This is a genomic window from Fictibacillus arsenicus (assembly GCF_001999465.1).
In the GTDB taxonomy this organism is placed as follows: domain Bacteria; phylum Bacillota; class Bacilli; order Bacillales; family Fictibacillaceae; genus Fictibacillus; species Fictibacillus arsenicus.
The window spans coordinates 57672-111893 of record NZ_MQMF01000005.1; the positions used below are offsets into that span (position 1 = coordinate 57672).

The following is a 54222-nucleotide window of genomic DNA, read 5'->3' on the forward strand; positions in this document are numbered from 1 at the left end:
GATATCAGGACACATGACTTGAAATGTGTTCTTTTTCATTTTTATGGCTTAACTTTTTCATATCGCCAGGGCTGTATCCAGCAATTAGCAGTTCTCCATCAGTTACGAGAGGACGTTTAAGCAGCTTAGGGTTCTTTGTTAGAAGTTCAAGCAATTCGTTTGTAGATAGATCATAAATATCTACATCAAGAGATTTAAAGGATTGGCTTCTTTTAGCCAAAATATCTTCAGTTCCCGCTTTCGTTAGCTTTAATAACTCTCTGAGCTCTTCTACTGAAGGTGTTTCTTTAAATAAGTGTCTTTCTTCAAATGATACTTTATTTTGTTTAAGCCACATTTTCGCTTTGCGACATGAAGTGCAGCTAGGATATGTGTAAAACGTAATCGAATTCATATAACTTCACTCCTTTTGGTTTACATTACCTTTAAAAGAGGCATAATAAACCAAAATTAACCTACTTCGAGTAATTATATTTACTTTGTCTTTTTATCCGCTTACAATTGTCATTTACAAGAGAGTGGAAACTCATATATAATACTAAAGGATACAAGTATTGGCGAAAAAAGGAGGGATACATATGTCAAGAATGTATAAGGTTTTGGGCTTTTGGACAGGAATCATTGGTGTCATGGCTTATCTTGGCGATATGCAGGACATGGCGTTATTGTTCCTAGGACAAACGATTATGTTCGTTTCATTAGGTTATTTGAACTTATCTGAACGTATGTATATTTATATCTTTGGTGCTTATTTAACAGTTTTCTTTGTCGGATTTACATACTGGTCAACATTTATGATGACTCCTGGAGCTGGCGGAGGCCATTAATATTTAAAAAAGTTCATATTAGCTTATAAAAAAATGGACCGTTATAAAACGGTCCGTTTTTTTTGTTGCATCACAACTTGAAAGCCGTTCGCCAGAGAACTGTCTAAAAGGAATGACCTGATTGCCCTGTTCCTTTTATGTTCAGCAGAGAAAGGATCTGTACCCACAGCGTCATTCAAAAGAGATAACATACCCTCTTTTAATAGAAATTCACCTTGCATACTAAATTGTATGGTTTCAATGCCATGTTTTTTCGCAGAACTTTCAACTTGATCCCAGTCTACATGATAAGTTATATCCATCTTACCCGGGTAAAAAAGAGGGTTATTTTCAATTTTATGCTTATGATATCCGCGTATACTGCCTTCTTTCAAAGCTTCTTCATTCCATTCATCACCACTATATCCGTAATCCACAAAGAAATAAACACTTTGCTCAGCTGTCCATTCATAAATATCTTTCAGCCAATTCATCATCTGAAAGGACACTTCAAGATCAAAATCACTTCTTCTTGATGCGAATAATTGATCTAACCATATCGAATGATCAGATGTTTTTATATAGTTTAATCGAATTTCATCTTTATCTTCTTCAAATATAACAACTTTCTCATACCAGCTGTTTTTTTGTTTACGAAAAACCCGTATAGGAAAAGCATCTAGTACTTCATTCGCAAAAATAATACCTTTAAAATCCGGATAAGTTTCTTTTAATTCTTCAAATGAACTAAAAATGGTCACAGAAGAGGAACCTATTAATTCATTTTGGAGAAGCTGACGGTGGTAAGGACTTTTTTCAACGATGATATATGATAGTTGCTTCTCAAAACCGTAATCTTTCCAGCTGGATAAAACTTGTTTCGCGAACCGGCCAGTTCCTGCTCCAAATTCGATTACGACAGGGTCTAAATCGTGTTCATGTATAGTTTTTGCAAAAATATTAGCCCAAACTTTTCCGAAAACATCTGAAACGGAACTGGATGTATAAAAATCCCCGTTTTTCCCAATTTTCTTCTGTTCATTCATGTAATATCCGTAATCAGGATGATAAAGAGCCCATTCCATAAATTGCTCCATCGTCATCCAGTGGTTCTGGTGCAAAAAACTTTTTATATCATCCTTCAGGCTCAATTTAAAACCCGCCTAAGAAAGGATTTGAATCCATTTCCATTCCAATTGTCGTCTCAGGACCATGACCAGATAGTACAACTGTTTCTTCAGGAAGCTGCAATAATTTCTCATGAATACTCTTTAGCAATGTATCCTGACAGCCTCCGTTAAGATCGGTTCTCCCAATACTTCCGGCAAATAGTGCATCTCCTGAAAATACAGCTCCTGCACCCTTCAAATAATAGGATACACTCCCTGGTGAATGCCCAGGAGTAGTTAATACATCAAAAGAAAATGAGCCAATCTTTAAGCTTCTATCATTATCCGTTAATAAGTGACTAGCAGGCTTAGCTGTGATATTTTGTCCAAAATACTTTGACCCGTTCTTTTTTGTATCAGTGAGCCAATCTTGCTCTTTTTTATGAATATATAATGGCAGCTGGTATTTTTCCCGTACTTGATCCACTGCACCTATGTGATCAAAGTGAGCATGCGTCAGCAAAACAGCCAGTGGTTTTAACTTTAGTGATTCTATAGTTTGAATAATTTTGGAACCTTCACTCCCTGGATCTAAAATTATCGCTTCATTTTTTGAATCATAAAGGATATATGTATTTTCTTGAACAGGTCCTACAGTTAGCTTTTTCCATCTCATGTTTATACCTCCAGTTCCAATTGCAAGTTCTCCCTTTCTATCTTACACTAAAATAGTCATATATACGGAGGAAATGCATGAACATCTATTATGGTTTCGAAAACAATTTAGAGAGTTTTCCTTTTGTGGACCGGGAAGGTGACTTCATTATTACAGAGTATTGTTTTGAAGATTCAAAAGAAGCGATTCCGTTACTTTTAATAAAGCCCTATAAAACCTCTCTTCTTCTTGAGGATTATGGATTCTTTTCCGAAAGTGGGAAATGTTATTTATATCTTGATATGATTTGTGCATTTTCTGTTAAGCAAGGAGATCAGAAGCAAATAGATATGTTTCTCCTGCAAGCTGAAGAAGAATTAGTTGCCGTTGAAAATGAAACGGAATCTATATATTTCTTCAGCCAGCATAATAAACCGCTTATACTAAAATGGGCATCATCTTATCAGGTTAAGCCAGAATTCATATTGTTGTAAATGTTCACTCGACAAATAAGGATAAAACAAGTAAAATAATACAAGGTTATACCTGTGTGAAAGCGTTATACATAGGATTGGTATTACTCCAAAGCAAGGGGGCACAGAATAATGGGATTAGCCATTATATTCGGCTTAGTAGCTATTCTAGCTGCATTGGGACTATTACGTTCGTTAAAAATTAAAAACTTAATGGCAGCAGGCTTCGCGTTTTTAACGTTTGCTGTATTTGGCTGGTTTACAGTCATGACTGTACTTGACGTATTAGTTGGCAGCGGCGGTTCAACAGGCCATTAAAATCCGAAAAACCATCAGAATTATTGTTCTGATGGTTTTTCTATATAAACTTACATATACAAGCTGGCAATCAGGATACCTCGTGTTTCTTCATAAATTTTATCAAACTGTCCTAAAGGCAATGGGTTAACTCCAAACCCGAGTTCTATAGTAAAGCCAGGTCTTCTAAACTCCTGTATAAACCAGTCTTTATATCCTGCATAACTGTCAACATACCTGATGGCTTTATAACCACTGACCCGTTCAAATTCATCTGCAATCTGCTGGGATACCGGCATAGGTTCTTCCCCTTCAAATCCCCAGTAAAGCTCTTTTCCTTGCGTATGAAGAGCAACTACCCTGTCAAAATCATACTTTTGTGCAGCCTGAGCCATGGCAATTGCCTCTGGTTCAGATAAAGGTGCTTTTCCAGGATAATCTCTTGGAGCTGGCTTTTTGGGCTTTCTTGGCTGTTCCATTTCCCATCTTGCAGGGAACTGATTGTTTAAATCCACGCCTCTAATATTGGCTTTCCATGATGAAAAGTCTTTTTTTCCTTTGTTTAAATTTAATACAAACTCTTTTAATTCTGCATCCTTTGGAGGACCATGTAGAACAAGGTCTACTCCATCGGGATCAACCATTGGTACGGCAAGTAAAGTGGTATTCTTGTAAAGATCGAGCGAAGAAACATCATTCATGGAGGCTTCAATTGTTAAAGCTCGAGCATACTCATTAATAAACTTCATGAGGATTGCTGTTGTTATCCATTCATTTCCGTGGAAGGAACCGTTGATATGAACTTTTTTCTTTCCTTTACCAACGATAAGCATATCTATTGGCTTTCCTTGAACGGAATGTCCAATAGTTTGTTTTTTGATAAAAGGATAAGTTTGCATTAAATGATCGATGTCCCTCTTTAGCACTTGGCTGTCATATTTACGTTTTCCTTGTATACAAGGAAATGGAAGGACATAAGGAATATTAATTTCATCTTTTACAAATATCTCCTTAGGATCGACTTGCTGGTTAAATAAGTAAAGCGCATCAATGGGAATATCTTTTTCCTCAGCAATTTTGAAGAACGTGTCACCATTTTTTATTTTATAGCGCTGAACAGCGATTCCAGGCAGATGAACTTTTTTTCCTGCTTCAATATTTCCAGAATGCATATTGGGATTTGAATCTTTAATTAATATATAAGGGATAGACAAGAGTCTGGAATAGTACCAAAGCGAGTCTCCGTTCCTAACTAGAATTTCCAATCAAAGCCCTCCCTAAAAACGTCCTCTTAAAGATGTATGATTGATGTTGTCATATATGCAAAAAAAGCACTTAGCCGAAGCTAAGTGCTCTCTGTCTTATTAATTATTTTGTTTTGCTTTGTCTTTATCATAAAAGCGAAGCAAGTCACCATAGATGATACGATCTGACATATCAAGTTCAGTTTTTGCACGTTCAGCATAAGGTTCACATGCATTTTCTTCGCCTTCAACTGGCTTACCAGTTGCCTTGTCGTAACACTTTCCATCTGTAAAGACATTATCTTTCGTAATATAAGAATTATCACGTAAAACTGCGAAATCTTCGCGGTCTTTAGAGAAAAGGTCTGATCCTAATTGAATATCACCTTTTGTGTCAATTCCCAGCAAGTGCAAGATTGTTGGTTTTAAGTCGATTTGTCCGCCGACTGTATCCATCTGCTTGCCTTTTTCACCAGGCATATGAATGATCAATGGCACTTTCTGAAGCTGCGTTGATTCAAATGGGGTAATTTCTTTTCCTAAGAATTGACCCATTGCATCATTGTGATTTTCAGAAATACCATAATGGTCACCATACATGATAAAGATAGAGTCTTCATATAACCCAGCTGCTTTTACATCTGCAAAGAACTCTTTCAATGCTTCATCCGTGTACCGTACAGTTGTAAAGTATCGGTTAACTGTTCCGTCATTTGAAGTCCATTCAGGAATCATTTCATCTTCTTCTTCTAACGTGAAAGGGAAGTGATTCGTTAAAGTAATATACTTTGTATAGAACGGCTTATTCATTGCCTGCATTTCTTTCAAGTGAGGAATAGACTGTTTAAAGAAATCTTTATCCTTTAATCCCCAACCGATTGAATTTTCAGGTGTAACTTCAAAATCTTTTAATGAGTAATAACGGTCATAGCCGAAATTATCATACATAATATCACGGTTCCAGAAACTCTTGTTGTTCGCATGCTGTACTGAAGAGTAATAGCCTTGCTCTTTCAAGATCTCTGGCGTTGCATTGTATTGATTTTGTGAATGTGTAAAGAACACTGCTCCACTTGGAAGCGGATATAGTGAGTTATCTAGCAAGAACTCTGAATCAGATGTTTTCCCTTGCCCTGTCTGGTGATAAAAGTTCGGGAAGTAATAGCTGTCTTTAATCAAGTCATTCATAAACGGTGTAATTTCTTTTCCGTTAACTGATTCATTAATAACAAAGTTTTGTGTTGATTCTACAGAAATTACGAAAACATTTTTGCCTTTCGCTTTACCAAACATCTCAGGGTTCGGTTCTTTATAATTGGCACGTGTGTAGTTTTCAATATCCGTAATTTCGCTTCCATCCGCGAATGCACGCTGAGCTTTTGCTTTAGACTGAATGATTGAATCATAAATATGGTAATTGTACGAACCAATATTCTTAATCAGCATTTCACGGTCAAAAGTACGTGTTAATAACTGTGGACGCTCTGTTTCAGCAATTCCAACGTTAACGATAAAAAATACAATCGCTGCTGCATAAGTCAATGTAATCTGTTTGCGTGACGCACGAGCAGGACGGTAATCAGCACGTCTCATAAAGTAAGATAAAATTACGATGTCAACAAACACTAAAACGTCTGTTGGCTGAATTAATTCAAAAACACTGTTTCCTAGATCACCCATGTTGCTTGTTTGAAACAACACTGGAATGGTAATAAAGTCGTTAAAGAATCTGTAAAAAACCATGTTTGCATACATTATAAAACTCATGATCGCACTTACGGCAATAATCATTCTTCTATGCGCTTTACCTTTAAAATAAAGGGTAATACCTAAGAATAAGATGACCGAACTGATTGGATTAATAAATAGGATCAGTTCCTGAATTTTATTGTCCATAGGCAGTTCAAAGGCTGTTTTATATACGATATACGTTTTAACCCATAATAAAGCAATTGCAATAAAGAAAAACTTATAATCAGCAAAAGCTTGTTTCATTTTTTCTTTCATAATGTTCTCTGACCTCCTCAATCAAAAAGAACTTGTGCAGTTAAATTTAAATGTTATTTTTATACTCTTCCTTATCCGCTGTATCCATCTGGAATGTAAATCACCATTTACAAAACCTTAACTAAAGGATTACATAAAGAGTATAATATATGGTTTTGCACAAGAATTCAATACCCTAACGTACTATTTCAAGATTCTGACAAATAGGACAACAAAACTATATTAGTTTTACCCTTTTTTTTCATCCATAAACAATTAGACGAACCTTTGCCGAAAAAGTTTCAAAAAAATAAAGAACCACTTCGTGTGGCTCTCTATTTTTATATAGCATTTATATGTTATGTTTTGCCAGCCATGCCCCGCCAATAACACCAGCGTCGTTGCCTAAAGTTGCTATAGTAAGCGTTGCTCCTTCTGCTACCCTTGGAAGTGCAAACCGTTTAAATTCTTTCTCTAGTCTGGACATAAGTACGTGGCCAGCTTTTGAAACTCCCCCGCCAATAACAATTTTCCCCGGATTAATACTGTTGGAAAGATTTGCGATCACAAGCCCTAAATGATACGCTACTGTGTCTAGCGTATCAATTGCTGCCTGATCACCATTCCCAGCTGCTTCAGCAACATCTTTTGCTTTAAGTTCCCCACTATTTTTTAAAATTTCATTAAGAGATGAAGATGAATTATTTGCTGCTTTTTCTTTAGCGATCCTAGCTATTCCTGTAGCAGATGCAATCGTCTCAATACATCCTGACTTTCCGCAATTACAAGAAGCTCCGCCTTCTGGAATAGATGTAATATGTCCAATCTCGCCGGCCATTCCATTAGTGCCATGCATGATATGGCCATTTACAATAATTCCGCCTCCGACACCAGTTCCTAGTGTTACCATCAGAAGATTTCCTTCACCATCTCCTGCACCTCGCCACATCTCACCGATCGCTGCAATATTTGCATCATTGTCTACCGTAACCGAAAGTCCTGTTGCTTTTTCAAGTTCGTCTTTCAAAGCATAATTTCGCCATCCAATGTTAACCGCATGATAGATGAATCCTGTTTTCATATCAATAAATCCTGGTGCTCCCATACCAATCGCAGCGAGTTTTTCACGGTTTTCAGAAAGCTGATCTAATTTGGCATCAATCGACTGAGCAATGTCACTTACAATACGTTTACCGTCTTCTTCTATATTAGTAGGAATTTCCCACTTCTCCACGATATGACCATCCAGTGTTATAAAAGCTATTTTTATTGTTGTTCCGCCTAAGTCTACCCCAACTAGCCATTTTTCCATTTCGCTTCATCCTCTATTGTAATTTATTGTTAGCTGAACGAATAATAAGAATTGCTGTTTTGTATTCGTTTACATCTATTAGTTTCTGGTTGTATAGCTCTCGAACTTCTTCTTGTATTAATTCTAAATCTGCAGCTGGGTTCCCTGTGTATATAATGGTTCCAAATCTTTTCAATAACTGCTGCACATCATACATTGTTTTCATTTTCTATCACCAAAGTCATTATAACAAAAATTATGGGACTTAATGCAAGCCTTTGCACAATATTATCACAAAAAACAGCCAGTTTTTTCTGTGGCCACTGAAAAACCGGTTGAACAGAAAAAAGAATCAAACCACCTCGATAAGAGCTGGTTTGATCCTTTTTTTGCATAATAACATGTAAGGATTGCGGCGGAAGGGTACTGACTCCTGCGAGTGCCTCTTTTTTCTCTAGCTGTTTTTGCGTATTAACGATCTGGGTCCTTAGGGTGGAGTACAACAGGTCTTCTGTTTTTTAAGGGCATTGGAATTCTAAATATCACATCTCTGATTGCTTTATAGTTAAATGGAATAAACGGCCATAAATAGGGGATATGAAAAGATTTAAAAGAAACAAAAAATAAAATAGCTAACGTAAATCCTGCCATATAACCTGGAACTCCTAATAAAGCAGTAAGAGCCAGTAATGAAAGCCTCAATAATCTGTTAGCAAGACTAAGTTCATAAGTTGGAGTAGCAAAAGTGCCTATTGCTGCTACGGCAATATATAACACGACTTCATTTACAAACAAACCAACCTCAATAGCAACTTGACCGATTACAATTGCTGACACAAGCCCTAATCCTGTAGACACAGATGTGGGTGTATGAATGGTAGCCATCCTGAGCATATCCATACCGAGTTCAATAATGATAAACTGCAAAAAAAGCGGAACAACACCAATTTCCTCAGGGCCAATAAAACTGAGACTAATCGGCAGGAGTTCTTTTTGAACAGAAAACAAATACCAAAGCGGCAGCAGAAAAATAGAAATCCATACAGCAAGAAAACGGACAAACCTTAAATACGCACCTACGATTGGCTTCTGCCTATACTCTTCTGCATGCTGAAGATGATGCCAAAATGTAGTAGGAGTTATAAGAACTGACGGTGATCCGTCTACAAAAACGAGAACATGTCCTTCAAAAAGATGCACAGCAGCAGTATCAGGACGTTCTGTATACCTCACTAACGGATATGGATTTAAGTGCCTTCCGCAAATAAATTCCTCAACCGTTTTCTCTCCCATTGGAAGGCCGTCCGTATCAATTTTTTTCAGAGAATCTTTAATTCGTCCCACGATATGCGGATCAGCTATGTCCTCAATATAGGAAATACATATATCCGTTTTGGAGCGCCTTCCTATACTCATATATTCCATTCGTAAAGATCGATCACGTACTCTTCTTCTCGTTAATGCTGTATTAAATATAATCGTCTCAACAAAGCCATCTCTTGCTCCCCTTACTACCCGCTCAACATCAGGCTCTTCCGGCCCGCGGACAGGGTATGTTCTGGCATCAATCTGTATAATCTCTTGAACGCCTTCAACAATAAGAACAGTTGGTCCGCTCAAAACCCAATCTATCCCCTGGTTAAGATCATCAGATTTAGAAATCTCAACATACGGGATATACGTTTTCATTAATCTCAAAAGCGGATCGGGATCTAGCTGTTCGGGTTCAAGGTCTGCTAAGAGCTTCATTAAATAGTGAAGAATATCATCTTTCACAAATCCATCCACCATGAACAGTGCCATTCTTCTGCCTGCATACTCTAAGTCCAAATGGATGCAGTCAAAACTGATATCCACACCTAGTTGTTTCTTCATATATTGAACGTTTTCATCAAAATCGTATGAAAGAGGCTGTTTTTTTGGCAGATAAGACATTTTTCATCACTCCTCTGCCTATCATCCTTTACTTTCTATAATTTTTTCATACCTCCAATCATTAAAATCCCAGCCACTATGACTGGGATTTCAGATCTTCTATACGAGGTTTGAATGTAAGTATGTCTTTATAAGATTAGCTGTGTGTTCCAATGATTTAATATGTGTCCGCTCATATGCATGAGAAGCATCAATCCCAGGTCCTATTAAACCATGCACAACATCAGCGCCAGCTCTTATAGCCGCAGTAGCGTCTGAACCATAGAAAGGATAAATATCTACTTTATAATCAATTCCGTTCTTCTCAGCTAATTCAACTAAATGCTTTCGTAATCCAAAGTGATATGGTCCGCCAGAATCCTTCGCACAAATACTGACAGTAAACTCATCCGTTGTCTGTCCATCACCGATTGCACCCATGTCTACTGCTAAATATTCAACAGTCTGTTCTGGTATATTGGAATTGCCACCAAAGCCAATCTCTTCATTATTACTAATCAAGAAATGTGTCGTAAAAGGTAATTTTGTTGATGTTTTCTGAATTTCGTTAACAAGGTGCATTAAAATTGCAACGCTTGCTTTGTCATCAAGATGCCTAGACTTTACAAAACCACCTTCCGTCTCATCAAATCGCGGATTAAAAGAAACGAAATCACCAACGGAAACCCCTGCTTCCTCTGCATCCTTTTTTGAATGGAACTCTTGATCAACTCTAATCTCTATGTTCTTTTCATCCCTCTTCAGGTCACCCATACCTTTATACACATGTGCTGATGTCTGATGCATCAAAACTGTCCCCGAGAAACGATCACCCTTTGATGTATGAATCGTACAATATTCCCCTTCGACCGTGTTCCAATAATATCCGCCGATTTTATCTAATTTTAAGCGGCCGTCACTTTTTATTTCTTTTACCATCGCACCAAGTGTATCCACATGAGCTGTTAGTAAACGGTGTTTCGTATCATCTTCTCCTTTAATTGTTGCAAGCAAAGCTCCTTTGTTCGTGATTTTAAAAGGCACTTCATTTTTTTCAAAGAACGCCTTCATGTAATGAATAGCAGCTTCTGTATTCCCAGAAGGACTTGGTATATGTACTAATTCTTTAATAAATCTTACAATTTCATTTGTTTGTATTTCCATTTTCTTCTCCTCCTTATATGTAAACATAACATAATGATATTTTCATTTTCCATCTTCTAATTTACATGGCAGCGCATACAATTTAGGAACTAGTTTGTCCTTAGAGGAGGCACAGGTAATGAAGTGGAAAATTTCAATATTTACGTTGATAATTATACTTGTAATAGGTATCATCTACCAGCCGTTTATCAAAAAAGAGGCTCGTGAAAGTATTACATTCTTCCCGATAGACACCTCTTTCTCTTTTACAGAAGCTGTCACATCTCTAAAATTTAAAGAAGGAACAGCATCAAACTATGAATTTGAATGGGACGTTGAGTCGGAGTCCTCGGAAAGTGTCTATTTAAGACAAGACATCGCCATGATTTATGAAAATGGAAAACTTGCTAACAAAATGACTGAATGGAAAACAACGGCAAAATCGATAGATCTGGAGAAAAATATAGAGGGGGAAACTCCTGGTTTATGGGAAGCCATATCCTACCATCAAGGTGAAATTCATCTTAATGAAGAAAAATATCGTTCGGTTCAAAAAATGAGCAGTGATTACCTATACACAGTTAAACCAAATAACACATTTACAGGATTTAAAGAACCTGCTTCTCCATCAGAAAGGCGTCTAAAAAACACACTAAATCAAGAAACAAATAAATACCTTCAAATTACTTTAACAGAGCTTCTGGAATATTATCAGATAAACCGAAACAATTACCACGTTATTTCACTTCAGTCATTAACAGGCTATAACGAAAAAGCACTGTCCGGATTTAACCAAGTTAAAAGCCAGGAGATTATCGGGAAACTATGGGAAGGACTTTATAAAAATTATTTTATAAACATCACAACAAAAACAGGTCAAAAGATCAATCCTATAGGAAGCAGCATGCCTTATATTTTAATAAGCAAAGATAAAACTCACTTATTTGTTTTATTTCAAACCTCAACTGGAGAGAACATTCAGCTCATTCAATACATTTCTTAAATACACTTCTTAATTCATTTGCAGAACAGCAGTTAAATATATATGGATTTGTTTGGGCTAGCATTTGTTTTGAAGGATTCCACCATATCCCTGTCCACCCTGCTGTTACAGCTGGGTGGATATCAAAACTGAATGAGTCGCCCACATAATAAAAATTTGCCGCATGTGTTCTGCTTTTTACATATTTGAATATCTCAAGGCTAGGTTTGCCAAAAGAAAGTTCTGAGGAAATAAAAATATTGTTCTCTGAAAAGCTTATTCCAAGCATACTAAGCTTCTTTCTTTGCAGTTCGGACCCTCCATTAGAAATGATTCCTGCTGCAAATCCTCGCTTATATAAAGATTCAATAATCTCTTTGACCCAAGGATAAGGTATGACAAATGAAGGGATTTTATCTTCACAAAGTTTTCGGAAATAATCTATTTGATTAATATCAATAGATTGGATATTTAAGGATCTTAAAGAAGAAACAAGCCTTTTTCTTTGATATTGCTCACGTGTTAAAGTTTTATCTTCATAAGCTGGCCAATACATATCACAATAGATTTTATAAGCATCGAACCATTTCTCGGCATTTATCGGCTTCTTCAAGACAGGATAAAAAATTGATTTAAAGGCAAATAAAGAAGCCTGCTTAAAAGAGGCTTCATAGTCAAATAACGTATTATCCAGATCAAAAAAGAAAGCTTTGCTATTTGAAACGTTCATATTAGATCAATTCATCCATCATTTTTGAACGCAATCCGGGAAAAGACATAGCACTCCCAACTACAAAACGTCTAATAAAAGGTTGTCCCAGTGCCATGTTAATAAGACGATAACGCATTCTATAACCAAGCATTACAGCAAGGAATAACAGAAATCCTTTAATCATAAATCCTTTCATAAAAAAACCTCCTTGCTTATACTTTTTGTGTTTGAAGGCTTTTTTATTCGTAAACAAGTCTTGCGAAAAATTCTTCATACATTTCTTGGGCAATTTTTGTGTCCTCTGTTCCTTTTATATGGATTCGGCCATCTTTAAATATTGCAACATCTAATCCGTTGACGGTAACTCTAAGTAAAAAGGGAGTTAAAATAGGATGATACAGTGCAAGTTCTGATTCTAGCTGTTTAAGGTCAAATAATCTATTCGTTGATAATTGCACAGTTTTTCTTCCGCATAAAACAACTGCTTCTAAAAAATCTTTTTGAAGTGCCGGGAATATATTCTTAATGCAAACGGGACAATCCGCTTTGGAAAGAGGCAGTTTTGTTTCCATATTCATTCTGTTCCAGACATCAAAAGTTAGCATCGTAGGAATGATTAAGTTGGATTGGTCTGTAAGAATTTTAAGCGCCTCAACCGTCTGATAAGATGCTGTAATTTCAACTGCTGGCATGATTACACCATTTGCATCGCACGTTTCCCCTGACATTCGTCCTCCTAATAAACAGCGAAGACAGCAAGTTTTATCTCGAATAAATACCGCCACAGTGCCTGTAGAACCTGCAACCCCTCCATATAAGTATGGAATGTTATTTTTCATACATACATCATTCAGTATGTATCGCGTTTCAAAATTGTCAGTTCCATCCAAGACCACATCTGCATCTTTCAGCAGCGTTTCTGCGTTATGCCCTGTAATTTGTTCGAAATGTGCTTCAATAACTACTGAAGAATTTATAGCGTTTAGTCGTTCTTTTGCTGCAATCACTTTCGGAACCATATCTTCTGAGTCTTTTTCAATAAAAAGAGTCTGTCGCTGGAGATTTGATTTTTCTACAACATCACGGTCTATTAATATTAAACGTCCTATGCCTGCACGCGTCAGCTGATGAGCTAATGCTGAACCAAGAGCTCCAACCCCTGCAATCACAGCAGTTTTTGTTTGCAAAATAGTCTGTCCCTCTTTACCGATTGGACGAAATAGCTCTTGTTTTTCATACCGATTCATTGTCTTCCCCCCTCAATGATCCCAATTAGCTCGTTTGGTGTGTTCACATTCTTAAAATAATGTTCTTCCTCTTCTTCTACTTCTATATACTTGGTGTTTTTTCTCTGGAGGAGCTTTAACACTTTATAGTTATGTTCTTGTAAGCAGAAATCAATATCAGGTAAACATGTTTTTTTATATACTCCGTTTAATGGATATATTTTTCCGTTTAATACAGGAATCACACAATCATATTCCCCCTCCTGTGCAGCGGTAAGCCATTTTTGATACATACTGCTGCTCATCAAAGGCATGTCACATGGAGTGACAAGATAGTAATCTGCTTTTTGACTGATCATTCCGGTATAAATACCTGCTAACGGTCCTTTACCTTTATAACGGGGTACATCTTCAAAAATGCGTATGAACTTTGAGCTGTCTTTAGTTAAAGTTGTCAATAGTTCCTCGCGCGTAATAACTAGTATCTTATCCGCATGAGGCGTCAGTGATTCAATTGAATACTCTATAAACGTTTTGTTATTCCACATTGCTATTGCTTTTGGGCTCCCAAACCGCCGGGATTCGCCGCCAGCCAAAACTATACCTGCACAAATCACTTGACTGTCCATATGTATAATCCCCCTGCTATTAACCCGCCAATGATTGTGGAACTAAAGTTAACAAGATTATTTGTTACCCATGACAAACCAAATATTCTCACTGTTTTCATCTTGCAATGCCACTTACTCTCAGTCTCTGTTTTACAAATTTGACAATAAAACTTTTGTTCAAACCATGCTCCAAAAAGGGTATCTGCAATATTTCCAAAAAAACCTGCGAAAACAATAATAATACTTCCCATGAAAGTTGATGTATCATATAGGAAATTGTAGCTTATCCCAATTGCTGCAGCTCCTAAAGCGGCAGCGATTGTCCCTAATCCAGTAACAGCTCCTGAAAGTCCTGGTTCAACCTTTCTCCACTCTTTTAAGTGAAAGGGCTTCGTCTTAGACAGTATCCCAATCTCAGAGGCCCACGTATCTGCTGTAGCGGTCGCAAGTGCACCAGCAAACACTATTATCCAAACTGGGTCTTGAATGAATATAGCAGCTATTGCAGCAAGAATGGATGCACCTCCATTTGCAAACACTTGACCGGCTGTCCGCCCTTTCTTGTCTTCTAAAGGTTCTGCATTATAATTTATCTTCATTTCTCTTTTCCATTTGGTTAAAAGGGATGATGTTAGAAAAAATATCGCTAAAATAACTAAACCTTGCCATTTAAAAGAATAAAAGGTTAGTGCTCCTGTTATAAATGCTGCTAAGCTTCCTTTAAGTGTAAGCAGCTTAAAAATAAAGAAGACCATACAGAGCAAAGCGATCCACGTAAAAAAGAAAACTTCCATTTATATATAGCGTCCTTCTTCAGTAATCACTTGTTCTACTGGTACATCAAATACTTCAAAAGGCAGTTGTTCTGCTGTTTGAAATGAGTAGCAAATCGATAATGTTGATCCTTGATAGTTTTGTAAGAAACGGTCATAATAACCGCCTCCGTAACCAATCCTGTATCCTTTTTTGTCAAAAACCAGCCCAGGTACGATAAGCAAGTCGATATTTTCTTTAGGAATAACCTTCGTTCTATCAATTACAGGTTCATAAAGATCCATATACACATTCTCTAATTCATCAAAGGAACTTAGTTCTCTAAATTCCATCTTTTTGTTAGCCGAGTAGCATTTTGGTACACAGACCTTTTTTCCTTCCTCCCAAGCTTTTTTTATAACAGTTGTCGTGTCTAATTCAAATTTTCTAGAAACAGTAATACCGATGTAGTTTGAATTTTGCCAAAGTTCTGTTTTAAATAATTGTGCAGCTATTTTTTCGTTCAAAACCTTTCGATCATTTCCTTCCATAGAGAGTAATTCACTCTTTATCTTTTTTCGCCATTCTGACTTTGTCATTAGCAGCACCTCTTATGAATTGAATTATGCCTTAATCATAGCATGTGTCTTATAAGAGACAAAAAAAAACGCTGATAATGTAATCAACGTTAGTTATTCTTCAAGGTATTTTTCCTCAATCTTTGTAGCTCTTGAAAGTAGTTGATTTCCTTTCCAGGATGCTCGCTTTCCGCAGGGCGTGCGGTGAGCTCACTCTGTACTGCGTACATTGAGCGGTCTCACCTCCCCTCTCGTCCTGCCGGAGTCTCGCCCTTCCGCTCCAATTAAATACCAATGAAGAATTTTTGAAAATCTATCAGTTGCAACAATCTTTGGAATGATCCTATTTATGGACGAAAAAACGCCTGATTCCTCATTCTCATGGGAGTCAGGCGTTCTTATGTGAAATTACTTCGTTTCACGGTGAACTGTGTATTTCTTTAAACGCGGGCTGTATTTTTTAAGCTCTAAACGGTCTGGATTTGTACGCTTGTTTTTAGTAGTGATGTAGTTACGATCACCAGTCTCAGTACAAGCTAAAGTAATGTTTACACGCATTGTTGTTTCCCTCCACATCTTTACCAAAGTACATATTCATGGTTACTAACAGTCATTATTCTCTATTAAACCATACTTTAACATGATAACAAATTCTTATCTAACGGGCAAGAGAGTTTTGTGAAAGTTTCTGATATACGGTCGTGTATTCTTTTAGAACATCTACAAAAGTAGCATGTGACCATGTTAAAGGCGCCACTGATAATGCATCACCTGTGAAGGGGTGGAGCTGTTCTGGCAATACCCCCGTTGTAAAACTATGCTCTTGGACCCAGCGCAAAATTTCGTGAGGCCGTTCTAAATCATGTACTGTTTTTGCCTTTTGAATATACCATTTTGCTACCCAAAGTGTACAAATCAGCCATGGGTTGCCAGGAACCCTTGCTACTTCATGTGTTTGCTGAAAATAGTAATCATTTGTGTACCTAGCTATTCCACCGACACTCGTTTTTATACTCAAATCTTCTTCCATCTGATGCATCGTTCGGACGACTCTTTCATCATCTGCTGAAAATACGCCAAAGGCAAATAGTGCATACATGCTCGATTCCATCGTAAAATCTTTTTTATATGCGTTACCATCCAATAAATAAATACCCCTGATGAATCTGCCAGCACCTTCATCATACAAATGTTTTTCCATACCTGCTTTTATGCGTTCAGCACCTTTTTTATATCGTTCTGCCCTATCGTCTTCACCAAACAGTGTAGCAAATGAATATGCAGCCATGAGTCCTCCATATACACTGCTTGCTGTAAACGTAAATATTCCTCTCCTTTCCTCCCAAAGATCATAAGATTGAAGAGGAAGGTCTAATTCATCATGCATGTATTGGAGCAAAAATCTAGCACTTGGTCTGACAAGCGAGCGATATAGAGATTGAGCAAATTCAATATCACCCGTTTCTTTATAGTGCTCCCAGAACGCCCACAAAACCAGTGCTGTTTCATCTTCTTGGATAGGCAGCTGGCTTGCTCCATCTTTATCAATCATAGGGTGCCAGGAGGACCCTATTGAACCGTCTGGATTATATTTATGATGCAGGTACCCTTCTTTCGTGAGAACATCAGCACATCTTCTATAAAAATTTTTAACCATACCATGAAATCCCGCTTTCGCGACAGAAGCAGCTATTAAAGCTCCGTCTCTCGGCCACATATAACTGTAATGATCGCGGTTATATTGTTGTATATCGGAATCATTTGCTGCGATGATATAGCCATTCTCATTCGTTTGCGTACGTATAATAAGCAAACTCCGGTTGTACAAGTTCAGTAGTTCGTCTGAAAGGTTGCATGGGTCAACCATCGTTTTGTTAACCCACCTCCGCCAATAAACATCTATTTTGTCCAGGGTTAATGATGGACCAATCTCCATCAGATAATCAAAAAGAGAAAAAACCTCTTCTCTGCTTTTGCCAACTGTTAAGGAATAAAATGCTTCCCTTGTTTCATTAGGGGGTATGACTCCAGTGACTGAAAACGTGCTGTCTACAGATCCTTGAGCAATTGGATTCACATGAAGATGGCCATCTTCAGCATCTTTCCATGTCCCTTCTGCACTTAAAAATCGTTTTATACCTGTCGTGTATTGATCCATTTCTTTTCCTTCAAAAGAAGCATGGAACAAAAAATATCGATTCTTTTTATAATGGATAATGACTGACTTATGAGGATCGTAATAGGCAGTATCACCAACTTCGGTCTCGTAAATTGAAAGATCCTGATGAAAGAAAAGTTTAATGTTCTTTTCTTCATCTGTTTCGTTAATAATACTCATTCTCCTCAAAAACATGTTTTCTCTTTGATGAACAGCATCTTCAATCTTCAGGCATACACCTTCTTTTTTATTTCTTGCAAATGACTGAGTCACTAAGGAATCACTGCGGTAACCGGGTTCTATCACCCACTCTTTAGAAGAAAGCCAAGAAAAGGAGCCATTGATACTGGCTCCCAAACGGTTTACATGTCCCTGCACATGATTTTGCTGACCAACATAAGGAAAATATATATCTCTAATCTGCAAAAACGCGTCTAAGTTGATTAGTAAATTTCCATTACCTAAAGCTAAATGTCTTGGCATACGTTACACCTGCTGATACAGCTGGATTTTTTCAATGTATTGTGACGCCGCCTGTTTTGCTTGTTCAGGGTTCGTGTTTTGAGAATAAACCGTAAAAACAGGTTGTTCCACATCAGGTAAAATTAATGTCCAGCCGCCTTCTGGATGAAATACCTTGATTCCATCGAGTAATTCAACATTGTTATCCCTTATATCTTCCATTAACCTTCGCATCACACGCCCTTTTTTATCTTTAGGACATGGTACAAATTCTCTCAGCATATGCACATCAGGCAGCATTTCCACGAGTTCTGAAAGTGTGATTTGCTGCATAGCCATCACTTCCAGTATATGAACAAATGCATATTGTGCATCGTATTGATAGTTTAATACACCTTCGCCAACTTCCATAATGGATCTTGGGTTAGCTTTAGTACGGATCAGCTTTCCCTTTAGACGTTCTGCGATTGAGTCTAATGCTGAAGAGCCATACACAGGAATAGCCATTTCCTTTTGCTTGCCCTGAGAAAATGCAGTGAAAACGTAAAGAGCCAGCATGGTTTCCTCGTCTAACACTTCACCAGTTTCTGTGATTAACCGTAAAGTTTCTCCTGCTTCACCGATCAGAACACCTATATTGGCATTTGTTACTCTAACAAAGGAAGCCATTTCTTCAGGTTTTGTCTGATAGGGGGCAGTTAGAATTTCACAGTTAAGACGGTTATAGAGATTTGGAATGAAATTTAAATACGGCTGATGATTATAATTCACGACTACCCTGAATTTTGCTTCTTGAATTCTTTTTTCCTGAATTTCTTCAAGCAATGCTGAAATATAATCCTCATGCTTATTCGCCTGTAGCGCGCCTTTACCAATTCTATCAAACGATGCCCGTCTATAATCTTCCTGCCAATATGCATTTTCAATTTTTCTTTCAAGATCGGAGTGAATCGGCAAACCTTTGTTATCATAAAACTCTATCATTAATTGTTTTTCGCCTGTAGGGTTGGAGAAACGTACATAAACCCCGCCTTCCAAACGTTCTTCCTCAATTGAAAATCTAACAACCGGCGCCACTGTCGGGCTGATATCAAGTGTGTGTACACCTGAAGAATGAAGTCCTTGTATAAAGGATTGCTTGATCATTACAGAAAAATCATGTGAATCACTTGCGATCAGAATCTGTGAACCATATGGAAGAACCGCACCATAAGCAGAAGCTAGCCTCGCGATGTAATCAGGAGTGATTTCAACATTCGCGATCCCTGAAACTCCCCTTGAACCAAATAATGACTTGGTCGCCTTCTTCCCCCACACGATCGACGTATGAACAAGTGCCTCTTCAAAGATTTCTTTTTCCGGCCATATTTTCACATCCGGTTTTAAAGTAGCATTTTTACCGATCGTACAATGATTTCCTACTACAGCATGCTCAAATATCGATGCATCTTTCTCAACTTTTGTTCCATTTGCAATAGTAGCACCTCTCAGCTCACATTGATCACCTATAAAAACGTCATTCCACAGCACCGTTTTTTTCAATGAGCTTCCGGAACTCACTACGCTGTTTTTCCCTATAACAGATAGTTTTCCAACGTGAGCTCCTTTTCGAATGACAGCCCCATCCGCAATACTTACAGGACCCTCAATCTTAGCTCCTTCTTCGATAAAAACGTTCTCACCAATCCAGATTCCATCTTCATCCTCTTTTCCGGCAACAGGAAGATTGACAAGACCATTTAACATATCATAGTGAGACTGGCGGTACTGTTGCAGACTACCAATATCGGACCAGTAACCATCTGCTTGATAGCCGAACAAATTTTTGTCTTCTTTCATCAGTAATGGAAATAAATCTTTACTGAAATCTACAGGTACATCTTTTTCGATATAAGAGAAAACTTCGGGTTCAAGAACGTAAATGCCAGTATTCACTGTATCGCTGAAAACTTCATTCCAGCTTGGTTTTTCTAAGAATCGGATGATTTTACCTTCCTGATTCGTCATGATCACACCATATTCCAGAGGTGATTCTACTTGTTTCATAAAAATAGTAACTAGGGAATTCTTTTCTTCATGAAAATCAATCCCTTTTTCAAGGTCAAAATCAGTCAAAGCATCGCCGCTAATAACAATAAACCGTTCATCTAAAAAGTCTTCAGCATTTTTAATCGATCCTGCTGTTCCAAGAGGGGAATCTTCAACAAAATAATGAAGATTAACACCAAAGTTCCGCCCGTCGCCAAAATAGTTTTTGATGGCATCTGGAAGATAATGAACGGTAACCGCAATATCAGTTATTCCATACCTTTTTAACAGCTCAATGCCATATTCCATAACCGGCTTGTGAAGCATGGGCACCATAGGTTTTGGCATGTTGCATGTAAGAGGTCTTAAACGTGTTCCTTTTCCGCCAGCCATGATTACACCTTTCATTACACCATTCCTCCTACTTTTGCTGTATTATTTTGAATTTTGTTATATAAGTCAGCGGTTCTTTCAGCAATTGAATTCCAGCTAAAAATGGTTCTAGCCGTTTCTTCACCTTTTCGAGCCATTTCCTTGCAATGTTCACGATTGGCAAACATATATTCTACTGCCCATACGATGCTGTGCGGATCATTTGGATAGACCTTAAGACCAGTTTCATCATGTTCTATAATTTCTTTTAATCCTCCGGTGTCTGAGACAATCGTTAATTTTCCTGCAGCCATTCCTTCAAGTGCCACAATTCCAAAAGGCTCATAATGACTTGGAAAGAGTGCTGCATCCGCTTTTGCAAACCATCCATTTCTCTCCTCATCACTGACAAAACCGGCTAAATGAACATAATTTTCTAAATGTTTTCTCCTCACCATTTCATTTAGTTCATCAAATAGAGGTCCTTTTCCGGCAATCACAAATTTCACTTGAAGTCCTTTATTTCTTAAAATATCTGCAGCTTCAATAATCGTTTGAAAGCCTTTTTCTTTTACGAGCCTTCCTACTGAAAATAGCAATAGTTCATTATCAGAGCGTTTTTCATCATAATTTTTTTCATTCGAATCAGCTATTATCTGTTGTGGATCTATGCCATTAGGCAAGATGGATATTTTATCTTCAGGGATTTGAAAAACATCGGTAAGTTCTTTTTTCATGTAATTACTGCAGACAATGAGGCTGTCAGAACCGTCCATAAGTTCCCACTCTTTTTGATTAATCTCATATTGCAGAGGTGAAGTAATTCCGTTGTTTCTTCCATGTTCAGTGGCATGTATAGTCGTGATTAACGGAATTTCTAATTCTTTTTTTACCGCTAAGGCTGCAACGGAAACAAGCCAGTCATGAGCATGGATACAATCAAACTTAATTTTCTTGGATAGTTCAACAGCATATTCGGCCATTGCCAAGTTCAAGCTGCCGGTCCAATGAAAGAAAGATTCAAAAGATGGCTGTTTTCCATTGAGCCTATATACGTGAACGCCATTATTTATTTCGTAGTCTGGATAGCCATCGACTGCAGAAGTTAGCACATACACTTCATGACCCAGATCAGTTAATTTACGCGATAGATCAAATACATGTCTCGATAGCCCTCCAACCACCATAGGCGGAAATTCCCAAGAGAGCATCAATATTTTATTACCTTTTTGGTTTTGGTTTGTATACTGCATATTCACATATAAATCATGCTGATTTTTAAAGTAATGCCATAACTCCATCACGATAAATGGATATTCATTTTCATAATCTGAGATTTCTTTAACGTTATAACTTCCATTTTGAATTGCCTCATTTAATGTATGAAACCTTTCAATGTGTTCTTGAAATCGATCTTTTGCATATTGTGAAGCGCTATTGCCTTCAATAATAAAAGCCCAATCAGAACTTGCAGCAAGCATCCATTCTCTTACCATCTGGTTAGCATATCGTTCGATCACAATATTCACTTTTTCTTTTGAAAGCTTGGCAGCTAGTTCAACTAATTTCTTCTCACAGTAATGAAGATGACGATACATCCATGCATTTGTATTGTTTAGCCAAACTTCGCCAGTCCCATTCCTTCCCCATGTTGAAAAGCCAGGTCTAACGGTTTCAAGGTCTTGATAATGTCTGTGTAAAAATTCTTGTGGTGTGATCCAGCTGATGTTTTGTTCGATTGAAACTTCCATGGATTGAAGTAAGAATTCTGGTCCTTCAAACCACCAGTGTCCAAAAAGTTCTGCGTCAAAAGGTGCGGTAATAAGTTGAGGAGGAAAAGATTGTTTGTTGTTATGTAAGTAGTCTTTGATGCGAATATTAAAATCTTTGGTATGCTGTTTTATTTTTTCTTCGGCATATGTTCTGTTATACCAGTCTTTATTTTCAGTTTCACCAGTAATTCGCCAATATTTTAACGAGGTATCTACTCTGATTCCGTCAGGATGAATAAATCCTTTAATGTAATCAAAGTCGCGTTCATAAGCAACGTCGCGATAAAACTCCCTGTAATCGAAATCACCTGGATATCCAACAGAAGAATTCCAAATGGTCTCAGAAATAAACTGATTTCTAGGGAATAATGCTACCCCATGAGGTGAATAAACGGGTGCTCCTATTCCTTTACTTGGTACAGGCTTACTCTTTAGAAGTGTTTGTTCATCAACAAACGTGTAGCGGATTCCTGCATCAGCTAATATTTTATCTACACCGGGAGAATAAGCACATTCTGGAAGCCAAAATCCTGTTGGTTTATACCCAAAATATTTCTCATACGTATTTACACCTGCAAGAATTTGCGCTTTTACTCCCTGCTCAGTCTGAACATACGGCAAGAACGCATGAGTTGCAGCGGAAGTAATACATGTGATTTTCCCTTCATCCATAAAAGACCTGAAAGCTTTAATAATCTGGCAGTCATGATTCTGATACGTATTCATGATTTTCTTATAGCGTTTTTCGTAAAAACTGATGATTTCTTTTTCCTGTTTGTTTTTTGAGAAGCTTTTTTCTTTTTTGATGAGTCTTAAAGTGGAATCGAGATGCTCTAAATAGCGTTTTTGAATAACTGGATCATTCAATAGTTCAAGCAATGGAGGGGAAAATGATAAGGTCCAAGATAAGGATTCAGGCTGCTCTTCTAAAACCCATAATAACGGGATATATGACTCAGTAAGTGCCTCAAATACCCATCTTTCCTCTAATCTATTTGCTTCATTATGTCTCACGTAGGGAAGGTGAGCGTGCAAAACCAATGCGAAATACCCGTTAGACATTGTATACTCTCCTATCTGATTTTTTGATAGTATGAATAAGTTGAAAAATTTTCAAGCCATTCAGGCTGTGATATATCCTGCTGTTTCCATCGTTCTATCTTTTCATCGTAAGAACTGTTCACTTCGTTCGCACCAGTTTCAGCTGGATTTGTACGCAACAATGTAAAAAAGCTGCCGTCGAATGTGCGGGTTCCAATATCTGCAATGTATGTGCGGTCAGGCTCTAATGAATGAAGGAACCAGTTGTTTGTCATAGGAGGAATATCTATTTCAAATGTTCTGTGTGCGTTATGCCCATAAAATAGAATATCCGTGACATCGTATACTTTTAAAACACCAGGAAGCTCCTCCCACTTTGTACGAAAGTGGTGTTCAGCCATAATCTTGACCGATTCTGAAAAGCTCCAATATACATACAAACTCTCAGGTGTACGCGGCATAAGACAAGCGTTTGCTTCCTTATACTCAAATGGCATTGACCATTTTTCTTTTGTCATTTCTTGTGATGGAGCAAAAATCTCTTCAGGCGGCGATTGCTGCTGCCGGTATTTATTCCAGCGGTATTGAACCTTGCCTAAAGACATATTCATTCTTTCAGCAATCTCTTGCAGCGTAAGTCCTCTTTCCTTTAGTTTCACAATATCTTCGATCAAGTTCATCACCTCATCTTAATCAATTATTCTAGTAAACTTATACTTATTCTTAGATTTTAAATAATCGTATCATTAGATATTTTTATATACAATGTGTCAAAAAAGTCGAAAATTGACGGTTTCAACTCCTGCTTGAGATTACAGTTTATGTAAAGTTTTTGTAACCGGTTGCTTCATCAGATTATTCTGAAATTTAGACAAAATTACACAAAAACACGTGTTTTTTTCTAATTTATGGATTATAAATTTATATTATGACAAGAAAATAGTCGAAATGTTGTATTTTGTGTAAACTTTTGTGAAAAAACCTATACCATAAATAGATACTATGTTATAAAAGTAAAGGGTATAGCTTTATTTACAGGGAGGATATTATGGAGTTTGCAATTTTTGGATTATTGCTAGTTGGTATTATTCTTTTGATTCTTTCCTTTCGAAAAAATCGTGAAAACTCAGTTGAAACACAGCTTGAAAACTTTACGATTCAATTAATGAAAGAAATCTATCAAATTAAGAAGAAGCTAAAAGTTCTTGAAGATGAAATGATGATTAACGATAAGAACTAAATTTGTGAGGGGAAATTAGTATGGCGAGCAAAAACCTTCGCGGATTTTCAGCTGGTATTATAATTTCTACTGGAATATTAGCTGGTGTATATTACACAGCGGATACAGAAAACCGTACTGAATTAACGGATACAGCAGTAGAACAATATCTTTCTGAAAAAGGCGAATTGGCGATTTCAAAAGAGGAATATACTTCTTTAACAGAAGCTGAAAGTGCAGCGGCTGCACCTGCAAAAGAAGAAGCCGATGCTGAACCTGAAAAGGAAGAAGATAAAGTTTTTCAGATGACTTTAACAATCACACAAGGTATGAGTACTGGCGAGGTTTGTGATCTTCTTCAAAAAGGAAACATTATTAAGGACAGCAAAGAATTCTTAAAGTACTTAAGGTCTAATAACTTAGAAGGTGCTGTCAGAGCTGAATCTCATCAGGTGAACAGCAGCATGAATTTTGATGAATTAGCTAAAGAAATAACAAGTTCTTAAATTTTTATTACATAAAAAGAGCAGGCGTATCTCACGCCTGCTCTCTTTCTTTAATCATTCAATCCGTATCGCTTGCCTTTGACTAAGAAAATAATACTTTCAGCAATGTTCGTTGCATGGTCCGCTGTACGCTCGATGTATCTGCATACAAAAAGCAGCTGGCTAATCTGTGAAAGGTGATCAGGATTCTTGGTCATTAATTCAAGAAGCTCTTTAATAATTTTTCCATATGTTTCATCAACGTAGTCATCCATATCAGCAAGTTCTTTTGCCAAAGCAACGTCTTCTTCCACATATGCTTTTGTTGAGACTGTCAGCATCTTAATAGCATGATGCGCCATTTTTGGAAGTTCTTCAAGTGGTTTAATAAGTTCTTGCTTACCGATTCGAATCGTTGATTTTGCAATATTTACTGCGAAATCAGCCATTCTCTCAATATCAGATGAAATCTTAATAGCTGCAATAATACGTCTTAAATCTGACGCTACAGGAGCTTGTTTTGCAATCAAAAGGATTGCCATATCATTGATCTCATCTTCTAAGACATTGATTCTGTTATCATTTTCAATTACTTCTAATGCTTTATCAAGATTTTGAGTTTTTAAAGCTTCTACAGATTCTAGCAAAGCTTCCTCTGTCAGCTTTGAAATCTGAATAATAGCATTTTTCATTTCTTCTAATTGAAGCTGAAAATTTTCACGAACAACCATTTATCCCACTCCTATTCCCTTTTATTAGCCAAAACGTCCTGTAATATAATCTTCGGTTCGTTTATCAGATGGGTTTGAGAACAATGTGCTGGTATCTGTGTACTCTACAACTTCTCCATTAAGGAAGAATGCTGTACGATCTGAAATACGAGCTGCTTGCTGCATGTTATGAGTAACGATAACAATGCTATAATCCTTTTTCAACTCTTGAACAAGCTCTTCAACTTTTAATGTAGAGATTGGATCAAGTGCAGATGTTGGTTCATCCATTAAGATTACGTCTGGTTCAATCGCAAGACAACGCGCAATACATAGACGCTGCTGCTGTCCGCCTGATAGTCCGTAAGCATTTTCGTTTAAACGGTCTTTAACTTCATCCCAGATAGCCGCACCTCTTAAGCTTTTTTCAACAACTTCATCTAAAACTTTTTTATTTTTAATGCCATGGATTCGAGGTCCATAAGCTACATTATCATAGATCGATTTTGGGAAAGGATTTGGCTTTTGAAACACCATACCAACTTGTGTACGAAGTTCTTCTACTCCGTACTTCGGATCAAAGATATTTTTTTCTCTGTAAACAATTTCTCCTGACATGCGAACGATTGGGATCATCTCAACCATTCTGTTCAGTGTTTTAATAAATGTAGATTTACCGCACCCAGACGGCCCAATGATTGCTGTTACCTGCTTTTCAGGTATATCAAATTTAATATCTTTTAAGGCATGATCTTGTCCGTACCATAAGTTCAAGTTATTTATTTTGAAAACAGGTGTAAACTGTTCTTCCTTTTTAATATCCTTTTGTACCAACTGTTTATTAATTGTAATATCCATGTTTTTAAGTCCTCCTTCTCTCTGTTAGAAGCGTTTGTGAAATTTATTTCGAATGTATACAGCGATTGAATTCATGATGAGCAAGATAATCATCAAGATTATAATTCCGCTTGCTGCAAGCATATGGAAGTCTTCTTGAGGTCTGCTCGTCCAGTTATAAAGCTGTATCGGAAGCACAGTAAACTGCGAGAATAGATTTTCTGGTACAAACGCTACATATGCTAATGCCCCTAATACCAATAACGGAGCTGTTTCCCCTACTGCACGTGATAAGGCTAAGATTGTACCTGTAAGAATTCCAGGAAGTGCGGCAGGAAATACGATTCTTCTGATCGTTTGCCATTTAGTTGCTCCCATTCCGAAAGAAGCTTCCCTAATTTCTTTAGGTACTGTTCTGATTGCTTCTTGAGAAGCAACAACGATTACAGGAAGAATTAATAAACTCATTGTTAATCCACCTGCAAGTACACTTGATCCAAGTCCCGCTAATCTCACAAAAATCGTCAATCCTAAAAGTCCAAAAACAATGGACGGTACACCAGCTAAGTTAGCAATATTTACTTGGACAAATTTTGTAAAAGCATTTTTCTTTGCATATTCTTCTAAATAAATTGCTGTACCGACTCCAAGAATAAACGAAACAGGGGCTGTAACAGCCATTATCCATATCGTACCTAAAAGTGCTGCCCAAATACCAGCGCGTTCAGGCATTCTCGAAGCAAAATTTGTAATGAAATCCAGACTTAAATATGGCAATCCATCAACTAAGATTCTATAGATCAAAACGCCTAAAACAATTAAAGAAAAACTAGTTGCAAGAATAAAAAGAAACTTCGCAAACCCGTTGGCAGCAACTCTGCTTCCCATTCTTTTCTTAACTGACTCTTTATTAATTAAACTCATTAATATTCCTCCCTAAACTTGCGGGAAATAAACTGAGCAAGTAAATTCATAATTAGTGTAAAAACAAACAATGTCATCCCTACCGCATAAATACTGTAATAAATCGTCGTCCCATACCCCGTATCTCCTTGGCTTACTTGAACGATATACGCAGTCATGGTCTGAATAGATTCTGTTACATTAATATCTGCTGTAGGTCTAGATCCACCGGCAATCGTAACGATCATCGTTTCACCGATGGCACGTGAAATTCCTAATACGAAGGATGCCATTACACCTGAAAGAGCAGCTGGAAGCACGACTTTCATAGCAACTTCAAAACGTGTTGCTCCTAATGCCATTGCGCCTTCCCTCATAGAGTTTGGCACAGCGTTCATTGCGTCTTCTGATAAAGAAGCAATCATAGGAATGATCATAATTCCAACCACAATACCGGGACTTAACGCATTAAAAATCGAAATTCCCCCAGGTATAATGCTATCCAATAACGGAGTGACAAAAGTAAGTGCAAAAAATCCGTATACAATTGTAGGTATACCAGCTAATACTTCTAAAATAGGTTTAATTAATTTTCTTGTTTTTGCTGAAGCATATTCACTTAAATATATCGCGGCTGCAAGACCAACTGGAATTGCAACTACCATTGCGATAGCTGTTACTGTAAGAGTACCCATTACAAGTGCGAGAATACCATAATCAGCATTTTTATCCGCAGTGAAAGGGAACCATCGTGTATTTGTAAAAAATTCAACGATTGATACTCGGTTAAAGAAAGTAAAAGTTTCAGTTAAAAGTGTAAAAACAATGCCTAGTGTAGTAAAAATAGAAATAATAGCACAGATCAAAAAGATTTTTGGAACTACCTTTTCCATTACCGCCGATTGACTTCTTGAAGATTTATTCTCCTGAATCATAGAGCGGATCGATTTTTGGTTTGTTTTATCTCTTGACACCAATAGCCCTCCTATAATTCGATAATACTAAACAGGTGAAAGGTGAGGAGCAGCAATTCTCCTCACCTTTATTATTTTGTTAAGTTATTCCATATGAATTTTTATTTACCTGCAAGTTCATCGAGCTTTTTCATTTGCTCTTCGTATTTTTCCTTTGGAAGAGACACATATCCAATCGTATCAGATGAAGCAAGTTCACCAGCATTTTCAAGAGTAAACTTCATGTACTCATAAACTGCTTCGTTCTCTTTTACTGATTTGTTATTCACATATGTGAATAACGGACGGGATAGTGGAGCGTATTCACCGGACTCGATAGTTTCAGGATTTGGTTCTACAGGACCATTTCCGCCATCAATTGGAACAGCCTTTAATTTATCTTTATTTGCCTGATAGTACGCATAACCGAAGAATCCGATTGCATCTTTAGAACCAGTAACACCTTGTACAAGAACGTTGTCATCTTCAGAAAGCTGAGCATCACGGCGCATAGGTTTTTCTTCTAGGATTACTTCATCGAAATAGTCATATGTTCCAGAATCAGTACCAGGAGCAAAAACTTCAATTTTTTCCTTCGGCCATCCTTCACGAACATCAGCCCAAGTTTTTGCTGCATCTTTTTCAAGGAAAATCTTTTTAAGCTCATCTACTGTAAGGTGATCGATAAAGTCGTTTTCTTTTGAAACAACTACTGATAAACCATCTTTAGCAAGTTCAAACTCTGTAAATTCAATACCTTTTTCTTTTGCTGCAGTTTTTTCTTCTTCTTTAATCGGACGAGAAGCATTTGAAAGATCAAGTTCTCCACGAACAAATTTTTCAAAGCCGCCGCCAGAACCAGAAACTCCAACTGTAGCCTTTACATCAGGATTTGCAGCTTGGAATTCTTCAGAAACAGCTTCCATGATTGGGAATACTGTGGATGATCCATCAATTTTAATTTTACCGCTTAGATCTCCGCCGCCAGCTGCTCCATCTTCACTTTTATTTCCGCATGCTGCTGCGAAAACTAAAATTAGTGACATTACAGCTAATAGGTACACAGACTTCATTTTCTTCATCTTGATAGGTCCCCCTAAATGTAATTTTCAACTTTTTCATGTTAGAGATTTTTTATCTCGGGTCATGAATCCCTTATGCTTGTTTCTTTCTTACACTTACTACAATAAACCTGGATTATTAATTAGGTTTTAATGAATTGTAAAGAGATTGTTAAGACTGAATTTTGTTGAATATAATCCTATTCTTTTACTCATCGCTTGAAACTATACAAAAAAAGAACCGCACTGATCAGCGCGATTCTTTGTTCTCGTTCGTTTGATTAGATTCAGGTTCTGCTGGTATACCTTCTTTTTTCATTGAAAAATACGCGTCCAGAACACCTTCTGCAATTTCATTGTTTGTGTAGCCTTCTCGTATATCAGGTACGACTACCGCGAACGCTACTTCAGGGTTTTCATATGGAGCATAGCCGACCAGTGTTTTGTTTTCTAGACCCGTTTCCTTATTGACTTCTGCTGTCCCTGTCTTTCCTGCTGGATTGTATTCTTTGTCTTTAAATATCCAAGCCGCTGTCCCGTTAGATCCATGCATTACTTCGTAAAAACCTTTTTGAACGACTTCAATGTCACTAGGATTCATTTCAATCTTATTCATAACGTTTGGTTCAAAACGATATAGAAGTTTGCCTAATTTATTCGGATCCACAGATGGTTCTCTAATCTCTTTTAACAAATGCGGCTGCATCCTTAAACCGCCGTTAGCAATTGTTGAAACGTATTGTGCCAGCTGCATAGGTGTATATGTGTCAAATTGCCCAATCGAGAAAAACATTGCTTGGAACAATTCATTACTCATTCCTGTATTATAACCTGTTGCCTCAGAAGGCAAGTCAATTCCCGTAGGTACGCCCAGACCAAATTGACTATAAGAATTTCTCAGTATTTCAAAAGCTTCTCTCACTTTATGATCATTAAAGCGTTTGTTTGCATAATCATAGCCTGAGAGACGCATCGCAATGTGCCACATAAAAATGTTCGAAGATCCTTCCAACGCTTCAATTGCATCAACCGGTCCCATGTTCGCATGTGATTTTAATTGTCTTCCGTCACCAAATTTGATCGGTGCATCATTGATTACGGTATTACGTTCAATAACACCTTCATGTAATCCTGTTAAAACAGTAGCTCCTTTAACAGTGGACCCCATCGCATACGAATGATAGATGTTGCCGAATGGAATATCATTAAATTTGCCTGTCTTCCGATTGTACTCTTTACCAGCCATGGATAAGATTTCGCCTGTATTAGGATCCATCATAACCACATAAGCATTTTTTAATTCCTTGTTATCATAAGCATACTTACCTCGAATAGCTTCTTTTAATTCTTCTTCAATAACCTTTTCGACTTTTTGCTGAAGTTCCATATCTACAGTTAATACAAGATCGCTTCCTCTTGCACCATCTTCTTCGACAGGATCACCCACAGGATTCCCTACTTTATCCGTAACATATTTGATTTTTGTTTTCGTTCCACGAAGAACCGATTCATATTGTTCTTCTAAAAAGCTCGTACCAACCATATCATTTCGGTCATTACCTCTAGAAGTGTAATAATCCATTTTTGATTTCGGTATTTGTTTTACTTGTCCGAATATATCCCTGAAAGAATCTTTAAATGGATAAGAACGTTCTGCATCAGGTTTTATATCTACACCTTCTAACTCAGGGAGGTGTTCACTGATTAAAGCGATTTCTTCTTTGGTTGCACCAATTTTTATTCTTTGAGGGGAAAGTGTATACCCTTTATCCATCTCACTTTTAATCGCGAGGACTTCAAGCTGCTGTTTCGTTAATGATTCAACGTCTTTCTGAGTTACTTTTTCGAGCATTAAATCATAAAGCTCTTCAGGAGGAGTGCTTTCATTTTCGGCAGCTGATATTCTCTTCTTTACTTCTTCTTCATTTAGAAAGATAAAATAATCCTTTTTATCTCTTTCTGTTAGTTCTTCCGAGTCTTTATCGATCAATTCAGCCATTTTTTTAGCAATTTCGTGTCTTTTTTCAGCATCCGCTTCACGTGTTCTTGTGTACGTTATCGAAAATACCGGCTCATTATCCACTACTACTCGATAGTTAGCATCAAACATTTTACCTCGCGGGGCATCAAGTTTTGTTGTTACATTTTCTGTTAGGTACGCGGTCCGTTTGTATTCTTCACCTTTAACAATTTGTATGTAGCCTAATCTTAATACCAGCACTGAAAAGAGAAAAAATACCGATAAAAACAAGGCATTCATTCGAATCGGTACGTGATTTTTCTTTTTATTTGATTTTGATTTCATAATATTGTAAATCTCCCTTTAAAACAGCAGAAACACCTTTAAAAAAGGTGTCCTAAAGCCAACCGGTTATTATCTTTACATAACAATAGTATCCTTAGACTAGTTAGTATGTCAAAAGTTAATTATTGTTTATTTGGATTATTGCCATCTTGCTGAGTTTCTGCAAGTTCTATTGTTTGTTCGGCTGGACTGGCTGGTATAGATATATTTCTTAAGCAGAAGTAAATCAGGAAATGCCCTGCACCCAGTATTGGCAATAAAAGCGGAATACCCTTTTCTTCTGAAAGAACATTTATAACAAATAAAAATATAAGGATTGAAAATATTCTTCCCGCATTAAGGAAAAATTCCCGAACTACAATGTATTCAATCCTTTTTTCATAAATCCCCCGGCATTTGCCAATAATGTCATACGTTAATGAAACATATGGAACAAGAAGAAGCGGATACGCTATAGATACAGATATGCCATATATAATTAGCAGTGTGAAAGAAACAGGTACAAGAAGCATAAATGGAGAGATAAACAATAATAATCCGCCAGCAAAGATTCCTTTTTTCCTATGCCATGGCTTTAAATAATGAGAAACGATATAGTACCCAATAAATGATACAAGTGATTGAACAAACCCGAATGTTCCAAGTGCAAATTCGCTCTGTGAGGTCGTATAAACCCAGATTACAATTAAGAAAATAAAGGTCCCTTCCCGCAATCCTTGAAAGAAATGCGCATTCAACAATTGGAACCAAGCATTGTTATTTCTTCTTTCTTGAAAGACTTCTTTTAATCCAAAATGCCCATCGGCCTTTCTTCTTTTTAAAAAGAAACTGATTACCACAGCAACTAAGAATAAAACCATTGAAATAGTAAAAATGGTTTCATATCCTAAATGTTTGTCCATCCTTGTAATAATAAACCCTGCACTTAAAGGACCAATCATACCAGATAACGAATTCAATACACCCAGGTATCCATTGAAAAAATCTCTAGTCTCAGGTTCAGTCACTTCCAACGTCAGAACATTAAAGGCAAGCCAATAAAATCCTAGACCGAAACCCAACATGGCCCCTAACGCAAACAAATAATGACTTGCAAGGGAACCCATAAAAAGAACACCTATATAAAACAACGCAAGAATGACAACACCAATTCTTAACACAATCACCCGGTCAATTCTTTTAGCAAACCACCCTGCCAAATAAAAAGCGACAGGCTGCATGACTACAATAGATAGATTATAATAAGCGATATCTTTAAGTTCACCGGATTGCTTCCACAAAAAAATGTTAACAAATGTGTTAGATAATGCAGTGCTTAGCGTAAATAAACCGCCGACAAACAGAAGTAAAAAAAGATCTCTAGGGTATTGGTCGTCCTCCATGAATTTTTTCCATATCATGTTATTCGCCCCTTTACATATCGTCGTTAGTGTCTTTCAAGAGTAAAAGGGCTATTCATTATTTAAGTAATTGGCTTTTATTGTATAAGGAGACAGAAATATGTTTGAATATTGGATTTACCATGATGAGGAATCATGTATTCCTTTAGATTTAGAAGATGTATTGTATTCGAGGAAAAATGAAGAGTCTTTAGAAACGACTGGGGATCGTTTTTGGTTTTTTAAAGCAAGAAACCTAATGGTCATTCAGTCTTATGTCTCTTTTGGAGACGGGAATTTATTGCTTGATGACTTATTAATAAAATTAGCTAAAAATTACGAGATACATGATAAAGGCATAATAAAAAGCTGCTGGGATGCCAGCAGCTTTCATTAAACTTATTTTGCTTCGTTATAACGCTTTTCAACTTCATCCCAGTTTACTACATTCCAGAACGCAGCAATGTAATCAGGACGCTTGTTTTGATATTTCAAATAATAAGCATGCTCCCATACATCCAAGCCAAGAATAGGTGTCTTACCTTCCATAACAGGGTTGTCTTGGTTAGGAGTGCTTGTAACTTCTAGCTCACCATTGTTTACAACTAACCAAGCCCAACCAGATCCAAATCTTGTCTTACCTGCGTTTGCAAATTCTTCTTTAAACGCTTCAAGGCTTCCAAACTTGCTGTTGATTTTATCAGCAAGCTCGCCAGATGGTGCGTTCGCTCCGCCTGGTGCGATTACTTTCCAGAAAAGACTGTGGTTAGCATGTCCGCCGCCATTATTTCTTACAGCATTTTGAATGTTTTGCGGAAGAGAATCAAGGTTTGAAAGAATGTCTTCTAGAGACTTGTTTTCAAATTCAGATTGACCTTCAAGTGCCGCATTAAGATTATCAACATACGTTTTGTGGTGGCGACCGTGGTGGATCTCCATTGTTTCTTTGTCAATATGCGGTTCAAGTGCGTTAGATTCATAAGGTAATGCAGGCAGTTCAAATTTAGCCATGTTCATTTCCTCCCTATAATATGTAGTGTTTTTTATTTTCATTTTCAAGGATAATCTTGAAAAGTGAAACCATTTAATCAACTTACTTGTTTAAAAAGTGATTTAACAATTTTACCTTATCAAATTTACTCCAAACTTTCAATTCTTAAACACTTTACTCTTTTATATAACAAAAAAACCTTACGATTCGTAAGGTTTTAGTATGTATACTTATGGTGGCTCGAGACGGAATCGAACCGCCGACACGAGGATTTTCAGTCCTCTGCTCTACCGACTGAGCTATCGAGCCACGTTGTTAAACTGTCCGTTGGCAACCTGTCTCTTCTTATAAAAGAAATGACTGTTGGTAAATCCGTCGAGACAAAAAATATGGAGGAGGTAGAGGGATTCGAACCCCCGCGGGCTGTTACACCCCTGTCGGTTTTCAAGACCGATCCCTTCAGCCGGACTTGGGTATACCTCCTCGACTTTGGTGGACCCTGTAGGACTCGAACCTACGACCAATCGGTTATGAGCCGACCGCTCTGACCAACTGAGCTAAGGGTCCATGTAAAAAATATTAGTTATGTAAAATAGAAATGGGGCGGACGAGGGGAATCGAACCCCCGAATGTCGGAACCACAATCCGATGCGTTAACCACTTCGCCACGACCGCCATCGTGATGAAAAAACATTTTGGTAGCGGCGGAGGGAGTCGAACCCACGACCTCACGGGTATGAACCGTACGCTCTAGCCAGCTGAGCTACACCGCCAAAATGGCTCCACAGGTAGGACTCGAACCTACGACCGATCGGTTAACAGCCGATAGCTCTACCACTGAGCTACTGTGGAATAAGAATTAACATTATTAAGGACAAGAACTACTATAGCACGTTGACTCTGTTAATGTCAATAACATTTTAAAAGTAATTCAAACGAACACATGTACTTTTTTAGAACAAAAATAATATAGCATGCGAAAGAGGATTAAGCAAGGTCGATTTATAGTACTTGGTAATAAAAATAACCAATCATCAAAGCCTGAGTAAATACTTTAATGATCGTCGTTCCTACAAAAGCAAGAACAGTCCCTATACCAATTGAAACCGCAGATTTAAAACCTGTTTTATGGAAGATCAATTCAGCAAGCACAGCACCTAAAAATGGTCCTATGAGTATTCCTGCTACTGGTATAACGAATGGACCAGCGATCAGCCCTATTGTGCTCCCCCATAAAGCTGCTTTAGAACCGCCTTTCTTTTTTACTGCATATGCATTACCAACATAATCTACAACAAATAAGCTGATAAACAATAAGACCTGTATGATAATAAATAATAGTGAAAATGGTTCAAAAGAAAAAGCAAATCCATAAATCAAGAATCCGGCTGCTAAAAATAATACTCCTGGCAGGATTGGATAGATCAGTGCTAGAAAACTGATAACAAATACAACTGCAATTAAGATCCAATATACAGTTTCCAAATCACCAACACCTTTCAAAAATAATGATAAGGAAAAACCCAGAAGAAAAAATTCTCCTGGGTTTCATTTTACTTCTCTAATACCGCTTCTGCAATATTTACTGCATGGTCCCCAATTCGCTCTAAATTACTAATAATATCGACGAATACGATACCGGCATTTCCGTCACATGCGCCTTCGTTCATGCGAATAATATGCTGTTTGCGAAGCGTGCGTTCCATTTTATCTATTTTGTCTTCCTGACTTAGTACTTCTTTCGCAAGATCAATATTGTTTTCTTCTAAAGCTTTTACAGCTTTATCTACTGTAGATACAGTCAAAGTAAACATCTCATCTAAATCTTGTTTAGCGGTATCTGTCAGACGTACATTATTACGAAGCTGATAATCTACTAACTCAATAATGTTTTCCATATGGTCACCAATACGTTCAATATCACGTGATGTATCAAGAAGCATAGAATGTTCGTTTGATTCTTGAGGTGTTAATGGATGCGCAGATAATTTCACAAGATAAGATGTGATCTGGCGGTCTAAATTATTTATTGCTTCTTCATATTGAAGAGCTAAGTCAGAATTCTTTTTGTCTTTCTCATTAAGGTAAGCAATTGCTTCTTTTAGACCAGCTTGTGAATAGTTAGCCATTCTGATGATTTCTTGTTTAGCCTGGCTGATTGCCATAGCAGGTGATGTTTCTAGTACGATTTCATCTAGATGTTTGGCTTTGTACTCAATTAAAGTATCTTCGCCTTTAATGATTTTTGTCACAATTAATGCCAGTAACCCAATGAACCAGAACTGAATCAATACGTTTGCAAGGTTAAAAGTACCATGTGCGAATGCAATCTGCATAGCTGGTTCTAAGTTAAGTTTTCCTGATAAAAATTCAATATAGTGTCTAAAAGGAACAAGTAAGATTAAAAAGATGACTGTCCCTAACAAGTTAAAGATAACGTGTGTCAAAGCTGCTCTTCTAGCTGCAACTGTTGTTCCAATTGCTGCAAGAATAGCCGTAATCGTTGTACCAATATTATCACCAAATAGAACAGGCAATGCGGCTTTAAGATCAATCATGTTTTGTGAATATAGTTCTTGTAAAATACCAATCGTTGCACTTGAAGATTGAACTACTACCGTAAATAAAGTACCAATAACAACACCAAGAATTGGATTATCACTCATTGAAACGGTTAATTCCTGGAATGCTTCAAGACTTCTCAATGGCTTCATCCCGTCACCCATGAGTTCAAGACCTAAGAAGAGCGCACCAAATCCAAATGTGATCTGACCAAAATAGTTGTACTTCGGATTTTTAAAGAAGAATATTAAAATAGAACCAACAGCAATAATAGGCAAAGCATATGCTCCAACATCAAAACCGATAATGAACGAGGTTACTGTTGTTCCAATATTCGCACCCATAATTACTCCAATAGCTTGGCGCAATGTTAAAAATCCTGCATTAACTAGTCCAACAGTAAGAACGGTTGTACCAGAACTGCTCTGAATCAAAACTGTTACAAATATTCCCGCTAAAACTCCCATAAAAGGATTTGTTGTTAATTTATCAAGTATATCCCGTAATCGATCTCCAGCAGAGTTTTGAAGACCATCTCCCATATACTTAATACCGAATAAGAAGATCCCCAGTCCTCCAATAAACTGAAATAACATTTCTTGATAATTCAATATTTACAGCTCCTTATACCTAACTTTTATCGACCTTTGCCATTATCTCGGTTTGTGTTGTTTATGTAAACAAAAACCCGGAATTTGTAACATTTCCTTTACAATTAATTAGATATTGTCGGATTTCTGTGCTTCAGGTACACTAAAAAAGCCATACTGTAAAGGAGCTTTTAAATGAAATTACATATCCGATTTTTAAGAAGTTTATTTTCCACAAAAGCAATTTCAAACTTCCGTTTATTAGGTGTAGGAAGCACCATTATATATGTTTTGTCCTTAACCTTCCTATGTATACTTCCTGTACTCTTTATATTCTTGTTCAGTTTATTTGCCGCGGAAGATAAACCGCTACAAAATTTTCAAAACTATGGTCTTAACCCCGGCCAGATGCAGGACTTTGCTTCTTCTGTTAACGGTGTTTTACCAATTATAATAGTCGTAATTTACTTAGCGATGTATATCATATTTTCAGGCATATTGTTTTCTGGTGTATCCGTATTGTCAGGAATCGGTCTTCCTATCTCCAAAGTTTTTAACAAAAATCTTTCATACCGGCATTTATGGGTTATGTCTTGTTATTCAATTACCCTTCCCGTTGTATTATTAACAATTATCTTTTTAATGAATGTGCATATTCCCTACTCCTTTTTCTTATTCTGGGGTCTCACCTTCATTATTTTGGCTATTGCCATAAATAAGTCTCCAGTTAAAAAATAAAAAGCGGCTTTGCAGCCGCTTTTTATAATGTCATTATTTAAATAATGATTTTATAGCTTCAATTAATGCACTTAGAAATTCGAGTATTTTTTGAATAAAAGATTGTGTCTCTTCTTTATTTAAAAAATCACCTAAATTTTCACTAATGTTCTTTAAATCACTTTGAACTTGATCCCAATCAATATTTAAGTCTTTCATTTTATTAAACAAAGCAATCAGCCCGTTTAATTCTTCTTGGGTAAGTTCGATTCCCATGTCCTTCGCAACTTTTTCAATCAATGCTCGAAGATCGTCTTCAGATTGTACCGGATTTTTTGCAATTTCTTCTTTTACTCGAGTCATAAGCTCAGTTGCTTCTTTTGCACCAATTCTTTCCCCAAGTTCTGCAGTTTTGACCATTTCTTCATTCGCTACTTGTTTTTGAGCTTCTGGTATTTCGATTTGTGCTGTTGTTTCGTATGCTTTAAGAATCCCAGTCAAAGCAGCTGTTCCAGAAACTTCAAATGGTGCTGTTACATAGATCTCAGCATCCGTAACACCTGCTGTTGTCAATGCATTCATATACATCTCTTCAGTTACCCAATTGATATTGTTCGTTTCAACAGTGAGCCCCTGATCTTTTTCGCCTACTGTAATTTTAGAAGATGATATAGCTTTTGAACCAATTTGAGCCTTCGATATATAATCACCTAAGTACTTGTGTTCTTCTTCATTTGTTACCGTTACGGTTTGGACATCCGCAGGTACATCCATCTCTTTTAAAAGTGAATTCTTCTGTTCATCTGTAAGATTTTGTCCTAGTGTGACAATTATGTCTCCTGGAGCTGCATCTGCAAACATTTTTAATGGAGCTATAAATAACGCAGCAGCTATAATTGACAGCAATGCAAATATTTTTGCCTTTTTCATACAGTTAACCTCTCCCCTCGGTACAACTACATTGATACGTATGAAAATTTATTTTGTGTCCATTGCACCTTTCCATTTTACACCAATGCTTGTACCTAAGTCACTTTTAATTTGTCATAAAAAAATGGGACAAGCATATAGTTCAATATGAGAAAGGAGAGGGAAAATATGAAACGTTTTTTGACAGGCTGTTCAATTCTTCTAATTCTATATGTGGTTGCGTACGATCTTAAAATTGGGACACTCCCTCAAACTCAACCGGTGAATGCAGAAATTCAAACAACAGAAAAAAATAATAATTATAAAACTTATGAAGCTGGTCCTGGAGATACCTTAATTTCAGTAGTAGAAGAACTAAATTCTGAAGGTGGATATTCCATCACAACAATGATAAAAGACTTTAAATCCCTGAATCCAGGAGTCAATCCTGAAAACATTCAATTAGGAAAAACATATAAATTTCCTATATATAAAAAGGCGGAAAGGTAACAATACTTGTCAAAACAAAATAATCCCTGCTAAAATGAACTGATGATAGGACAGAATAATACTGTCAATTTGATAAAAGGAGCGATTCACCAAATGAGTGAAATCACCCACCGTTCTAAAACAAGACCTGTAAAAGTCGGACCTTTAACAATTGGAGGAACTGACCAGGTTATCGTACAAAGTATGACGACTACAAAAACACATGATGTTGAAGCTACAGTCGCTGAAATAAAACGTTTAGAAGAAGCCGGCTGCCAGGTTGTCCGAGTTGCATGTCCGGATATGCGTGCTGCTGAAGCAATTGCAGATATTAAAAAGCAGATCAGCATACCTTTGGTAGTTGATATTCATTTTGATTATAAGCTAGCCCTTAAAGCAATTGAAGGCGGAGCTGATAAAATCAGAATTAACCCAGGAAACATTGGAAGACGGGAAAAAGTTGAAGCTGTTGTAAAAGCTGCGAAAGCAAAAGGTATTCCAATCCGCATTGGTGTTAATGCTGGTTCATTAGAAAAGAAGTATCTTGAAAAATACGGTTATCCAACCGCAGATGGCATGGTAGAAAGTGCTCTCGAACACATCCGGATCTTAGAAGAACTGGACTTTCACGATATTATCGTGTCGATGAAAGCATCTGATGTTAATTTAGCTATTGAAGCATATGAAAAGGCCTCTAAAGCATTCAATTACCCATTGCACCTTGGGATAACTGAATCAGGTACACTTTTCGCAGGAACTGTAAAAAGCGCAGCCGGTCTTGGCGTAATTCTTCATAAAGGTATCGGAAATACACTCCGCATTTCACTAAGTGCCGATCCTGTTGAAGAAGTTAAAGTTGCCCGGGAATTATTAAAATCCTTCGGTCTCCTTTCAGATGCAGCAACTTTAATTTCATGTCCAACATGTGGACGTATAGAAATAGATCTTATTTCAATCGCAAATGAAGTCGAAGAGTATATTTCAAAAGTACGTGCACCGATTAAAGTAGCCGTTTTAGGATGTGCAGTTAACGGTCCTGGGGAAGCAAGAGAAGCTGATATCGGTATTGCAGGCGCTCGCGGCGAAGGTTTGCTTTTCAGACATGGTGAAATTGTACGAAAAATTCCAGAAGATCAGTTGCTGGATGAGCTGAAAAAAGAAGTCGATATTTTAGCAAAAGCACATGAAGAAAAATTAAAAGCACAGCAAGCATAAAAAAGCTCCCCATACGGGGGCTTTTTTTTGCTTAAAACAAGAAAGGATGCACGATTCTGTGAAATTGAGGAGTTAAATTAAGGGTATTGTCTGCTCTATATGTACAATATTAATTTTTGTTTGTATGTAATGAACAGTTTTATCAAGAAAAAGATTAATTCCACGGTAATGAGAAAAAATCCCACGTTTATTTAAATAATCCCACGTTAGACACTTGAAATCCCACGTTAAATTGCATTTATCGATTTTTCGACAAAACCGTGAAATGCAAGATAAAAAAGAAGAAGCCTCAGCTTCTTCTTTGCTCCTTCTTACGTTAAAAGAATGGTGCGAAAAATAAAGAAATGATTATGGAAACGATGCCGAGTCCAATTGCCCAATTCCCTAGAGTATTCGCACCTTGTCTTCTGGCCACAAATCCAACGATAATACCTGCTGCCCCAAACAAAACTGGAGCAATAAACAAAGAGAGAACAGAGAGGATTAAAGCAATTACACCTGTTGCTTTTCCGCCTTCTCTTTCGCGTTCTTCTTCATGCCCGCGCCTATGGTCTCTGTCTGCTAAACGAGGACGTTCGCTTTCAGGATAAACCATATCACTTTTTACGGGTACAGCTTCAGCTGCCATCTCTTCCCGATAGTCAACTTCATTTATATTACGTTCATTTCTGTCATCTGCCATCATGTTTCCCCCTCTTTTTGTCTTAAGGAGCGTTCTTATTATGGCATTAATTGACTCATTTCATAGATGTTAAGTTATGGGGATTGATTCAAAAAGGAAAGAGGCCTACATAGCAGGCCCCTTCCTTAATGTTTTGATTTAAAAGTATGACAACATGTTTCAGCTGGATCATGTGCATGATCTTTGTGAGCAGCCTCTCCAACTAATTCTCCAGTGGCACTCATGTCATAAGAATTATTTGCATGTCTGTCAATTTCAACAAGTATCGCATCAGCGATACAGTTGTTTCCTTCACCCCAATAGGTGCAATTCGATACATTACACTTAACCTCAGGCATAAAAAAACCTCCTTTACTTATAGCTTGGCTAAAATAAAGGAGGAGCATACTTAAAAAAAATTCTTAATTTTATTCTTTGCAATCTCTGCAATAACCATAGATCTCGAATTTATGACCAGTGACATCAAACCCATTCAATTCACTGTTTAACACTTCCATCGGACACGTATGAATGGACTTTGTGCTTCCGCAAGTTAAACAAATTAAGTGATGATGATGCTCATTATGGGAACAAGTGAACCGGAATTTCCGTTCACCTTCCCATTCTGTTTCTTCAAGTAGTCCAAGTTCAACGAATGTTGTTAAGTTTCTGTAGATCGTATCGAAACTTAATCCCGGATATTGACTCTTTAGACATTCTTGAACATCTTTTGCAGAAAGATATCTTTTTTCACGTGCAAAGAGGGTAAGAAGATCTTTTCGTTTTTCTGTGTATTTGTATCCTTTTTCTTTTAACAAATCCATTGCATCATCAATTGTTAATGTGAATTTCACAGTTATCCCGCCTTCCGTGAACCCATAAGCTTCTTATAGAATATAGACAAGCTCAAAATAATAATCAGGCATACTACAATTGTACCACCAGACGCCAGATCCAGATAATAGGATAAAAACATTCCAGCGATGACTGCAGTTTCACCAAAAAGAACTGACAACCAAATCGTTTGTTTAAATCCAGTAGCGATTCTAATGCTTGCTGCTACGGGTAGAGTCATAAGAGAAGAAACCAAAAGGATTCCTACAATTTTCATGGATGCAGCAATGACTAACGCTGTAATAGCCATAAATGCAATCAATATCCAATTACTTCTGATTCCTGAAAGCTTACCCTGTTCTTCATCAAAAGACAGAACAAATAACTCTTTATACATAAAGAAAACAAATGCAAGTACAACCACTAGTATTGCAAAAACAGTCCAAACGTCCGATTGCTTAACCGCTATAATGCTGCCGAATAAATAATTAAACAGATCTGTATTGAATCCATCTGCCATTGAAATAAAAATAACACTTAAACCTATTCCAGCTGACATGATAATCGGGATTGCTAATTCTTCATAATGCTTATAAACTTTTCGAAGCTGTTCGATAAAAACAGCACCTCCAACAGAGAAAGCCATACCCATGTATATCGGATTAGCTCCGGCAAATACTGCAAACCACTTTCCGAGCAGCAGGTTTGCTGCAATTCCAGCCAGTGTTATGTGCGAAAGAGCATCCGCAATAAGAGCTTGCCGCCTAACAACGATAAATACTCCTAACACTGGAGCCAGCAAGCCGACCATAATTCCTGTTAAAAATGCATTTTGCAGAAATTCATACTTTAAAAAAGGTAACATCCGTTCATCCCCTTACTCGTGATCATGGTCATGATGAATGACATGAACATGATGCCCATAAAAAGCAGACATGTTTTCCGAAGAACTTTCTTCAAATTCTTTTGTGTTACCATGAAAATGGATCTGCTTATTTAGACAAGCTACATCAGTAACATAGTTAGTCATTACACCGACATCATGGGTGACTAAGACGAGTGTCATTTTATTCTCACGATGTAAATTCTTTAGCATTTTATAAAATGACTCAGAAGATTCGATATCCACACCAACTGTAGGCTCATCTAGAATTAGAAGTTCGGGATCACTGACCAACGCCCGAGCTATAAAGATTCGCTGCTGCTGGCCCCCGGAGAGTTCCCCTATATTTCGGTTTGCGAAAGCTTCCATATTGACAGCTTTTAAAGCATCCCATACCTTCTCTTTATCAGAGGATTTTAAAAAGCGGAATAAACCAACCTTTCCAAACAACCCCATTGAAACCACTTCAAATGCTGTAGCAGGAAATGCGGTATTAAAGCTATTTGCTTTTTGAGATACATATCCGACTTTTTCCCACTTATTAAATTTTTGAACTTTTTCACCAAAAAGTGATACGCTGCCCTGCTGCGGTTTCAATAAACCTAAAATACATTTTATGAGTGTTGACTTCCCTGATCCGTTTGGACCCACAAGACCTAAGAAAGAACCTTGTTTTACTTCCATCGTTACATGTTCAAGAACGTTTTTTTCTCCATAATGGAAGGATAAATCATCCACAAAAATTGCTGGATTCTTTAATTTTTTCTCCACAATAATCCTCCCTGTAAAATTATAAGTAGTAATGAGTACGATTTAAACTGTCTCATAGTATACACGAAAAAAATAGAAAGTAAAACAACATGCTTGATACATCTGCATGCCGTACTACTTTCATAATCCTTTAAAGCTCTGATTCGGAACTTAATAATCTTTTCACCGTATGTTTTAATTGTGGCGGTGAAACAATCACATCAGCCTTCGTTAAATATTTTTCTTTAAGTGTTGTTTCAACAGCCAAACAAAAAGCCCCAGCTTGTTTCGCCGATTCTATTCCAAGCGGTGCGTTTTCAATTACGAGCCATTCTGAAGGAACAAAGGAAAGATTACTCATTGCTTTCAGATATGGTTCTGGTGATGGTTTGCCTTCTTTTACATCGTCCCCTGTTATAACAGAATGGAATTCTACAGGAAGCTTCTCAAGCACTTCCTCTACAAATTCTCTTCTGCTTCCTGTTACTAAAGAAATTGGTATTTCTTTTTTATATAGGTACTTTAAAAGAGATAAGGTCTCTTTAATAAATGCATAATTTGCGTTTTCCTTAAAATAATTTCTTTTTATTACATAAATCTCTTCAATATCTTCTTCAGTTACCGGCAGTTGATAGGATTTGAAAATATCCATTATCGTCTTTCGGCCGGGCATCCCTTCTCTTAAATAAAACTCAAGATCATTATGATCATATCCTTTTTCCTTGAATGCAAAGCGCCATGCTTCTACATGGTGCGGCATCGTATGGACGACAACTCCATCCATATCAAAACAAACTGCTTTAATACTCATTATTCCAACCTGCCTTTATGTATATATCCAATATTCAATATGACATATTCCATTATTATAGATCAAAATGTTCAGAAATAAATAAACAGAAGCTGAAATTTTTGATTCAGCTTCTGTTTAGTAACTAACTATTTATTTTATTCCCTCAATAACTGTCTTTGTGTTCCATTCCATCATTTCCTTATATGAATCTCCATCTTCACCAGGCTTGCCTAAAGAATCAGTAAAGACTTTTCCTTTTATAGGTACCCCGGTTTCTTTAGACACAGTTTCCATACTTCTTGGATCAACACTAGTTTCTACAAATAGAGCGGAAACATTTCCTTGTTTAATAAAATCAACAAGACTTTTGATCTGCTGCGGCGTACCTTGGTTTTCAGAGTTAATCTCCCAAACGTATGCTGTGTTCATATTGTAAGCTTCTCCAAAATACTTAAAAGCCCCTTCACTTGTAATGAGAACTCGTTTTTCTTCTGGGATCTTAGCAATTTCACTTAACGTTTCATCATGCAGTTTCGTTAATTCTGAAATATATTTTTCTGCGTTTTGTTCATAATATTTTTTGTTATCTGGATCTTCTTTTATAAGTGCATCTCTAATGTTTTCAACATAGATGATTCCATTATTGATATTCATCCATGCATGAGGATCAGGTTCTTTCTCCAATCCTTTTGATTCAAGATGAATGGCTTTCACGCCTTCACTTACCCGATAGACAGGTGCATCTTTTCCATCTTTATCTGCGGTCTTTAAAAGCTTTTTAAACCACGAATTACCTTCTTCAAGATTCAGGCCGTTATAGAAAACAACATCTGCATCAGTCGTTTTTAAAACGTCTTCTGGAAGCGGATCATATTCATGCGGATTTGAACCAATCGGAACCATACTGTGTACATCTACTTTATCTCCGCCTACGTTTTTAACTAAATCATAAATAATCGAATAGGTCGTAACTACTTCTACCTTTTCAGATTCCTCTTTTCCTGAACTGCATCCTGCTGATGCCGCTATTAACGCTCCAGCTAAAATAAGACTTGCTGCCTTTTTAAACATTTAAATTCCTCCCTTTTATCGCATCAGCTCTGCTCTGTTCTTTCTCGCTTTTAGCGCTTTCCACACTAATCCTTGAGAAGGAGAAAAGAAGAAAGCCATTGCAAACATAAATGCAGAAACCAAAACGATCGTTGCACCTGATGCAAGATTATAAATAAAACTAAAGTACAATCCGAACACAGAAGCGATTATCCCAAAGAATGCCGAAAGATAAATCATGACTGACAATCTATTAGTAAGCAGATAAGCGGTTGCTGCCGGAGTGATTAACATTGCCACTACCAAAACGATTCCTACTGTTTGAAGAGAAGCAACGGTGACCATTGTAAGAACCACCATAAGTGCATAATGAATCCATTTATTCGGAAGGCCATAGCTTTGAGCCATTGTCGGATCAAATGTCGAAACAAGCAGTTCCTTATAAAATAAAGTAACAAGCCCGATTACTAGAACGCCAATACCTACTGTTATCCACATATCACTCATTCGAACAGCCAGAACATTTCCAAACAAGATATGATACAAATCTGCACTGCTCTTCATGAGAGTGATGATTACGATCCCTACTGCGAACATACTCGTGAACATGATACCGATCGCCATATCATGCTTAATCCTGCTGTTTTGACTGACATAACCAATTCCAATGGCAGTTAATACTCCTGTAATAACTGCTCCGAAGAAAAAGCTGATTCCTAACATATAGCTTATTGCAACTCCAGGCAAAACAGCGTGGGATATAGCGTCCCCCATTAATGACATTCCTCTTAAAATGATAAAACATCCTACGATTCCGCATATAACACCGACCATTACAGAAGTAAACAACGCTTTTTGAAGAAATTCATACTGAAATAGCGCTTCGAAAAAATCGATCATATTCATATTCATGATGTAACATTCACCCCTTTTGGCTGAAGAAATGAAAATTGATTTGCGTAAGCTTTCGTAATCACTTCCGGCTGAAGCACTTCTTCAGATGCACCATAGTGAATCATGTGCTGATTTAATAAAAGCAGATGATCAAAATACGATTCAGCTTTGCCTAAATCATGGTGTACGACAAGAATCGTTTTTCCTTCCTTTTTTAAATCTCTCAGAATGTTAATAATGGTTTCTTCACTAGCCACATCAATACCAACAAAAGGTTCATCGAGAAAAAATAATTCTGCTTTTTGAGCAAGAGCTCTCGCCAGAAAAACCCTTTGCTGCTGTCCTCCCGAGAGTTCTCCAATCTGACGACCGCTGAAATTCTCCATTCCGACCGTTTTTAAACATTCTTGCGCCCACTCTCTATCACTTCTGGAAGGCCGTTTGAAAAGACCTAGTTTAGGATAAGTACCCAGCAGTACTACATCGATTACAGTGATAGGAAAATCCCAGTCAATATCTGAGCGCTGAGGCACATAAGCAATGTTCTTTTTCCATTTTTTTAACGGTTCACCGAATATTTTTATATCGCCTTTATCTTTGGAAATTAAGTTTAAAGCCGCCTTCATCAAGGTGGATTTACCTGCCCCGTTTGGCCCGATAATACCGACAAGACTTCCTTTTTTCACAGAAAACGTAATGTCTTTTACAACTTGATTTCCTAGGTATGAGACGAACAATCGCTCGATCTCTAATGCATATTTCATAGAAAAAAGACCTCCTTTTTCGCTTGGCAACCTCTTTTGCCTTTATGCAACTTTTAATTAAAAAAATAATCCCTTCACAATGTATGTGTCGAAATAGTTGAAAGTGACTAAATTGAACAAAAGAAAATGTTTCCTTTGGGCAACTTTTTTACTTAAGTCAAATTATATAGTGTGGACACAAGATTGTAAATGATTTTTTCTAGCCATATTTCTACATTTGCTATATAATCATCTCTGGCAGGCAACTGCTGGGTGGGAGAGGGTTTGTTTTTTAGTTTTAAGAGAGGAATACATGAAACAAGATCGAGTTTCAATAAAAAAAGAGATGCTCGCAGGTATAACTTCATTTTTCACGATCGCCTATATTATTATTGTAAACCCTTTAATATTAGCGGATGCTGGAATGCCATATGAGGGTGTTATACTAGCGACAATTCTTACTTCTGTAGTTGGGTGTTTAATTATGGGACTGTATGCAAACGCACCTATTATTCTTACACCAGGTATGGGTGTGAACGCTTTTTTCACCTATACGATTGTTCAAGGAATGAATTTAAGCTGGCAAGAAGCACTCGCCGCTGTTGTTTTATCAGGTGTTTTCTTTTTAATTGTTGCTTCTACCCCTTTAAAGGACATACTTTCTAAAAGTATCCCTGAATCTTTAAAGCATAGCATTACTGTAGGTATTGGTTTATTTTTGACATTTATCGGACTTCAAAAAGGCGGGATTATTGAAGCCAGCTCTGACACTTTTGTTAAATTAGGACACTTAGACCGTCCTGATGCTATTCTCACCATGGCTGGCCTGGCAATAACACTTGCTTTGTTCTTAAAAAACGTTAAAGGTAGTTTCCTGATCGGTATTGCTATAACGACTTTCATTGGTTTTATGATGGGACATACTCAAGAAGTTAAAAGAATGTCTGAAGGATTTTCATTTAAGCCTTTTGGTGAATTGCTGTTCGCTTTTGATTTCTCTGGAATTACGGAACTATCTTTCTGGATCGCTACTTTTTCACTCACCATGATCATTACGTTTGAAAACATGGGATTGTTATATGGATTGCTGCCAGATCAGAAAAAGTTTCCTAAAGCGTTTCAAGCCAATGCTGCTTCTTCTATCGTATCTGGATTATTCGGAACAAGTCCGACTATTTCGACGGTAGAAAGTGCCTCTGGAATAACGGAAGGCGGTCGAACTGGAATAACAAGCATAACAGTTGCTATCTTATTTATTGGATCCATTTTTGCAGCTCCGTTCATTGCTTACATTCCCGATGGTGCCATTGCGCCGGTTTTAATCATAATTGGCGGTCTTATGGTTCAGCAGATCCAGCATATTCCATTAGCTGACTTCACTGAAATGTTTCCATCATTTTTAATTATCGCGTTAATTCCTTTAACATACAGTATTGTTGATGGTCTTGCTTTTGGATTTATTGCCTATCCTTTGATTAAATGGATGTCTGGCCAAAAAAAGCAAGTTCCCACTACAATGTATGTAATAGCGTTCTTATTTTTTATGAACTTTGTACTTCACACCATCATTTAAATGTTGATATTTTCCAGAGTCTTTTTTAGCACTTTCTCCGCTCCTGGCTCATACAATAAAAAAGTCAGGAGGGAGTTTCTTATGAATCCAATTGTTGTGCACTTTGTTAACCAAAAACTGAATACAATCAGCCCAAACGAATTAATATCTCTTGCAGCACAATATCAGCTTCCTATTTCACAAAAAGAAGCCGTTCAAATCGTAAACATATTACGCCGGCAGACTATTGATATAAAAAATCTTAGTCAGCGTAAACAAATTATTGCAACGATCGCAAAAGAAGTCAGTCCTGAAAAAGCGAACTATATTCAGTACTTAATCCAGACATACATTGACAGATAAAAATGTTGAATGCGGGGATCTCCGCTCCAGGGTACATGCTTTCCGCGGGGCGGGCGGTGAGCCCCCTGCCGCTACGCGCCTTTAGGGATCTCACCTGTCCCACTCGTCCCGCAGGAGTCAGTACCCTTCCGCTCCAATCACTACATGTTTGTATCACTAATTCAAAAGAAAGATCAAACCACCTCGCATTAACGAGGGAGTCTGATCTTTTTTTCTGTATAATAAAGAAATCAAATACGTTTAGGTGATATCAGATGACTTCATCCTCGGGTCTGATTGGCATGGAAATGCAAGATTTCGTCACGATATTTGCGATAAATTTAAAAAGAATCATGAAGTTAATGAAATAAAAAAGGGTAAGGCAAGGATAAAAACAAGGGCTTCGCAAATTAATTCCATCCGAAGCCCTTGTTTTTTGCTGTTTATAAAAAAACCGTTGAAATTCAACCGGTTTTTCATTGACCGCCAACTGCTTGCGGTCTTTTTTTATGGCTTATTGTTTTTGAACATTTTTTGTCGATTCGCTTCCTCGACTAGTTGATTGGAGTGTAAGGTGCGTGACTCCTGCGGGATCAGCGGGACAGGTGAGACCATTCAATGTCGCAAAGCGACGAGTGGGCTCACCGCCCGCCCCGCGGAAAGCGAGCACCTGAAACAGAGATCAACCACTTCCAAACAACAGAGTTTGCTCTATAAATGTCCTTTTATTGAGCAAGAAGTTTGTTCTGAAGATCTGGATCAAACTGTTTTGCTTTTATCATTTCAATCTCTAATTGATAAGGTGGTTTCTTATTATTCTTATCTGTACCAACATAAGGCGTTTCAAGAATTTTTGGAATGTCCTTAAACGATTCATGATGGACAATATAGCTTAAAGCATCAAAACCAATATGGCCAAAGCCAATGTTTTCATGTCTGTCTTTTGATGCACCGCATATATTTTTACTGTCGTTAATATGAAAAACTTTAATACGGTCTTTGCCAATAATTTTATCGAATTGATTCATTACCCCATCAAAATCATTTACGATATCATACCCTGCATCATGTGTATGACATGTATCGAAACAAACAGAAAGTTTTTCGTTAAGGGTAACTCCATCAATGATCTGTGCTAATTCTTCAAACGATCTTCCGCATTCGGATCCTTTACCTGCCATGGTTTCCAATGCAATTTGAACATTTTGTTCTTTCGTTAACACTTCATTGAGGCCCTCAATAATCTTTTTAATTCCAATTTCGGAACCTTCCCCTACATGTGCACCCGGATGCAAAACAATCTGCCTTGCTCCTAAGGCTTCTGTTCGTTCAATCTCTCTTCTTAAGAAGTCAACACCCAGTTCAAAAGTTTCGGGCTTTACTGCATTTCCTATATTAATAATATAAGGTGCGTGAACGACAATATCAGCGATGCCGTTTTCAATCATGTGTTTCGTTCCAGCTTCGATATTAAGGTCTTCAATCTTTTTTCGTCTCGTGTTTTGAGGTGCTCCTGTATAGATCATAAAAGTGTTTGCACCATAAGAAACAGCCTCTTCACTGGCAGCTAAAAGCATTTTCTTGCCGCTCATTGAGACATGTGAACCGATTTTAATCATACTTTCCCCTCTTCTCCACGCAGTAATCTCTATCTTTGATTTCTTCTTTTCTTTTTCATTAACTTTTTCTTTTGCTCATCCATCTTCTTTTTATAGCCCGGTTTAACTTTACGAGGTTTAGGTACATAAATACCATCCTGCTCCTTGGAAGCTGTACTCTTTTCTCTTTGCTTAACAGCTACCCACTCACCATTCTTATATTGTTCATACGTGAAACTGATTTTTTTCTCTTTCAGTTTTTGTACAGAATGCTGGTCCGTTTGTTCAAACAGAGAGGCACAGATACCTGACATGCCTGCACGGCCTGTCCGGCCAGCTCTATGGATATAAAAATCAAGATCCTTTGGAAACTCATAGTTAATAATGTGGCTGACACCTTTAATATCAATTCCTCTTGCAGCTAGGTCAGTTGCAACCAAGAATTGAAATTCAGCCTTTTGTACTCGCTTCATAATGTTCTTTCTCGTCCGAGGTGGTATATCCCCATGTAAACGCTCTACGCTCAATCCTTCAGCAGCCATTGCATCAGCAATTTCATCTACTGATTTTTTGGTATTGGCAAAAATAATAGCAAAATACGGATTATAGTTTTTCGCCGTTTTAATCAGCATAGGAAGCTTATCATTATGTTTTGTCTGAATAAGAACATGCTTTATATCTTTAGCTGTAATATGCTGAGGTTCAATATGCACATGTTTTGGATTCTTCATGTATTTCTTCAAGAAAGGCTGCAGCTTCTCAGGCACAGTTGCTGAGAAAACCATAATTTGAAGTTCATTAGCCATGCGGGATGCGATCATATCAACATCTTCGATAAAGCCCATGTCCAGCATCTGATCAGCCTCGTCAACTACGAGCATGTTAGCTGTATAAACAACTAGTTCTTGTGCATTCACCAGGTCTTTGATTCGTCCCGGTGTACCTATAACAAGCTGCGGAACTGTCTTAAGCTTTTCTGCCATTCTTTTTCTGTCGGTTCCACCGACTATTGCTTTTGCTTTAATCTGTTTATCTTCAGGCATTTTTTCTGAAACTTTCAGGAATTCATTATAAATCTGCTGTGCCAATTCACGTGTAGGTGCTGTAATTACAGCTTGAACCTCTTCTTTTTGAATATCGATCCTGTGCATTAACGGAAGCAAGAATGCAAATGTTTTCCCAGATCCAGTTTGAGATTGCCCGATCATGTCTTGTCCATTAATGATTCCTGGAATGACACGTTCTTGAATATCAGTTGGTTTTTCAAATCCAATACCACTTAATGCAGCTTGGAGCGATTCATTTATTTTTAACCGTTCAAACGGAGATTTCATACGCTCACCTTTTCTTTTTCAAATATAAATCTATTCACTTTTAGTATTATAGAGTAAGTTTCGTATTTCCGCCAATCATCCTTGATTTTCGTTAAGAAAACCGGGATAAATATCACACATGTTTTCTTGAATTCATATTCTGTTTATGAGCGTATTATTTTGGAAAGGAGGGGGAATTATGCAGCCTTTTTACAGATACCCAACTCAGCCTCAGCATCCAATGCAGCCATTTCAGGTAAATCCTCATATGCAAAATTTGAATGGTATACATGGAATGCCGCGTCATGCAGGGTCTGTTGACCGTTTCTTAGGGACCATTGGCAGTGGAGGAAGTATAACTGGCGGAACTAGTATTTTCACTATGCTAAACAACGTACAAAAAGTTTTAAAAGTTGCTGAAACTATGGGACCTATGATTAAACAGTATGGACCGGCGATGAGAAACCTGCCATCCATAATGTCAGCATTTAAAGACTTTCAAAGCGGCAGTTCAGAAACGAAAGCCGAGAACAGCGCTGAGGCAGATACCTCCAAGAAAGCGGATAACAAAGAAAAAAATGCTGAAATAAAAGAAAATCCAGAACCAAAAAAGAAAGAAAAAAGAAAGAAAGATACAGAAGAAAAAGTAACTGTGCCAGATGCAAAATCTTCAAAAACAACTAAGCAGCCGCAAGCTCAAAAATTAAAAAAGGCACCGGCTAATACCAAATTAGTATCTGCAGCACCAAAAACAACTATGCCTAAAGGTTATCACCTCTCAGGACCGAAGCTATACGTATAAGTATAGTGTTTGAGTTCTTATGTTCTCTCCTTTATAATAAAGAAATACAGAAGTAAATCTCCCAAGACAGCATAGACATCTGTGCTGTCTTTTATATGAATAAAGGAGAGGTCCAATATGGAAATTATTAAAATATCTCCCCGGGGATATTGTTATGGTGTGGTAGATGCTATGGTAATGGCTCGTCAGGCAGCAAACGATCCAACTCTGCCTAGACCCATTTATATTCTTGGGATGATTGTCCACAACAAACATGTAACAGATGCCTTTGAAGATGAAGGAATCATTACACTTGATGGAAACAATCGTTTAGATATCATTCGTAACATTGAATCAGGAACGGTAATTTATACTGCTCACGGTGTCTCTCCAGAAGTCAGACGCATCGCTCACGAAAAAGGACTCTATGAAATAGATGCAACATGTCCAGATGTTACAAAAACGCATGATCTAATCAGAGAAAAAGAAAACGAAGGCTATGAAATTATTTATATTGGAAAAAAAGGTCACCCTGAGCCTGAAGGTGCTATAGGAATCGCACCTCATATCGTACATCTTGTTGAAAATCAGGAAGACTTGGAATTATTAAATGTAAAAAGTAAAAAGATTCTTATTACAAATCAAACAACTATGAGTCAGTGGGATGTTGCCGAACTTATTAAACAGCTATTAATTCGTTATCCAAAAGCGGAAGTGCATAAAGAAATTTGTTTAGCTACCCAAGTCCGTCAAGAGGCAGTCGCAAATCAAGCTGGTGACTGTGACTTAGTACTTGTTGTAGGTGACCCTCGAAGCAATAACTCTAACCGCCTTGCACAAGTCTCAGAAGAGATTGCCGGGACAAAAGCATATCGAATTTCTGATGTATCTGAGATCGATTTAGCGTGGTTAGAGGGAGTTGAAAAAGTTGGGGTTACGTCTGGTGCGTCTACACCAACGCCGATTACAAAAGAAGTCATCGATTTCCTTAAAAATTATGATGAAAAAAATCAAGAAACTTGGAAAAAAGAACGCAAGGTTCAGTTAAACCGAATCCTTCCAAAAGTAAAAGAGAAAAAATAACAAAAAA

General features: G+C 37.3%; 56 protein-coding genes and 6 tRNA genes. 14 read left to right on the forward strand and 48 right to left on the reverse strand.

The features are described 5' to 3' along the window. Positions 1 to 4: 4 nt before the first annotated feature. Positions 5 to 394: a Spx/MgsR family RNA polymerase-binding regulatory protein gene (locus UN64_RS17765; RefSeq protein WP_077365340.1), complete on the reverse strand. Its 390-nt coding sequence runs from the start codon at positions 392 to 394 to the stop codon at positions 5 to 7. Between the two features lie 184 nt (positions 395 to 578). Here UN64_RS17765 and UN64_RS17770 point away from each other — a divergent pair, with 184 nt between their 5' ends. Then, entirely contained in the window at positions 579 to 827 is a 249-nt protein-coding gene (locus tag UN64_RS17770; protein ID WP_066242314.1) for a DUF2626 domain-containing protein, read from the forward strand. 41 nt (positions 828 to 868) lie between these two features. Here the strand turns inward: UN64_RS17770 and UN64_RS17775 are convergent, their stop codons facing one another. Both UN64_RS17775 and UN64_RS17780 read right to left on the reverse strand, forming a co-directional pair. Continuing rightward, on the reverse strand, positions 869 to 1957 hold the full coding sequence (locus UN64_RS17775) for an SAM-dependent methyltransferase (protein WP_077365342.1): 1089 nt from the start codon (positions 1955 to 1957) through the stop codon (positions 869 to 871). A gap of 1 nt (position 1958) precedes the next feature. Next, positions 1959 to 2591 (reverse strand): MBL fold metallo-hydrolase, encoded by a 633-nt coding sequence (locus tag UN64_RS17780; protein WP_077365344.1) that lies wholly within the window; start codon positions 2589 to 2591, stop codon positions 1959 to 1961. A gap of 77 nt (positions 2592 to 2668) precedes the next feature. Here UN64_RS17780 and UN64_RS17785 point away from each other — a divergent pair, with 77 nt between their 5' ends. Together UN64_RS17785 and UN64_RS17790 are read left to right on the forward strand one after the other, a co-directional pair. Further along, positions 2669 to 3064: a hypothetical protein gene (locus UN64_RS17785; protein WP_077365346.1), complete on the forward strand. Its 396-nt coding sequence runs from the start codon at positions 2669 to 2671 to the stop codon at positions 3062 to 3064. A 111-nt stretch (positions 3065 to 3175) separates the two neighbouring features. After that, entirely contained in the window at positions 3176 to 3361 is a 186-nt protein-coding gene (locus UN64_RS17790; RefSeq protein WP_066242324.1) for a DUF2759 domain-containing protein, read from the forward strand. Positions 3362 to 3411: 50 nt separating this feature from the next. Here the strand turns inward: UN64_RS17790 and UN64_RS17795 are convergent, their stop codons facing one another. From UN64_RS17795 to UN64_RS17825, 6 genes are all read right to left on the reverse strand, one after another. Continuing rightward, the gene (locus tag UN64_RS17795; protein ID WP_077365348.1) at positions 3412 to 4605 is read right to left on the reverse strand and encodes a M14 family metallopeptidase; all 1194 of its coding nucleotides are present in this window, start codon (positions 4603 to 4605) and stop codon (positions 3412 to 3414) included. Between the two features lie 99 nt (positions 4606 to 4704). Then, on the reverse strand, positions 4705 to 6591 hold the full coding sequence (locus UN64_RS17800) for an LTA synthase family protein (protein ID WP_077365350.1): 1887 nt from the start codon (positions 6589 to 6591) through the stop codon (positions 4705 to 4707). A gap of 331 nt (positions 6592 to 6922) precedes the next feature. Beyond that, positions 6923 to 7882, reverse strand: coding sequence for an ROK family glucokinase (locus UN64_RS17805; protein WP_077365352.1), 960 nt, complete (start codon positions 7880 to 7882; stop codon positions 6923 to 6925). 13 nt (positions 7883 to 7895) lie between these two features. Continuing rightward, on the reverse strand, positions 7896 to 8087 hold the full coding sequence (locus UN64_RS17810; protein ID WP_077365355.1) for a YqgQ family protein: 192 nt from the start codon (positions 8085 to 8087) through the stop codon (positions 7896 to 7898). Between the two features lie 245 nt (positions 8088 to 8332). Next, positions 8333 to 9796, reverse strand: a complete 1464-nt coding sequence (locus UN64_RS17820) for a spore germination protein (protein ID WP_077365359.1) — start codon at positions 9794 to 9796, stop codon at positions 8333 to 8335. Positions 9797 to 9895: 99 nt separating this feature from the next. Then, a complete protein-coding gene (locus tag UN64_RS17825) occupies positions 9896 to 10939 on the reverse strand; it encodes a M42 family metallopeptidase (protein ID WP_077365361.1) in 1044 nt (347 codons plus the stop codon). A 118-nt stretch (positions 10940 to 11057) separates the two neighbouring features. Here UN64_RS17825 and UN64_RS17830 point away from each other — a divergent pair, with 118 nt between their 5' ends. Beyond that, positions 11058 to 11921 (forward strand): hypothetical protein, encoded by an 864-nt coding sequence (locus UN64_RS17830; RefSeq protein WP_077365363.1) that lies wholly within the window; start codon positions 11058 to 11060, stop codon positions 11919 to 11921. On the opposite strand, the gene UN64_RS17835 is transcribed toward UN64_RS17830, so the two are convergent. From UN64_RS17835 to UN64_RS17880, 11 genes are all read right to left on the reverse strand, one after another. After that, positions 11902 to 12630 (reverse strand): HAD family hydrolase, encoded by a 729-nt coding sequence (locus UN64_RS17835; protein ID WP_077365365.1) that lies wholly within the window; start codon positions 12628 to 12630, stop codon positions 11902 to 11904. The two genes, UN64_RS17830 and UN64_RS17835, sit on opposite strands and share 20 nt — an antisense overlap. Before the next feature lies 1 nt (position 12631). Continuing rightward, positions 12632 to 12808: a hypothetical protein gene (locus UN64_RS21025; RefSeq protein WP_165389300.1), complete on the reverse strand. Its 177-nt coding sequence runs from the start codon at positions 12806 to 12808 to the stop codon at positions 12632 to 12634. A gap of 43 nt (positions 12809 to 12851) precedes the next feature. Continuing rightward, entirely contained in the window at positions 12852 to 13859 is a 1008-nt protein-coding gene (locus UN64_RS17840; protein WP_077365367.1) for a ThiF family adenylyltransferase, read from the reverse strand. Beyond that, on the reverse strand, positions 13856 to 14467 hold the full coding sequence (locus tag UN64_RS17845; protein ID WP_077365369.1) for a molybdenum cofactor guanylyltransferase: 612 nt from the start codon (positions 14465 to 14467) through the stop codon (positions 13856 to 13858). The genes UN64_RS17840 and UN64_RS17845 overlap by 4 nt, the downstream gene beginning before the upstream one ends. After that, positions 14452 to 15243 carry a DUF92 domain-containing protein gene (locus tag UN64_RS17850; protein WP_077365371.1) on the reverse strand — a complete coding sequence of 264 codons (792 nt, stop codon included), beginning with the start codon at positions 15241 to 15243 and terminating at the stop codon, positions 14452 to 14454. Before UN64_RS17850 ends, UN64_RS17845 begins: the two co-directional genes overlap by 16 nt. Then, positions 15244 to 15801, reverse strand: coding sequence for a 5-formyltetrahydrofolate cyclo-ligase (locus UN64_RS17855; RefSeq protein WP_077365373.1), 558 nt, complete (start codon positions 15799 to 15801; stop codon positions 15244 to 15246). Positions 15802 to 16188: 387 nt separating this feature from the next. After that, positions 16189 to 16338: a 50S ribosomal protein L33 gene (gene rpmG, locus UN64_RS17860; protein ID WP_066242361.1), complete on the reverse strand. Its 150-nt coding sequence runs from the start codon at positions 16336 to 16338 to the stop codon at positions 16189 to 16191. A gap of 100 nt (positions 16339 to 16438) precedes the next feature. Continuing rightward, on the reverse strand, positions 16439 to 18421 hold the full coding sequence (locus tag UN64_RS17865; protein WP_077365375.1) for a glycoside hydrolase family 15 protein: 1983 nt from the start codon (positions 18419 to 18421) through the stop codon (positions 16439 to 16441). A gap of 3 nt (positions 18422 to 18424) precedes the next feature. After that, on the reverse strand, positions 18425 to 20836 hold the full coding sequence (locus tag UN64_RS17870) for a sugar phosphate nucleotidyltransferase (protein WP_077365377.1): 2412 nt from the start codon (positions 20834 to 20836) through the stop codon (positions 18425 to 18427). Continuing rightward, positions 20836 to 23634 carry a 1,4-alpha-glucan branching protein domain-containing protein gene (locus UN64_RS17875; RefSeq protein ID WP_077365379.1) on the reverse strand — a complete coding sequence of 933 codons (2799 nt, stop codon included), beginning with the start codon at positions 23632 to 23634 and terminating at the stop codon, positions 20836 to 20838. Before UN64_RS17875 ends, UN64_RS17870 begins: the two co-directional genes overlap by 1 nt. A gap of 11 nt (positions 23635 to 23645) precedes the next feature. Continuing rightward, on the reverse strand, positions 23646 to 24287 hold the full coding sequence (locus UN64_RS17880) for a DUF4912 domain-containing protein (RefSeq protein ID WP_171978967.1): 642 nt from the start codon (positions 24285 to 24287) through the stop codon (positions 23646 to 23648). Positions 24288 to 24661: 374 nt separating this feature from the next. Here UN64_RS17880 and UN64_RS17885 point away from each other — a divergent pair, with 374 nt between their 5' ends. Both UN64_RS17885 and UN64_RS17890 read left to right on the forward strand, forming a co-directional pair. Then, positions 24662 to 24853 carry a hypothetical protein gene (locus tag UN64_RS17885; RefSeq protein ID WP_066290945.1) on the forward strand — a complete coding sequence of 64 codons (192 nt, stop codon included), beginning with the start codon at positions 24662 to 24664 and terminating at the stop codon, positions 24851 to 24853. A gap of 20 nt (positions 24854 to 24873) precedes the next feature. Continuing rightward, the gene (locus UN64_RS17890) at positions 24874 to 25338 is read left to right on the forward strand and encodes a hypothetical protein (protein WP_077365383.1); all 465 of its coding nucleotides are present in this window, start codon (positions 24874 to 24876) and stop codon (positions 25336 to 25338) included. 50 nt (positions 25339 to 25388) lie between these two features. On the opposite strand, the gene phoU is transcribed toward UN64_RS17890, so the two are convergent. The 7 genes from phoU to UN64_RS17925 form a co-directional block, all read right to left on the reverse strand. Further along, on the reverse strand, positions 25389 to 26048 hold the full coding sequence (gene phoU, locus UN64_RS17895) for a phosphate signaling complex protein PhoU (RefSeq protein WP_077365386.1): 660 nt from the start codon (positions 26046 to 26048) through the stop codon (positions 25389 to 25391). Between the two features lie 24 nt (positions 26049 to 26072). Next, positions 26073 to 26861 carry a phosphate ABC transporter ATP-binding protein PstB gene (gene pstB / locus UN64_RS17900; RefSeq protein ID WP_379847419.1) on the reverse strand — a complete coding sequence of 263 codons (789 nt, stop codon included), beginning with the start codon at positions 26859 to 26861 and terminating at the stop codon, positions 26073 to 26075. 48 nt (positions 26862 to 26909) lie between these two features. Further along, positions 26910 to 27788: a phosphate ABC transporter permease PstA gene (gene pstA, locus UN64_RS17905; protein WP_077365390.1), complete on the reverse strand. Its 879-nt coding sequence runs from the start codon at positions 27786 to 27788 to the stop codon at positions 26910 to 26912. Further along, complete coding sequence (gene pstC / locus UN64_RS17910) at positions 27788 to 28744, reverse strand: phosphate ABC transporter permease subunit PstC (protein WP_425590128.1); 957 nt, start codon at positions 28742 to 28744, stop codon at positions 27788 to 27790. The genes pstA and pstC overlap by 1 nt, the downstream gene beginning before the upstream one ends. Before the next feature lie 98 nt (positions 28745 to 28842). Continuing rightward, positions 28843 to 29802 (reverse strand): PstS family phosphate ABC transporter substrate-binding protein, encoded by a 960-nt coding sequence (locus UN64_RS17915; protein WP_077365392.1) that lies wholly within the window; start codon positions 29800 to 29802, stop codon positions 28843 to 28845. Between the two features lie 229 nt (positions 29803 to 30031). Beyond that, positions 30032 to 32086: a penicillin-binding transpeptidase domain-containing protein gene (locus tag UN64_RS17920; protein WP_077365394.1), complete on the reverse strand. Its 2055-nt coding sequence runs from the start codon at positions 32084 to 32086 to the stop codon at positions 30032 to 30034. A gap of 122 nt (positions 32087 to 32208) precedes the next feature. Further along, complete coding sequence (locus tag UN64_RS17925) at positions 32209 to 33486, reverse strand: MFS transporter (RefSeq protein ID WP_077365396.1); 1278 nt, start codon at positions 33484 to 33486, stop codon at positions 32209 to 32211. 100 nt (positions 33487 to 33586) lie between these two features. Here UN64_RS17925 and UN64_RS17930 point away from each other — a divergent pair, with 100 nt between their 5' ends. After that, on the forward strand, positions 33587 to 33862 hold the full coding sequence (locus tag UN64_RS17930) for a hypothetical protein (RefSeq protein WP_077365398.1): 276 nt from the start codon (positions 33587 to 33589) through the stop codon (positions 33860 to 33862). A 2-nt stretch (positions 33863 to 33864) separates the two neighbouring features. Here the strand turns inward: UN64_RS17930 and UN64_RS17935 are convergent, their stop codons facing one another. The 9 genes from UN64_RS17935 to UN64_RS17975 all read right to left on the reverse strand — a co-directional run bounded on the left by UN64_RS17935 (position 33865) and on the right by UN64_RS17975 (position 37614). Beyond that, complete coding sequence (locus tag UN64_RS17935; RefSeq protein ID WP_077365400.1) at positions 33865 to 34476, reverse strand: superoxide dismutase; 612 nt, start codon at positions 34474 to 34476, stop codon at positions 33865 to 33867. Between the two features lie 213 nt (positions 34477 to 34689). Then, positions 34690 to 34765, reverse strand: a tRNA-Phe gene (locus tag UN64_RS17940). An 81-nt stretch (positions 34766 to 34846) separates the two neighbouring features. Beyond that, a tRNA-Ser gene (locus tag UN64_RS17945) sits at positions 34847 to 34939 on the reverse strand. Between the two features lie 7 nt (positions 34940 to 34946). Next, a tRNA-Ile gene (locus tag UN64_RS17950) sits at positions 34947 to 35023 on the reverse strand. Positions 35024 to 35055: 32 nt separating this feature from the next. After that, positions 35056 to 35131 (reverse strand) — tRNA-His (locus tag UN64_RS17955). Positions 35132 to 35152: 21 nt separating this feature from the next. Further along, positions 35153 to 35229 (reverse strand) — tRNA-Met (locus tag UN64_RS17960). 4 nt (positions 35230 to 35233) lie between these two features. Then, positions 35234 to 35308 (reverse strand) — tRNA-Asn (locus UN64_RS17965). A gap of 150 nt (positions 35309 to 35458) precedes the next feature. Continuing rightward, positions 35459 to 35941, reverse strand: coding sequence for a DUF456 domain-containing protein (locus UN64_RS17970; RefSeq protein WP_077365448.1), 483 nt, complete (start codon positions 35939 to 35941; stop codon positions 35459 to 35461). A gap of 68 nt (positions 35942 to 36009) precedes the next feature. Next, on the reverse strand, positions 36010 to 37614 hold the full coding sequence (locus UN64_RS17975; RefSeq protein WP_077365450.1) for a Na/Pi cotransporter family protein: 1605 nt from the start codon (positions 37612 to 37614) through the stop codon (positions 36010 to 36012). A gap of 189 nt (positions 37615 to 37803) precedes the next feature. Here UN64_RS17975 and UN64_RS17980 point away from each other — a divergent pair, with 189 nt between their 5' ends. After that, positions 37804 to 38346 carry a DUF1189 family protein gene (locus tag UN64_RS17980; RefSeq protein ID WP_077365402.1) on the forward strand — a complete coding sequence of 181 codons (543 nt, stop codon included), beginning with the start codon at positions 37804 to 37806 and terminating at the stop codon, positions 38344 to 38346. A gap of 33 nt (positions 38347 to 38379) precedes the next feature. Here UN64_RS17980 and UN64_RS17985 read toward each other — a convergent pair whose 3' ends face one another. Then, on the reverse strand, positions 38380 to 39255 hold the full coding sequence (locus UN64_RS17985) for a DUF1002 domain-containing protein (RefSeq protein WP_077365404.1): 876 nt from the start codon (positions 39253 to 39255) through the stop codon (positions 38380 to 38382). Between the two features lie 168 nt (positions 39256 to 39423). Here UN64_RS17985 and UN64_RS17990 point away from each other — a divergent pair, with 168 nt between their 5' ends. Beyond that, complete coding sequence (locus tag UN64_RS17990; RefSeq protein WP_077365406.1) at positions 39424 to 39744, forward strand: LysM peptidoglycan-binding domain-containing protein; 321 nt, start codon at positions 39424 to 39426, stop codon at positions 39742 to 39744. A 93-nt stretch (positions 39745 to 39837) separates the two neighbouring features. Further along, positions 39838 to 40938 (forward strand): flavodoxin-dependent (E)-4-hydroxy-3-methylbut-2-enyl-diphosphate synthase, encoded by a 1101-nt coding sequence (gene ispG, locus UN64_RS17995; protein ID WP_077365408.1) that lies wholly within the window; start codon positions 39838 to 39840, stop codon positions 40936 to 40938. 316 nt (positions 40939 to 41254) lie between these two features. Here ispG and UN64_RS18000 read toward each other — a convergent pair whose 3' ends face one another. The 9 genes from UN64_RS18000 to UN64_RS18040 all read right to left on the reverse strand — a co-directional run bounded on the left by UN64_RS18000 (position 41255) and on the right by UN64_RS18040 (position 47567). Continuing rightward, positions 41255 to 41623 (reverse strand): hypothetical protein, encoded by a 369-nt coding sequence (locus UN64_RS18000; RefSeq protein ID WP_077365410.1) that lies wholly within the window; start codon positions 41621 to 41623, stop codon positions 41255 to 41257. A gap of 122 nt (positions 41624 to 41745) precedes the next feature. Beyond that, entirely contained in the window at positions 41746 to 41958 is a 213-nt protein-coding gene (locus UN64_RS18005) for a DUF1540 domain-containing protein (protein WP_077365412.1), read from the reverse strand. Positions 41959 to 42027: 69 nt separating this feature from the next. Then, complete coding sequence (locus UN64_RS18010) at positions 42028 to 42423, reverse strand: Fur family transcriptional regulator (protein ID WP_077365452.1); 396 nt, start codon at positions 42421 to 42423, stop codon at positions 42028 to 42030. A gap of 32 nt (positions 42424 to 42455) precedes the next feature. Next, positions 42456 to 43298 carry a metal ABC transporter permease gene (locus UN64_RS18015; RefSeq protein ID WP_077365414.1) on the reverse strand — a complete coding sequence of 281 codons (843 nt, stop codon included), beginning with the start codon at positions 43296 to 43298 and terminating at the stop codon, positions 42456 to 42458. Positions 43299 to 43310: 12 nt separating this feature from the next. Next, a complete protein-coding gene (locus UN64_RS18020) occupies positions 43311 to 44087 on the reverse strand; it encodes a metal ABC transporter ATP-binding protein (RefSeq protein ID WP_245802081.1) in 777 nt (258 codons plus the stop codon). 130 nt (positions 44088 to 44217) lie between these two features. Continuing rightward, positions 44218 to 44877 carry an HAD family hydrolase gene (locus tag UN64_RS18025; RefSeq protein WP_077365416.1) on the reverse strand — a complete coding sequence of 220 codons (660 nt, stop codon included), beginning with the start codon at positions 44875 to 44877 and terminating at the stop codon, positions 44218 to 44220. Positions 44878 to 45009: 132 nt separating this feature from the next. Then, the gene (locus UN64_RS18030) at positions 45010 to 45930 is read right to left on the reverse strand and encodes a metal ABC transporter substrate-binding protein (protein ID WP_077365418.1); all 921 of its coding nucleotides are present in this window, start codon (positions 45928 to 45930) and stop codon (positions 45010 to 45012) included. A gap of 15 nt (positions 45931 to 45945) precedes the next feature. Beyond that, positions 45946 to 46815, reverse strand: coding sequence for a metal ABC transporter permease (locus UN64_RS18035; RefSeq protein WP_077365456.1), 870 nt, complete (start codon positions 46813 to 46815; stop codon positions 45946 to 45948). Positions 46816 to 46817: 2 nt separating this feature from the next. Next, a complete protein-coding gene (locus tag UN64_RS18040) occupies positions 46818 to 47567 on the reverse strand; it encodes a metal ABC transporter ATP-binding protein (protein ID WP_077365420.1) in 750 nt (249 codons plus the stop codon). Positions 47568 to 47859: 292 nt separating this feature from the next. Here UN64_RS18040 and UN64_RS18045 point away from each other — a divergent pair, with 292 nt between their 5' ends. After that, a complete protein-coding gene (locus tag UN64_RS18045; protein ID WP_077365422.1) occupies positions 47860 to 49119 on the forward strand; it encodes an NCS2 family permease in 1260 nt (419 codons plus the stop codon). Between the two features lie 81 nt (positions 49120 to 49200). Beyond that, entirely contained in the window at positions 49201 to 49461 is a 261-nt protein-coding gene (locus UN64_RS18050; protein WP_171978968.1) for a DUF2624 family protein, read from the forward strand. Positions 49462 to 50165: 704 nt separating this feature from the next. Here UN64_RS18050 and UN64_RS18055 read toward each other — a convergent pair. Together UN64_RS18055 and UN64_RS18060 are read right to left on the reverse strand one after the other, a co-directional pair. Beyond that, positions 50166 to 51059 (reverse strand): deoxyribonuclease IV, encoded by an 894-nt coding sequence (locus UN64_RS18055; RefSeq protein WP_077365426.1) that lies wholly within the window; start codon positions 51057 to 51059, stop codon positions 50166 to 50168. Between the two features lie 29 nt (positions 51060 to 51088). Continuing rightward, the gene (locus tag UN64_RS18060; protein WP_077365428.1) at positions 51089 to 52372 is read right to left on the reverse strand and encodes a DEAD/DEAH box helicase; all 1284 of its coding nucleotides are present in this window, start codon (positions 52370 to 52372) and stop codon (positions 51089 to 51091) included. A gap of 178 nt (positions 52373 to 52550) precedes the next feature. On the opposite strand from UN64_RS18060, the gene vrrA reads away from it, so the two are divergent. Further along, positions 52551 to 53153 (forward strand): VrrA/YqfQ family protein, encoded by a 603-nt coding sequence (gene vrrA, locus UN64_RS18065; RefSeq protein ID WP_171978969.1) that lies wholly within the window; start codon positions 52551 to 52553, stop codon positions 53151 to 53153. Positions 53154 to 53270: 117 nt separating this feature from the next. Continuing rightward, positions 53271 to 54215, forward strand: coding sequence for a 4-hydroxy-3-methylbut-2-enyl diphosphate reductase (locus tag UN64_RS18070; protein WP_077365432.1), 945 nt, complete (start codon positions 53271 to 53273; stop codon positions 54213 to 54215). Positions 54216 to 54222: the final 7 nt, after the last annotated feature.

Bases quoted from the DNA above. Each gene is read 5' to 3' on its own strand.
- UN64_RS18060 (WP_077365428.1), bottom strand. From the start codon at position 52,372: ATGAAATCTCCGTTTGAACGGTTAAAAATAAATGAATCGCTCCAAGCT.
- UN64_RS17765 (WP_077365340.1), bottom strand. From the start codon at position 394: ATGAATTCGATTACGTTTTACACATATCCTAGCTGCACTTCATGTCGC.
- UN64_RS17865 (WP_077365375.1), bottom strand. From the start codon at position 18,421: ATGCCAAGACATTTAGCTTTAGGTAATGGAAATTTACTAATCAACTTA.
- UN64_RS17820 (WP_077365359.1), bottom strand. From the start codon at position 9,796: ATGTCTTATCTGCCAAAAAAACAGCCTCTTTCATACGATTTTGATGAA.
- UN64_RS18045 (WP_077365422.1), top strand. From the start codon at position 47,860: ATGAAACAAGATCGAGTTTCAATAAAAAAAGAGATGCTCGCAGGTATA.
- UN64_RS17920 (WP_077365394.1), bottom strand. From the start codon at position 32,086: ATGAAATCAAAATCAAATAAAAAGAAAAATCACGTACCGATTCGAATG.
- UN64_RS18050 (WP_171978968.1), top strand. From the start codon at position 49,201: ATGAATCCAATTGTTGTGCACTTTGTTAACCAAAAACTGAATACAATC.
- phoU (WP_077365386.1), bottom strand. From the start codon at position 26,048: ATGGTTGTTCGTGAAAATTTTCAGCTTCAATTAGAAGAAATGAAAAAT.
- UN64_RS17875 (WP_077365379.1), bottom strand. From the start codon at position 23,634: ATGTCTAACGGGTATTTCGCATTGGTTTTGCACGCTCACCTTCCCTAC.
- UN64_RS17935 (WP_077365400.1), bottom strand. From the start codon at position 34,476: ATGGCTAAATTTGAACTGCCTGCATTACCTTATGAATCTAACGCACTT.
- vrrA (WP_171978969.1), top strand. From the start codon at position 52,551: ATGCAGCCTTTTTACAGATACCCAACTCAGCCTCAGCATCCAATGCAG.
- UN64_RS17830 (WP_077365363.1), top strand. From the start codon at position 11,058: ATGAAGTGGAAAATTTCAATATTTACGTTGATAATTATACTTGTAATA.
- UN64_RS17805 (WP_077365352.1), bottom strand. From the start codon at position 7,882: ATGGAAAAATGGCTAGTTGGGGTAGACTTAGGCGGAACAACAATAAAA.
- UN64_RS18000 (WP_077365410.1), bottom strand. From the start codon at position 41,623: ATGATGGCAGATGACAGAAATGAACGTAATATAAATGAAGTTGACTAT.
- pstA (WP_077365390.1), bottom strand. From the start codon at position 27,788: ATGAGTTTAATTAATAAAGAGTCAGTTAAGAAAAGAATGGGAAGCAGA.
- UN64_RS17840 (WP_077365367.1), bottom strand. From the start codon at position 13,859: ATGAATCGGTATGAAAAACAAGAGCTATTTCGTCCAATCGGTAAAGAG.
- UN64_RS18025 (WP_077365416.1), bottom strand. From the start codon at position 44,877: ATGAGTATTAAAGCAGTTTGTTTTGATATGGATGGAGTTGTCGTCCAT.
- UN64_RS17975 (WP_077365450.1), bottom strand. From the start codon at position 37,614: ATGTTATTTCAGTTTATTGGAGGACTGGGGATCTTCTTATTCGGTATT.
- UN64_RS17985 (WP_077365404.1), bottom strand. From the start codon at position 39,255: ATGAAAAAGGCAAAAATATTTGCATTGCTGTCAATTATAGCTGCTGCG.
- UN64_RS17870 (WP_077365377.1), bottom strand. From the start codon at position 20,836: ATGAAAGGTGTAATCATGGCTGGCGGAAAAGGAACACGTTTAAGACCT.
- ispG (WP_077365408.1), top strand. From the start codon at position 39,838: ATGAGTGAAATCACCCACCGTTCTAAAACAAGACCTGTAAAAGTCGGA.
- UN64_RS18005 (WP_077365412.1), bottom strand. From the start codon at position 41,958: ATGCCTGAGGTTAAGTGTAATGTATCGAATTGCACCTATTGGGGTGAA.
- UN64_RS17885 (WP_066290945.1), top strand. From the start codon at position 24,662: ATGGAGTTTGCAATTTTTGGATTATTGCTAGTTGGTATTATTCTTTTG.
- UN64_RS17770 (WP_066242314.1), top strand. From the start codon at position 579: ATGTCAAGAATGTATAAGGTTTTGGGCTTTTGGACAGGAATCATTGGT.
- UN64_RS17800 (WP_077365350.1), bottom strand. From the start codon at position 6,591: ATGAAAGAAAAAATGAAACAAGCTTTTGCTGATTATAAGTTTTTCTTT.
- UN64_RS17810 (WP_077365355.1), bottom strand. From the start codon at position 8,087: ATGAAAACAATGTATGATGTGCAGCAGTTATTGAAAAGATTTGGAACC.
- UN64_RS17930 (WP_077365398.1), top strand. From the start codon at position 33,587: ATGTTTGAATATTGGATTTACCATGATGAGGAATCATGTATTCCTTTA.
- UN64_RS17825 (WP_077365361.1), bottom strand. From the start codon at position 10,939: ATGGAAATACAAACAAATGAAATTGTAAGATTTATTAAAGAATTAGTA.
- rpmG (WP_066242361.1), bottom strand. From the start codon at position 16,338: ATGCGTGTAAACATTACTTTAGCTTGTACTGAGACTGGTGATCGTAAC.
- UN64_RS17855 (WP_077365373.1), bottom strand. From the start codon at position 15,801: ATGACAAAGTCAGAATGGCGAAAAAAGATAAAGAGTGAATTACTCTCT.
- UN64_RS17890 (WP_077365383.1), top strand. From the start codon at position 24,874: ATGGCGAGCAAAAACCTTCGCGGATTTTCAGCTGGTATTATAATTTCT.
- UN64_RS18015 (WP_077365414.1), bottom strand. From the start codon at position 43,298: ATGTTACCTTTTTTAAAGTATGAATTTCTGCAAAATGCATTTTTAACA.
- UN64_RS18035 (WP_077365456.1), bottom strand. From the start codon at position 46,815: ATGAATATGATCGATTTTTTCGAAGCGCTATTTCAGTATGAATTTCTT.
- UN64_RS17780 (WP_077365344.1), bottom strand. From the start codon at position 2,591: ATGAGATGGAAAAAGCTAACTGTAGGACCTGTTCAAGAAAATACATAT.
- UN64_RS17990 (WP_077365406.1), top strand. From the start codon at position 39,424: ATGAAACGTTTTTTGACAGGCTGTTCAATTCTTCTAATTCTATATGTG.
- UN64_RS18070 (WP_077365432.1), top strand. From the start codon at position 53,271: ATGGAAATTATTAAAATATCTCCCCGGGGATATTGTTATGGTGTGGTA.
- UN64_RS18040 (WP_077365420.1), bottom strand. From the start codon at position 47,567: ATGAAATATGCATTAGAGATCGAGCGATTGTTCGTCTCATACCTAGGA.
- UN64_RS18010 (WP_077365452.1), bottom strand. From the start codon at position 42,423: ATGGATTTGTTAAAAGAAAAAGGATACAAATACACAGAAAAACGAAAA.
- UN64_RS18055 (WP_077365426.1), bottom strand. From the start codon at position 51,059: ATGATTAAAATCGGTTCACATGTCTCAATGAGCGGCAAGAAAATGCTT.
- UN64_RS17785 (WP_077365346.1), top strand. From the start codon at position 2,669: ATGAACATCTATTATGGTTTCGAAAACAATTTAGAGAGTTTTCCTTTT.
- UN64_RS17845 (WP_077365369.1), bottom strand. From the start codon at position 14,467: ATGGACAGTCAAGTGATTTGTGCAGGTATAGTTTTGGCTGGCGGCGAA.
- UN64_RS17980 (WP_077365402.1), top strand. From the start codon at position 37,804: ATGAAATTACATATCCGATTTTTAAGAAGTTTATTTTCCACAAAAGCA.
- UN64_RS18030 (WP_077365418.1), bottom strand. From the start codon at position 45,930: ATGTTTAAAAAGGCAGCAAGTCTTATTTTAGCTGGAGCGTTAATAGCG.
- UN64_RS17925 (WP_077365396.1), bottom strand. From the start codon at position 33,486: ATGATATGGAAAAAATTCATGGAGGACGACCAATACCCTAGAGATCTT.
- UN64_RS17850 (WP_077365371.1), bottom strand. From the start codon at position 15,243: ATGGAAGTTTTCTTTTTTACGTGGATCGCTTTGCTCTGTATGGTCTTC.
- UN64_RS17835 (WP_077365365.1), bottom strand. From the start codon at position 12,630: ATGAACGTTTCAAATAGCAAAGCTTTCTTTTTTGATCTGGATAATACG.
- UN64_RS21025 (WP_165389300.1), bottom strand. From the start codon at position 12,808: ATGAAAGGATTTATGATTAAAGGATTTCTGTTATTCCTTGCTGTAATG.
- UN64_RS17790 (WP_066242324.1), top strand. From the start codon at position 3,176: ATGGGATTAGCCATTATATTCGGCTTAGTAGCTATTCTAGCTGCATTG.
- UN64_RS17915 (WP_077365392.1), bottom strand. From the start codon at position 29,802: ATGAAGAAAATGAAGTCTGTGTACCTATTAGCTGTAATGTCACTAATT.